General features: G+C 69.6%; 54 protein-coding genes and 1 tRNA gene (2 of these 55 running past the window's edge). 30 read left to right on the top strand and 25 right to left on the bottom strand.

Features of this window, described 5'->3' with window-relative positions; translation table 11 throughout:
• Positions 1–562: the beginning of an NAD(P)/FAD-dependent oxidoreductase gene (locus ED92_RS26130; protein ID WP_037342927.1), read on the bottom strand. 932 nt of this gene lie to the left of the window's left edge; only the first 562 of its 1,494 coding nucleotides appear in the window; it begins with the start codon at positions 560–562; the stop codon falls past the left edge of the window.
• A gap of 89 nt (positions 563–651) precedes the next feature.
• On the opposite strand from ED92_RS26130, the gene ED92_RS26125 reads away from it, so the two are divergent.
• Positions 652–1,896 (top strand): CdaR family transcriptional regulator, encoded by a 1,245-nt coding sequence (locus ED92_RS26125; protein WP_037342924.1) that lies wholly within the window; start codon positions 652–654, stop codon positions 1,894–1,896.
• Positions 1,897–1,900: 4 nt separating this feature from the next.
• Here the strand turns inward: ED92_RS26125 and ED92_RS26120 are convergent, their stop codons facing one another.
• Positions 1,901–2,206 (bottom strand): hypothetical protein, encoded by a 306-nt coding sequence (locus ED92_RS26120; protein WP_037342923.1) that lies wholly within the window; start codon positions 2,204–2,206, stop codon positions 1,901–1,903.
• Between the two features lie 114 nt (positions 2,207–2,320).
• On the opposite strand from ED92_RS26120, the gene ED92_RS26115 reads away from it, so the two are divergent.
• The 4 genes from ED92_RS26115 to ED92_RS26100 all read left to right on the top strand — a co-directional run bounded on the left by ED92_RS26115 (position 2,321) and on the right by ED92_RS26100 (position 6,238).
• Positions 2,321–3,100 (top strand): isocitrate lyase/phosphoenolpyruvate mutase family protein, encoded by a 780-nt coding sequence (locus ED92_RS26115; RefSeq protein ID WP_037342921.1) that lies wholly within the window; start codon positions 2,321–2,323, stop codon positions 3,098–3,100.
• Between the two features lie 34 nt (positions 3,101–3,134).
• On the top strand, positions 3,135–3,749 hold the full coding sequence (locus ED92_RS26110) for a DUF2238 domain-containing protein (protein WP_037342920.1): 615 nt from the start codon (positions 3,135–3,137) through the stop codon (positions 3,747–3,749).
• A gap of 42 nt (positions 3,750–3,791) precedes the next feature.
• Positions 3,792–5,189, top strand: coding sequence for an amino acid permease (locus ED92_RS26105; protein WP_037342918.1), 1,398 nt, complete (start codon positions 3,792–3,794; stop codon positions 5,187–5,189).
• A gap of 314 nt (positions 5,190–5,503) precedes the next feature.
• Positions 5,504–6,238, top strand: a complete 735-nt coding sequence (locus tag ED92_RS26100) for a hypothetical protein (protein ID WP_037343454.1) — start codon at positions 5,504–5,506, stop codon at positions 6,236–6,238.
• A gap of 51 nt (positions 6,239–6,289) precedes the next feature.
• Here ED92_RS26100 and ED92_RS26095 read toward each other — a convergent pair whose 3' ends face one another.
• Positions 6,290–6,628, bottom strand: a complete 339-nt coding sequence (locus tag ED92_RS26095; RefSeq protein ID WP_081975918.1) for a nuclear transport factor 2 family protein — start codon at positions 6,626–6,628, stop codon at positions 6,290–6,292.
• A gap of 77 nt (positions 6,629–6,705) precedes the next feature.
• Between ED92_RS26095 and ED92_RS26090 the strand changes: the two genes are divergently transcribed.
• The 3 genes from ED92_RS26090 to ED92_RS26080 are packed head-to-tail and all read left to right on the top strand — an operon-like array spanning position 6,706 to position 10,697.
• Positions 6,706–7,689: a YafY family protein gene (locus ED92_RS26090; RefSeq protein WP_037342916.1), complete on the top strand. Its 984-nt coding sequence runs from the start codon at positions 6,706–6,708 to the stop codon at positions 7,687–7,689.
• Positions 7,690–7,719: 30 nt separating this feature from the next.
• The gene (locus ED92_RS26085; protein ID WP_052120869.1) at positions 7,720–10,101 is read left to right on the top strand and encodes an NB-ARC domain-containing protein; all 2,382 of its coding nucleotides are present in this window, start codon (positions 7,720–7,722) and stop codon (positions 10,099–10,101) included.
• Complete coding sequence (locus tag ED92_RS26080; RefSeq protein ID WP_235213368.1) at positions 10,098–10,697, top strand: GNAT family N-acetyltransferase; 600 nt, start codon at positions 10,098–10,100, stop codon at positions 10,695–10,697. Before ED92_RS26085 ends, ED92_RS26080 begins: the two co-directional genes overlap by 4 nt.
• A 78-nt stretch (positions 10,698–10,775) precedes the next feature.
• On the opposite strand, the gene ED92_RS26075 is transcribed toward ED92_RS26080, so the two are convergent.
• The 3 genes from ED92_RS26075 to ED92_RS26060 all read right to left on the bottom strand — a co-directional run bounded on the left by ED92_RS26075 (position 10,776) and on the right by ED92_RS26060 (position 14,684).
• On the bottom strand, positions 10,776–12,029 hold the full coding sequence (locus tag ED92_RS26075) for an HNH endonuclease signature motif containing protein (RefSeq protein ID WP_037343451.1): 1,254 nt from the start codon (positions 12,027–12,029) through the stop codon (positions 10,776–10,778).
• A gap of 416 nt (positions 12,030–12,445) precedes the next feature.
• Entirely contained in the window at positions 12,446–13,294 is an 849-nt protein-coding gene (locus ED92_RS26065; RefSeq protein WP_037342911.1) for an SDR family oxidoreductase, read from the bottom strand.
• Positions 13,295–13,319: 25 nt separating this feature from the next.
• Positions 13,320–14,684, bottom strand: coding sequence for an MFS transporter (locus ED92_RS26060; RefSeq protein WP_037342910.1), 1,365 nt, complete (start codon positions 14,682–14,684; stop codon positions 13,320–13,322).
• Positions 14,685–14,760: 76 nt separating this feature from the next.
• Between ED92_RS26060 and ED92_RS26055 the strand changes: the two genes are divergently transcribed.
• Positions 14,761–17,451 (top strand): AAA family ATPase, encoded by a 2,691-nt coding sequence (locus tag ED92_RS26055; protein WP_037342908.1) that lies wholly within the window; start codon positions 14,761–14,763, stop codon positions 17,449–17,451.
• 12 nt (positions 17,452–17,463) lie between these two features.
• Here ED92_RS26055 and ED92_RS26050 read toward each other — a convergent pair whose 3' ends face one another.
• Complete coding sequence (locus ED92_RS26050) at positions 17,464–18,342, bottom strand: VCBS repeat-containing protein (protein ID WP_037342906.1); 879 nt, start codon at positions 18,340–18,342, stop codon at positions 17,464–17,466.
• Between ED92_RS26050 and ED92_RS26045 the strand changes: the two genes are divergently transcribed.
• From ED92_RS26045 to ED92_RS26035, 3 genes are all read left to right on the top strand, one after another.
• Positions 18,329–19,123 carry a helix-turn-helix domain-containing protein gene (locus ED92_RS26045; protein ID WP_369797433.1) on the top strand — a complete coding sequence of 265 codons (795 nt, stop codon included), beginning with the start codon at positions 18,329–18,331 and terminating at the stop codon, positions 19,121–19,123. The genes ED92_RS26050 and ED92_RS26045 overlap by 14 nt on opposite strands.
• 168 nt (positions 19,124–19,291) lie before the next feature.
• Entirely contained in the window at positions 19,292–24,169 is a 4,878-nt protein-coding gene (locus tag ED92_RS26040) for an RHS repeat-associated core domain-containing protein (protein WP_037342902.1), read from the top strand.
• A gap of 56 nt (positions 24,170–24,225) precedes the next feature.
• Positions 24,226–24,849, top strand: a complete 624-nt coding sequence (locus tag ED92_RS26035; protein ID WP_037342901.1) for a TetR/AcrR family transcriptional regulator — start codon at positions 24,226–24,228, stop codon at positions 24,847–24,849.
• Between the two features lies 1 nt (position 24,850).
• On the opposite strand, the gene ED92_RS26030 is transcribed toward ED92_RS26035, so the two are convergent.
• Positions 24,851–25,822: an amidohydrolase family protein gene (locus ED92_RS26030; RefSeq protein WP_037342899.1), complete on the bottom strand. Its 972-nt coding sequence runs from the start codon at positions 25,820–25,822 to the stop codon at positions 24,851–24,853.
• 84 nt (positions 25,823–25,906) lie between these two features.
• Here ED92_RS26030 and ED92_RS26025 point away from each other — a divergent pair, with 84 nt between their 5' ends.
• From ED92_RS26025 to ED92_RS26005, 5 genes are all read left to right on the top strand, one after another.
• A complete protein-coding gene (locus ED92_RS26025; protein WP_037342898.1) occupies positions 25,907–26,779 on the top strand; it encodes an alpha/beta fold hydrolase in 873 nt (290 codons plus the stop codon).
• Positions 26,776–27,744 (top strand): VOC family protein, encoded by a 969-nt coding sequence (locus ED92_RS26020; protein WP_052120864.1) that lies wholly within the window; start codon positions 26,776–26,778, stop codon positions 27,742–27,744. The genes ED92_RS26025 and ED92_RS26020 overlap by 4 nt, the downstream gene beginning before the upstream one ends.
• Before the next feature lie 13 nt (positions 27,745–27,757).
• Positions 27,758–29,254 (top strand): bifunctional 3-(3-hydroxy-phenyl)propionate/3-hydroxycinnamic acid hydroxylase, encoded by a 1,497-nt coding sequence (locus tag ED92_RS26015; RefSeq protein ID WP_052120863.1) that lies wholly within the window; start codon positions 27,758–27,760, stop codon positions 29,252–29,254.
• 84 nt (positions 29,255–29,338) lie between these two features.
• Positions 29,339–30,154, top strand: a complete 816-nt coding sequence (locus ED92_RS26010) for a serine hydrolase (RefSeq protein WP_037342896.1) — start codon at positions 29,339–29,341, stop codon at positions 30,152–30,154.
• A gap of 84 nt (positions 30,155–30,238) precedes the next feature.
• The gene (locus tag ED92_RS26005) at positions 30,239–30,607 is read left to right on the top strand and encodes a VOC family protein (protein ID WP_037342895.1); all 369 of its coding nucleotides are present in this window, start codon (positions 30,239–30,241) and stop codon (positions 30,605–30,607) included.
• Here ED92_RS26005 and ED92_RS26000 read toward each other — a convergent pair.
• On the bottom strand, positions 30,604–31,485 hold the full coding sequence (locus ED92_RS26000; RefSeq protein ID WP_037342894.1) for an alpha/beta fold hydrolase: 882 nt from the start codon (positions 31,483–31,485) through the stop codon (positions 30,604–30,606). The genes ED92_RS26005 and ED92_RS26000 overlap by 4 nt on opposite strands.
• 67 nt (positions 31,486–31,552) lie before the next feature.
• Between ED92_RS26000 and ED92_RS25995 the strand changes: the two genes are divergently transcribed.
• Complete coding sequence (locus ED92_RS25995) at positions 31,553–32,179, top strand: helix-turn-helix domain-containing protein (protein WP_037342892.1); 627 nt, start codon at positions 31,553–31,555, stop codon at positions 32,177–32,179.
• A 239-nt stretch (positions 32,180–32,418) separates the two neighbouring features.
• Here the strand turns inward: ED92_RS25995 and ED92_RS25990 are convergent, their stop codons facing one another.
• Positions 32,419–33,018 (bottom strand): TetR/AcrR family transcriptional regulator, encoded by a 600-nt coding sequence (locus ED92_RS25990; protein WP_037342890.1) that lies wholly within the window; start codon positions 33,016–33,018, stop codon positions 32,419–32,421.
• Between the two features lie 90 nt (positions 33,019–33,108).
• Here ED92_RS25990 and ED92_RS25985 point away from each other — a divergent pair, with 90 nt between their 5' ends.
• Entirely contained in the window at positions 33,109–34,599 is a 1,491-nt protein-coding gene (locus ED92_RS25985) for a carboxylesterase/lipase family protein (RefSeq protein ID WP_037342889.1), read from the top strand.
• Positions 34,600–34,615: 16 nt separating this feature from the next.
• On the opposite strand, the gene ED92_RS25980 is transcribed toward ED92_RS25985, so the two are convergent.
• Positions 34,616–35,848, bottom strand: a complete 1,233-nt coding sequence (locus ED92_RS25980; protein WP_037343447.1) for a PP2C family protein-serine/threonine phosphatase — start codon at positions 35,846–35,848, stop codon at positions 34,616–34,618.
• A 142-nt stretch (positions 35,849–35,990) separates the two neighbouring features.
• Here ED92_RS25980 and ED92_RS25975 point away from each other — a divergent pair, with 142 nt between their 5' ends.
• The 8 genes from ED92_RS25975 to ED92_RS42030 all read left to right on the top strand — a co-directional run bounded on the left by ED92_RS25975 (position 35,991) and on the right by ED92_RS42030 (position 41,460).
• Positions 35,991–36,440: a MarR family winged helix-turn-helix transcriptional regulator gene (locus ED92_RS25975; RefSeq protein ID WP_235213367.1), complete on the top strand. Its 450-nt coding sequence runs from the start codon at positions 35,991–35,993 to the stop codon at positions 36,438–36,440.
• 105 nt (positions 36,441–36,545) lie between these two features.
• Positions 36,546–37,409 carry an STAS domain-containing protein gene (locus ED92_RS25970; RefSeq protein WP_037342888.1) on the top strand — a complete coding sequence of 288 codons (864 nt, stop codon included), beginning with the start codon at positions 36,546–36,548 and terminating at the stop codon, positions 37,407–37,409.
• Positions 37,406–37,804, top strand: coding sequence for an STAS domain-containing protein (locus ED92_RS25965; protein WP_037342887.1), 399 nt, complete (start codon positions 37,406–37,408; stop codon positions 37,802–37,804). Before ED92_RS25970 ends, ED92_RS25965 begins: the two co-directional genes overlap by 4 nt.
• Entirely contained in the window at positions 37,794–38,225 is a 432-nt protein-coding gene (locus ED92_RS25960) for an anti-sigma regulatory factor (RefSeq protein WP_016335021.1), read from the top strand. The genes ED92_RS25965 and ED92_RS25960 overlap by 11 nt, the downstream gene beginning before the upstream one ends.
• Positions 38,222–39,220, top strand: coding sequence for an ATP-binding protein (locus ED92_RS25955; RefSeq protein ID WP_037342886.1), 999 nt, complete (start codon positions 38,222–38,224; stop codon positions 39,218–39,220). Before ED92_RS25960 ends, ED92_RS25955 begins: the two co-directional genes overlap by 4 nt.
• Positions 39,217–40,401 (top strand): PP2C family protein-serine/threonine phosphatase, encoded by a 1,185-nt coding sequence (locus ED92_RS25950; RefSeq protein ID WP_037342885.1) that lies wholly within the window; start codon positions 39,217–39,219, stop codon positions 40,399–40,401. The genes ED92_RS25955 and ED92_RS25950 overlap by 4 nt, the downstream gene beginning before the upstream one ends.
• 115 nt (positions 40,402–40,516) lie before the next feature.
• The gene (locus ED92_RS42810) at positions 40,517–40,984 is read left to right on the top strand and encodes an ATP-binding protein (RefSeq protein ID WP_052120862.1); all 468 of its coding nucleotides are present in this window, start codon (positions 40,517–40,519) and stop codon (positions 40,982–40,984) included.
• A 77-nt stretch (positions 40,985–41,061) separates the two neighbouring features.
• Positions 41,062–41,460: an STAS domain-containing protein gene (locus ED92_RS42030; RefSeq protein ID WP_161791124.1), complete on the top strand. Its 399-nt coding sequence runs from the start codon at positions 41,062–41,064 to the stop codon at positions 41,458–41,460.
• Between the two features lie 59 nt (positions 41,461–41,519).
• Here ED92_RS42030 and ED92_RS25935 read toward each other — a convergent pair.
• A tRNA-Asn gene (locus ED92_RS25935) sits at positions 41,520–41,592 on the bottom strand.
• A gap of 163 nt (positions 41,593–41,755) precedes the next feature.
• On the opposite strand from ED92_RS25935, the gene ED92_RS25930 reads away from it, so the two are divergent.
• Positions 41,756–41,935, top strand: a complete 180-nt coding sequence (locus ED92_RS25930; protein WP_007031230.1) for a hypothetical protein — start codon at positions 41,756–41,758, stop codon at positions 41,933–41,935.
• A 50-nt stretch (positions 41,936–41,985) separates the two neighbouring features.
• On the opposite strand, the gene ED92_RS25925 is transcribed toward ED92_RS25930, so the two are convergent.
• From ED92_RS25925 to dnaG, 3 genes are read right to left on the bottom strand one after another with little or no spacing between them, the layout of a single operon-like run.
• On the bottom strand, positions 41,986–42,750 hold the full coding sequence (locus ED92_RS25925) for a trans-aconitate 2-methyltransferase (RefSeq protein ID WP_037342883.1): 765 nt from the start codon (positions 42,748–42,750) through the stop codon (positions 41,986–41,988).
• A 15-nt stretch (positions 42,751–42,765) separates the two neighbouring features.
• Entirely contained in the window at positions 42,766–43,278 is a 513-nt protein-coding gene (locus ED92_RS25920) for a hypothetical protein (protein WP_037342881.1), read from the bottom strand.
• A 2-nt stretch (positions 43,279–43,280) separates the two neighbouring features.
• On the bottom strand, positions 43,281–45,185 hold the full coding sequence (gene dnaG, locus ED92_RS25915; protein ID WP_037342879.1) for a DNA primase: 1,905 nt from the start codon (positions 45,183–45,185) through the stop codon (positions 43,281–43,283).
• 45 nt (positions 45,186–45,230) lie between these two features.
• Between dnaG and ED92_RS25910 the strand changes: the two genes are divergently transcribed.
• Complete coding sequence (locus tag ED92_RS25910) at positions 45,231–46,169, top strand: sigma-70 family RNA polymerase sigma factor (protein WP_037342878.1); 939 nt, start codon at positions 45,231–45,233, stop codon at positions 46,167–46,169.
• Positions 46,170–46,227: 58 nt separating this feature from the next.
• Here ED92_RS25910 and ED92_RS25905 read toward each other — a convergent pair whose 3' ends face one another.
• Positions 46,228–46,794 (bottom strand): carboxymuconolactone decarboxylase family protein, encoded by a 567-nt coding sequence (locus ED92_RS25905; RefSeq protein WP_037342876.1) that lies wholly within the window; start codon positions 46,792–46,794, stop codon positions 46,228–46,230.
• Between the two features lie 174 nt (positions 46,795–46,968).
• Between ED92_RS25905 and ED92_RS25900 the strand changes: the two genes are divergently transcribed.
• Positions 46,969–48,210, top strand: coding sequence for an aldehyde dehydrogenase family protein (locus tag ED92_RS25900; RefSeq protein WP_037342875.1), 1,242 nt, complete (start codon positions 46,969–46,971; stop codon positions 48,208–48,210).
• Here the strand turns inward: ED92_RS25900 and ED92_RS25895 are convergent.
• The 9 genes from ED92_RS25895 to ED92_RS25855 form a co-directional block, all read right to left on the bottom strand.
• Complete coding sequence (locus tag ED92_RS25895; protein ID WP_037342873.1) at positions 48,200–50,002, bottom strand: hypothetical protein; 1,803 nt, start codon at positions 50,000–50,002, stop codon at positions 48,200–48,202. The genes ED92_RS25900 and ED92_RS25895 overlap by 11 nt on opposite strands.
• A gap of 9 nt (positions 50,003–50,011) precedes the next feature.
• Positions 50,012–51,088 (bottom strand): serpin family protein, encoded by a 1,077-nt coding sequence (locus tag ED92_RS25890; RefSeq protein ID WP_037342871.1) that lies wholly within the window; start codon positions 51,086–51,088, stop codon positions 50,012–50,014.
• A gap of 142 nt (positions 51,089–51,230) precedes the next feature.
• Positions 51,231–52,511, bottom strand: coding sequence for a deoxyguanosinetriphosphate triphosphohydrolase (locus ED92_RS25885; protein ID WP_037342870.1), 1,281 nt, complete (start codon positions 52,509–52,511; stop codon positions 51,231–51,233).
• 38 nt (positions 52,512–52,549) lie between these two features.
• Positions 52,550–53,182, bottom strand: coding sequence for a YdcF family protein (locus ED92_RS25880; protein ID WP_037342869.1), 633 nt, complete (start codon positions 53,180–53,182; stop codon positions 52,550–52,552).
• Between the two features lie 32 nt (positions 53,183–53,214).
• Positions 53,215–53,820, bottom strand: coding sequence for a response regulator transcription factor (locus tag ED92_RS25875; RefSeq protein ID WP_037342867.1), 606 nt, complete (start codon positions 53,818–53,820; stop codon positions 53,215–53,217).
• The gene (locus ED92_RS25870; protein WP_037343443.1) at positions 53,817–55,013 is read right to left on the bottom strand and encodes a sensor histidine kinase; all 1,197 of its coding nucleotides are present in this window, start codon (positions 55,011–55,013) and stop codon (positions 53,817–53,819) included. Before ED92_RS25870 ends, ED92_RS25875 begins: the two co-directional genes overlap by 4 nt.
• Positions 55,014–55,028: 15 nt before the next feature.
• On the bottom strand, positions 55,029–55,757 hold the full coding sequence (locus ED92_RS25865) for an ABC transporter permease (RefSeq protein ID WP_037342865.1): 729 nt from the start codon (positions 55,755–55,757) through the stop codon (positions 55,029–55,031).
• Positions 55,754–56,677 (bottom strand): ABC transporter ATP-binding protein, encoded by a 924-nt coding sequence (locus ED92_RS25860; RefSeq protein ID WP_037342864.1) that lies wholly within the window; start codon positions 56,675–56,677, stop codon positions 55,754–55,756. Before ED92_RS25860 ends, ED92_RS25865 begins: the two co-directional genes overlap by 4 nt.
• Positions 56,678–56,854: 177 nt before the next feature.
• Positions 56,855–56,970, bottom strand: partial view of a glycine--tRNA ligase gene (locus tag ED92_RS25855; RefSeq protein WP_034316415.1) — the final stretch only. 1,273 nt of this gene lie beyond the right edge of the window; the window shows 116 of its 1,389 coding nt (coding positions 1,274–1,389); its start codon lies off the right edge, out of view; it ends in the stop codon at positions 56,855–56,857.

Raw genomic sequence — 56,970 nt, 5'->3', positions numbered from 1 at the left:
TCACGACGACGCGTTTGCCCGCGTAGTCGAGGTCTTCCGGCCAGTGCTGCGGGTGCACGATCGTGCCGGCGAAGCGGTCGCGGCCTTCGAAGCGCGGGGTGAAGCCCTCGTCGTAGCGGTAGTAGCCGCCCGCGTTGAACAGCCAGCCCGCGCTGAGCCGGGTGCGCTCGCCGGTGTCGGTCCGCTCGATCTCCAGCAGCCAGCGCGCCTCGTCACTCGACCAAGCGGCCGAGAGCAGCTTGTGGTGGTAGCGGATGCTGGGCTCGATGCCGTTCTCGGCGATCGTCTCGCGCAGGTACGACAGGATCCGGGGCGCGTCGGCGATCGACTGCTTGTCCCGCCAAGGTTTGAACTCGTAGCCGAAGGTGTGGAGGTCGGAGTCGGAGCGGATACCCGGGTAGCGGAACAGGTCCCAGGTGCCGCCGGACGTGCCGCGGGCCTCCAGGATGGCGAACGTCTTGCCCGGGTTCTCGGTCTTCAGGTAGCGCGCGGCCCCGATCCCGGAAATCCCGGCACCGATGATGACCACGTCGAGGTGCTCGACGGGTGTGCTCGTCGTCATGCGGTACTCCAGCCTCGTCTCGGTTCCCTCCACGATGCGGGGCGGACGTGGAGTTGCGCTAGCACTATCTGCACCATCATGCTGCACTCATGGTGCAAAGTGCCGCATCGCCGTGGCCGACCCTGTCGCCCGAGGCCCGTGATCTCTTCCGGCGAGGCGCGGAAATCGTGCTGCATCCGCGCGCCGAATGGATCGAGGAGCTGCACGAAGCCTCCCTCGGCGGCGACAGCATGCGCGCGGTCGCCGAGGACCCCGTGCTCACCGAGGGGACCAAACGCGCGAATCTGGCGAATCTGCTGCACTGGGCGGCCGCCAACGTGCAGCATCCCGGCAAACGCGTCTCCGCCAACCTGAACCAGGAAGTGCTCGACGGCGCCCGCGACATGGTGCGCCGCGGCTTCGACTCCGGCGGCCTCGACGCCTACCGGCGGGCGCAGGGAGTGGCCTGGCGCCGGTGGATCGAGATCTGTTTCGACCTCACGTCGGATCCGGTCCTGCTCCGCGAACTGCTCGACGTCTCGTCGCTGTCCATCACCACGTTCATCGAGGACACCGTCGCCGCGGTGTCGGAACGCATGGCCGCCGAACGCACGGAACTGACCCGCGGCGCCCACGCCGAACGGCGGGCGACGGTCACGTTGCTGCTGGAAGGCGCGCCCATCAGCCGCTCGCGCGCCGAAGCCCAGCTCGGCTACCCGCTCGCCGGCCCGCATACGGCCGCGATCGTCTGGAGTGGCTCGGTCACCCCGTCGTCGCAACAGCTCGAAACCGCCGCGGAAACGCTCATGCGGGCGAGCGGCGCCTCACACCGGCTGACCGTCGTCGCGAGCGCCGCCGCGTTGTGGGTCTGGCTGCCCGGCCGGACGCCACCGCGCACGGACCGGCTCACCGAAGACCTCGCGCCGCATCCCGACGTCCGGGTCGCACTGGGGCGGCCTGGCAGCGGGATCGACGGCTTCCGCCGCAGCCACCTGGACGCCGCCGCCACCCAGCGGATGCTCGCCCGGCTCACCTCACCGCAGCAGATCGCGCGGTACCAGGACATCCAGCTGCTCGTGCTGCTCACCGGTGATCCGGCGCAGGCGGGCGAGTTCATCGCGGACACCCTCGGCGAACTCCGGCACGCCGACGCCGAGACCCGGGAGACCGTGCGGACCTACGTGCACGAACTGGGCAACACGACGCGGACTGCGGAACGGCTCTACACGCACCGCAACACCGTCGTCCGGCGGCTGGCGCGGGCCGACGAACTGCTCCCCCGGCCGTTGGCGGAGAACGCGGTGGACGTGGCCGTGGCGCTGGAAACGTTGCGGTGGCTGGGAAGCGGGGCTTGAGCCGTCACGACAACGGCAGGTCGAGGTTCCGGATCATGGCACGTTGTTCCGCCGTCAGCTCCCCCTCGACCGTGATGGTGAACGGCGGTGTTTCCTTGCGGGAGCGAAGAAAGTTGCCCCAGGCGATCCCCAGGTTCGCCAGCCCGGTCAAGGAGCCGATGGACATGCAGATGACCTCGAAGACATCGGGGTTCCGTGCCCCGGCGAGACTGAGCGTCGCGGACCGCGTCACGTCGGCGTCTTCGCGGAGCCAGCTGTAGAACTCGGTCAGCGCTTGTTCGTCGCCGGCGGCGTTGATCGTCAGCTCCATGGGGCCTCCCTCGAACGTGCTATGCCTCCCAGTCGTGGCCTCGGCCCAGGGCGTAACAGGTTTGGCGCACTCATCTCCTCGTCGTGATCCGGGTGCAACCTCTAGATTGGAGGCATGGTTTCCACCGCCGAGAAGGCCACGCGGCTGCAGGAGTTGCACGCCGCCCCCGAGCTGCTGCTCGTCGTCAACGTCTGGGACGCGATCACCGCGAAGGTCGTCGCCGAAACCCCTGGCACCCAGGCGCTCGCCACGCCGAGCCACGGTATCGCCGCCGCCCGCGGCTATCCCGACGGCGAGGTGATCCCCCGCGACGAGATGATCTCCGAGGTCGCCCTGATCGTCCGGGTGGCGGGCGATCTGCCGGTCACCGCCGACCTGGAAGCCGGCTACGGCGACCCGGGCGGCACGGTCGCCCGCGCGATCGAGGTCGGCGCGGTCGGCTGCAACCTCGAAGACCAGATGAAACCGCTGGCCGAGTCCGTCAAAGCCGTCGAGGCCGCGGTCGCCGCCGCCCAGTCCGCCGGTGTCGACTTCGTGCTCAACGCCCGCACCGACGCCTTCCTCCGTGCGGGCGACTGTGACCCCGAAGAGGTGCTGGCCGACGCGATCGCCCGTGGCCGCGCGTACCTGGACGCGGGCGCGTCGAACGTCTTCGTGCCCGGCAAGCTCGACGAGAGCCAGGTCGGCAGGCTGGTCGAGGCGCTGGGCGAGCGCAAGGTGAACCTGATCGGCGTCCCGGGTTCGATCCCGCTGGCCACCGCGCAGAAGCTCGGTGTCTCCCGCGTGTCCTACGGGCCGTTCAGCCAGAACGTCGCGCTCACCGCGCTGGCGAAGCTCACCGAGGACGTCTACGCCGGCGGCGGTCTGCCCGCCGACATGCGCAAGCTGAACTGAGCGAGCGGGAGTCCGTCGAAGTAGGGTCCCTTCCATGGTGCGCGGTGTCGGCCGGACGGAAGGGACCCTGCTGGCAGGCGCGGTGCTCGCGGCACTCGTGGTGACCGGCGTCCAGGCGAAATCCCCCGGCACGTGGCTGCTGGAAGTCGTCTGGGTGCTGATCGGGTTGCCGCTGGTGGTGGCACTGCGCAAGCGCTTTCCCTTGACCCGTTTGCTGTGCTGGCTACTGGTGTTGCACGCGTTCGTGCTGTGTTACGGCGGGCAGTACACCTACGCCGAGACGCCGGCCGGGGAGTGGTTCCAGGCCTGGATGGGCACTCAGCGGAACAACTACGACCGGTTCGCCCACTTCGTCCAGGGTTTCGTCCCCGCGATCGCCGTGCGCGAGGTGCTGCTGCGACGGACGCCACTGCGCCCCGGCGGCTGGGTCGCGTTCCTGACCGTCTGTGTCTGCCTGTCGATCGCCGCCTGCTTCGAATTCGTGGAGTGGTCCAGCGCACTCCTCGCCGGTTCGGGCGCGGACGACTTCCTGGGCACCCAAGGGGATGTCTGGGACACCCAGTGGGACATGTTCCTCTGCCTGTGCGGCGCGGTGGTGTCCTTGCTGGTCTGGCGCCGGACGCACGACCGGCAGCTCGACGGGCGATAGCCGGGCCCGGAGGCTTCAGACGCGGCAGATACGGTCGTCGTCATGAATTTGCGAGCCGCGGCGGTGCGGCGTAAACCGGTCGCCGACCTGATCACCGAAAGTGATCACGGCACGCTGAAGCGCTCCCTCGGCCTCGGGCAGCTGACCATGCTCAGCATCGGCGCGACGCTGGGCAGCGGGATCTTCGTCGTACTCGGTGAGGCGGTTCCCGTCGCCGGTCCCGCGGTCGTGCTGTCGTTCGTGCTGGCCGGTGTCACCGCGCTGTTCTCGGCGCTCTCCTACGCCGAACTGGCCGGGATGATCCCGGTGTCCGGTTCGTCCTACTCCTACGCGTACGCCACGCTCGGCGAACTGGTCGCTTGGGTCTGCGGCTGGTGTCTGGTGCTCGAGTACGGCGTCTCGGTGGCGTCGGTCGCCGTCGGCTGGGGGCAGTACCTCAACGAACTGCTGCGGCTGACGTTCGGGTTCGCCATCCCCGACGCGTTGAGCCAGCCGCCGGGGTCGGGCGGGATCGTCAACGTCCCGGCCATCGTCGTCGTGCTGCTCGCCATGTTCCTGTTGCTTTCGGGCGCGAAGGAGAGCGCGCGGGCCAACGCGATCATGGTCGTGATCAAGGTCGGCACGCTGGTGCTGTTCTGCGCGATCGCGTTCTCGGCGGTGCGGGCGGCGAATTTCACCCCGTTCCTGCCGCTCGGCCTGGCCGGGCTGAGCGCGGGTGCCGCGAAACTCTTCTTCTCCTACATCGGTTTCGACGCCGCGTCCACGGCGGGCGAGGAGGCGAAGAACCCGCAGCGCGACCTGCCTCGGGCGATCCTGCTCTCGCTCGCCATCGTCACCGTGCTGTACTGCCTGGTCGCCGTGGCCGCGGTCGGCGCGTTGCCGTGGCAGGAGTTCGACGGCCAGGAGGCCGCGCTCTCGCATGTGCTCGGCGTCGTGGCGGACAACCCGTTGTGGGCCGGGCTGCTCGCCGTCGGCGCGATCGTGGCGATCTCCAGTGTGGTGCTGACCGTCCTCTACGGACAGACGCGCATCCTGTTCTCGATGTCCCGCGACGGCCTGGTGCCCGCCGCGCTGTCCAAAGTGGACCCAAAAAGCGGCACGCCCCGGATCAACACCCTCGTGGTCTCCGGTTTCGTCGCGGCGCTGGCCGCGTTCATCCCGCTCGGAAAGCTGGCCGACGCCACCAGTATCGGCACGCTCTTCGCCTTCGGGCTGGTGAACGTCGCCGTCCTGCTGCTGCGACGGCGGCAGCCGGAGGCACCGCGCTCGTTCCGGGTGCCGTTCTCCCCCGTCACACCGGTCCTCGGGGTGCTGTGCTGCGGCTACATGATGCTCAGCCTCGACGGCGCCACCTGGATCGTCTTCGCCGGGTGGATGGCGCTCGGCCTGCTGATCTACTTCGGTTACAGCATGCGCCGATCCCGGCTGGCCGCGGAATAGCCCGTTCGCCGCCATAATTCCTAGCCTGTCCAGCCGCAGTACGGGCCGGATCATTGAAGTGACGGTGATCGATAGGGGACACTTCCGTCCGACCACGGAAAACCCTACCGTGAACCGAGGAATTCATGCGCCGAAATCGCATTACCGTGCTGACCGCGTGCCTCGTCCTGTCCCTCTCCCCATTCCCCGTGTCCGCCGCCGCGCAAGAGACGGCGGCCCCCTTCTGTTATGAAGAACCCGTCCAGCCGAAAGCCGATGTCAGTGACATAAAGGCCGGTTTCCAGTCCACGAAGTGGCTTCAAACGATCCAGGCCGTGTACAAGCGGCGCTGGCCCAGCGGCGAAGGCCTCGCGACCGCCCAGGCCAAGGACAAGTACTTCAGCCAGTTCGTGAACAAGACCAGCTTCAACGCGCTCGCCGAGTCCCTGATGGTGGCGATCCACGAAGAGACCCACATGTGGGATCTGGATCCTTCGAGAACCTCGTGGGACGTCTATGTCTCCGCCTGGATCGACGCTTCCCGCAAGGCGATGAAGGTCCCGATCCACGGCGGATTCCCGCGTCGCGAAATACTGCCGCTGATCACGGACGATCTCACGCGGTCGATGGACGACATCTACCTGCGCGACCAGCAGCAGGGGTCGTACCGGATCCAAGGGGTCATCGCGGAACTCAACGCCGGGCTCATGGGATTGCCCGCGGCGACCGTCGTCGCCGAGTACATCCAAGGAGTCGGCGCGAGCAATTCCCGCGACATCGCGGCGACGAACATGCGCTACCTCCAGCTGTACCTGCGCGTCGCCAAGACGAAGCATCCCGATTACTGGGCCAAGATCAAGGCACAGCCCGAATTACGCGAATTCGTGCTCATCGAGTTCCTTCGGACGGCCTACTGGCTGGATCAATCCGCACCCCATGCCGCCAAACTCGGCAGTGCGGACGTGGCCAAGATCGTCGCCAAGAACTACGCCCCCGAGAACATCGCGATCATCGAGGAGTTCACCGGCGCCAAGGTGAACACCGGCACGGCCAGGAACTGCACGGTCTGACGCCGTACCCGGCTCGCCGGTGACGGGGCCCGTCACCGGCGAGCCGACCCGTCACGGCACGAACACCGGCTGGTCCAGCGCCCACAGCCAGGAGCCGTCCGGCTGACGGCGGGCGACCTCGACGGTCATCTCACCGGTGGTCAGCGTGGACGCGGTGAGCGCGAGGTCCCCGCTCACCAGCGCCGGGTGCTGCCTGCCCGGCAGGAGTTCCGGCGCGGCCGCGACGAACTCCTCGTACACCTTGCGGATCTCCGCGTGCCCGGTCGCGACGTTGCCCGGCGGGAACGCCAGCACCGCGTTCGGTTCGTACAACGCCACCAGCCCTTCGACATCGCCCGCGTTGCCTCGTTCGATGAAGAACCTGCCCAGATCGTTCGGCTCGGTGGCCACAGTCCTGCTTGTCATGGGGATGAGCTTCGCAGCGAATACACGACATCCTGTGTCGTGTATTCCGTTAGAGTTTTCGCATGCGCGCCGACCGGCTGGTCTCCCTGGTCTTGCTGTTGCGTCATCGGGGCAGGCTGTCCGCGACCACGCTCGCCCGCGAACTGGAGGTCTCCACCCGCACCGTGCTGCGCGACATCGAGGCGTTGTCGGCGGCGGGTGTCCCGGTGTACGCCGAACGCGGCAGGCACGGCGGTTTCGCGCTGCTGCCCGGTTTCCAGACGGAACTCACCGGGCTGAACCACGACGAGGCGCTCGCGCTGCTGATCGCGGGTTCGCGGCGTGGCGCGCAGGCGTTCGGCCTCGGTTCCGCGCTCGCGTCGGCCATGCTCAAGGTGATCGACGCGCTGCCTGAGGGCCAGCGGGACACCGCGGCGGGCGCGGCCCGGCGCCTGCTCATCGACCCGGAGACCGATCTCCTCTCGCGCCGGGTGGCCGGCGAGGAGGTGTCCGACACCATCGTCGCCGAGGTCCGGCGCGCGGTGTTCTCCGGGCACAAGCTGCGCATTCACTACGCGGCCTCGGGTCAGGCGGCGCGGTGGCGCACGGTGGATCCGATCGGGCTGGTCACCGTCCGGGATCAGGGTTATCTGCTGGCCACGAGGGCAGGCGAGGACCGTACTTACCGGCTGTCCCGGCTACGGGCCGCCGAGGAACTCCCCGAATCCGCGGAACGACCGGAGCGCGTCGATCTGGACCGGACCTGGCAGGAACGCAGTACGAGGTTCCGGACCGGCGGGGACCAGGTCGCGGTCGAGGTGCGGGTGGATCCGGCACGGCGGGACCAGCTGGTGGGCACCGCGCTGGCCGTCCTCGCGGAGGAAACCGACGAGGACGGCACGCTGCGGCTGGAGGTGACGTTCCAGGACGCGCGGCACGCCGAATGGGCGCTGTGGAACCTCGCCGCGGACGCGGAAGCCCTTGCCCCGCCTTGGTTACGCGATTCCTTGCGGGACAGGGCGGCGGCGATCACGGCCCGCTATCCCGTGAGACAAAAGTCAAGTTGAGGCCGCAGGTCGGGACGGGATAATCCGATCATGACGAACGCCGCCCCTGGCCGGGCAGCCACGAGTTTCCGCGTGCTGCTGAAGGGTTACCGCGTCCGCGCCGACCTCACGCAGGAGGAGCTCGCCGAGGGGTCCGGGGTGAGCGTCCGCGCGATCAGCGACATGGAGCGGGGGATCGCGAAAAGCCCGCAACGCCGGACGATCGAAGCACTCGCCGCGCCGCTGTCCTTGACCGACGAAGAGCTGACCGGCCTGCAGAAGGCCGCGAGGCGGGGCCGGGCCCCCTCCCCCGGTATCCCCAAGACGCACCTGATCGGCGTGCTTCCGGCGGACGTCGACGACCTCACCGGACGCGAGAGCGATCTCGACGCGCTGCGTGCCCTTTCCGCGGATCTGTGCGACGGACGGCGCCGGGCGGGACGGGTCGCGATCCTGAGCGGACCGCCCGGGACCGGCAAGACCACCCTCGCGGTCCGCGTGGCGCACAACCTCGCCGAGGAGTTCCCCGACGGCAGGCTTTTCCTGAAGCTGCGCGGTATGTCCGCCGACCCGGCGAACCCGGCGGACGTGCTGCATTTGATCCTGCGTTCGCTGGGTGTCGACGCGGTGCGCATCCCCGCCGATCCGGAAGACCGGGCGGGCCTGTGCCGGTCACTCCTGCGGGATCGGGCCGTCCTGATCGTCTTGGACGACGCGGCCGACGAAGCCCAGGTCCGCCCGCTGCTGGTCGGCGGGCCGCGGTGTCTCACCCTGGTCACCGGCCGTCAGATGCTGGTGGGCCTGGAATGCGCGAGCAGGCTCCCTCTCGACGTCTTCAGCGAGCACGACGCCGTCTCCCTGCTGTCGGCCATCATCGGGGCGGACCGCGTCGCGCGCGAACGGCGAGCGGCACTCGAACTGGTCGAACTGTGCGGCAGGCTGCCGCTGGCGCTGCGGATCGCGGGCAATCGGCTGGCGAGCCGTCCGACGTGGCCGCTGTCGCGTCTGGTGGACCAGCTCCGCGACCGCGGCCGTCGGCTGACCACACTGACCGCCGGCGATCTCTGCGTGCGCAGCGTGTTCGAACTGTCGTACCGCCAGCTCAGCCCGAACGCCGCCGCGATGTTCCGGCGGCTGTCCCTCGTCCCGGCCGCGGATTTCCCGGTGGGTGCCGCGATGACGCTCGTCGAAGCTTCCGACGAGGACGACGCCGCCGTCTTCCTGGAGGAACTGGCCGACGCGAGCCTGCTGCAGACGTCTCAGGAGAACGGGCGATACCAGTTCCACGACCTCCTGCGGGTCTTCGCGACCGAACGGCTCGCCCGGGAGGAATCCCCCGAAGTCGCCGCAGCGGCGGAAAAGCGGCTGACGGACTGGCTGGTGCGCACCGCGACGGCGGCGGGCCGCTACTTCCACCCGACCGACGGGGTCAGCCCGCTCCCGGCCGCCACGCCGTCGTTCGGTGACCACACCGGCGCGGGCAGATGGCTCGAAGCCGAGCTGAAGAACTGGCTCGCCGCGGTCAAAAGCGTCGCCGCGCGCGGTGACCACCGGCCGGTCCTCGACCTCGCCGAGTCGATGCACTGGTATTCGGAGATCGGCGGGACCGCGAGCGTCTGGTACGACGTGTTCGGGCTCGCGGTGAACTCGGCCATCGCGCTCGGCAGCAAACGGGACGAGGCGGTGCACCGGAACTATCTGTCCTGGGTGCACGCTTCGCTGCGCGACCGGGCGGAGGAGTCGATCCGGATGGCCCGGCTGGCGTGGGACGCCGCGGTGGAGGCGGGCGACCGGCGCGAACAGGGCTGGGCGCGGGTGTACCTGACGAGCGCCCACGCCCGCGACGCCGACGCCACGACGTCACCGAAGCTCTTCGACGAGGCGGCGCGTCTGTTCGAAGAGGCCGGCTACCCGCTCGGAGTCCACGTGGCGCGGACGATGCGGGCTTCGTACTGGTACCGGAACGGCCGGTTCGCCGACGCCGCCGAGGAGTTCGACGTCTGCGTCCGCTACTTCGCGCAGGAGCACGGCGGCACCCGGACCCCGGTGGACGACACCAACTACGCGTACGTGCTGCTGCGTTCCGCGCGGAACCTGGCCGCGCTCGACGCACCCGATCGGGCGCTCACCCAATGCGAAACGGCGCTCGCCCTGTTCCGCAAGCACGGGGCGGCCATGGGCCAGGCTCGCGCGCTGCAGGAGACGGGACGGCTCCTGCGCCGTCAGGGCGACCACGCGAACGCGCACCGCCGCCTGTCCGAGGCCGAGGAGCTCTACGAACGCATCGGGCTGACACAGGCCCAGATCGAAACACTCGTCGAACGAGCGGCTCTGGCCGACGAGAGCGGCGATCCGGCGTCGGCGCGCGCGGACCGGGAACGCGCTCATGGTCTCGGCTTTGGGACGTCAGATGTCCCGAAACCCACACAGTGAGCCCTTTCAAAGGCTGCCTGACAGGTGGTGTTCCGGACGCGATACTGGCTTTCATGATTCCAGCGAACCGCCCGGACACAGTCCACTTGAGGGCGTTCACCGAGGCCGACCTCGCCTTTCTCGACCGTCTCTGCACGGATCCCGATGCGCTCGGCGAGTTCGAGTGGCCCGGATTCGGTGATCCGAGGGCACGCCGCAAGCGATGGGAGCTCGACGGGTACATCTCCGCCGAGTCCGCGTCGGTCGCGATCGCGCGGGCCGACGACACGGTTGTCGGTATCGTCACCTGGAAGCCCCGCGGCTTCCCCTTGGGTGTCACCTACGAGATCGGCGTGGGGGTGCTACCCGAGCATCGTGGACAGGGGGTGGGCACGGCGGCGCAGAAGTTGCTCGTGGACTACCTGTTCGGCCGCACGACCGCGAACAGAATCGAAGCCCTCACCAATGGCGGTAACCTCGGCGAGCAGAAAGCCCTCGAACGCCTGGGGTTCCGCCGGGAAGGGGTCATGCGCGGCAGATCCTTCTACCACGGCGAGTATGTCGATGTGCTCGTCTACGGTCTGCTCCGCTCGGAGCATTCTCCCGGAACGACATGAGCAACCTAAAGGCTCAGTGACCGACTGCGGGCATGCCGAGGGGCCCGTCGCCTGGGTGGCTGGCGGGCTCCTCGGTGGTCAGACGTGGTGCAGGGTGTTGCGGCGGGGTTGTCGGAGCGGATCTCGATACTGGGGTGGGATGAACTCCGGTAACCCATCGGCGGCCATGCGGACTTCCCAATCACCGTGGTGAATCAGCCGATGATGGAACCCGCAGAGCAACACGAGGTTCCGAAGATCCGTCGGGCCGCCGTCTGCCCAGTGGTGAATGTGGTGGGCGTGGCAGTTCTTGGGTTTCCGATGGCAGCCGGGGAAGGCGCAGCCGCCGTCGCGGATGTTGAGTGCACGTCTTTGGCCTGGGGTGACGAACCGTCTCAGGCGTCCCATATCCAGCGGTTCACCCGAGGCACCCATCACCACCGGCAGCATCAGGCAATCGCAAGCGGCCAGTCGGGCTTCGCGGGCGGTCATCGTTCCGACGAAGTCGAGACAGGCGGTCCCGAGACCGGACTTCAGTTCCTCGAGTCCGACGGTGACGTGCACCAAGGTGCGGTAGCCGCTGGTCCCCGGCTGGTCCGGGCAGGCGATGGCCAGATCGAGCAGCTCGGCCCAGGCGTCTCCCAGGCGCTCGCACTTCATCCGCAAGTCCGCCTGGCCGAACTCATCCACCGGCCGCGGCTGCGCATGTGCTTCCAGCGCGGCGGCGGTCCGGGCCCCGGTCTCGTCATCCAGCAGACCGGTGAGTTTCCAGAACCCGTCCCTGCGCCGCTCCAAGGTGATCTCGCGGCGTGGTTCCTTGGGTTCGGGGTCTTTGGGTTCCTTGCCGTCGGGGTTCAGTAAGCCCTGCAGGTTCGCTTCAGCCTTGGCGAGCTGGCGGGGACCGGCGCTCGGGGCGAGATTGGCGAGGATCTGCTCCGCACCCGCCCGATCCTCAGCCGAAATGTCGGCCGGGAGGTTTTTCAAGATCTCCAGGATCTGATCGATCCGCTCATCCCCGACCAGTCCCTGAGCGGCGACCGCGGCGGTCGCGGGCGCGACCGGCGGAACCTCCGTGCCATCCAGGGCCCGGGTGGGGTTCAGCGCGATGGCGCGCTTCACGATCGGACCCGCCTCACCCCGTGACAACCCCGCGATCTCGGCGAGCCAGCTCGCCGTACTCCCATGCCCGTACAAGTCTTTGACACCCCGAGACTCGATCTCCGCCAGGAACTGCCCCAGACAGGCGGTCGCGATCCGGATCACCTGCAAAGCGTGCTGCACGCCATGCGCAAGCTCCAGCTTGCCGGCGCGCCACAGCTCCTGCGGCAACTCGGGAAGGAAGGTCTCGGACACCCCTCCATAATAGCCGAAGAAATCGAACACATGTTCGTAATTTTAAGCAACAAGCCAACTCGTATCGACAACACTGAAGGGTGAAACAGTCGCCAACGCCGCATCACCCTGAGCGACTCGCATTTAGTCGACTAAATGCGAAGAGGTCCACGCGGTTAGTCGACTAAATGATGAATCGGCAACTCCCGGGCGCCGCACTACCGGTGTACTCCCCAAGCCCCGCAACCAACTCCGCCACATCCGGCACATCCGCGAGATGCGCCGGGTGATTCATGTACTGCTCGTACCCCTCGATGTCTTCGAGCACAGTCACGGCGCCGTAGTCGAATTAACCGCCGAAATCGGGACCGACGACGCGTGTTTTTCTTCGTCGGACACTCCAGGCTTGAGCGTGAACCGGATGCAGTGGTAAATCATCAGACGGCCTCGAAGGCGGCGACGTGGTCGCGGGCGAAATCGGTGACGTCACGCGCGGGGTGCCCGGTCAGGTCGGCGACGGACGTGTGCACTTCGGCGGCTTCGCCTCGGGCGTAGTGGGCGTAGTCCTCGATGAGGCCGTCGAGCTGCCACGGCGGGAGCAGACCGCTCAGCGCGGCGGCGAACTGGTCGGCGGACGTGTCGTGGAAGACTACGCTCCGGCCCAGAACCGCGGAAAGCGCGTGGGCGATCTCAGTGTGGGTCACGGCGCGCGGGCCGGTCAGTGTGTAGGTCCTTCCCGCGTGGCCCGGATCGGTGAGCACCACCGCGGCGGAGTCCGCGATGTCCCTGGTGTCGATCGCGCTGACGGCGGCGTCGCCGATGGGTGCGGCGATGAAGCCCTGCGCGATGGTGCGGGAGAAGGCGAGCAGCGCCTGCAGGTACAGGTTGGGGCGCAGCACGGTGTGCTCGATCCCGAGGTTTCGGACGTATTCCTCGACTTCGGCGTGCCAGCGCAGGAATCGTACCGGCGAGTCGGCGTTCGCCGCGTACTGCGAGAGCAGCACGAGCCGGTTCACGCCGGCGTCCCGGGCCAGGTCGGCGAACCGGATCTGGTGTGCTGCGGCGTCGGCCGCGGACGGGCTGTTGAGGAAGGCCGCGTCGACGCCTTTCAGTGCCGCGGCGACGGATTCCGGATCACCCAGATCGGCGACGACGGTTTCGGCGCCGGGAATGGAGCGGCCCGGGTCCCGGGTCATGGCGCGGACGGCGACTCCGCGAGCTCGAAGGGCGGGGATCAAGGCGGAGCCGACGGTTCCGGTCGCGCCGGTCACCAACACGGTGTCCATTGTGGAGTGTCCTTTCTGGTCGAGATCAACGTTCGGCGGAGGCGAGCGACACCGCGAGGGCGATGACGACGAAGGCTGCCTCGCCGAGGAAAGCGGTCGTGAACGAGATGTCGCCGTGGGTTCCGGCGGCGCCGATGGCGATTCCGGCGAGTGCGGCGAGGCCGACCGCGCCGCCCAGTTGCTGCGCGGCGTTGACCAGTCCGCTGAGCAGACCCGCTTCGCCGTCCGCGCTGTCGCGGACCGCCATCGCGGTGGCGTTGACGGCGCCCAGCCCGAGTCCGGTGCCGATCAGCAGGAACGCGCCCAGCAAGCTGACCGAGAAGCCACTGGTCGTCGGATCCCAAGCCAGCCACAGGAAACCGGCGAGCAGGACGGTGAGGGCGACCGGCAGCGCGCGGCCGGGTCCGACGCGTTTCGCCAGTATCGGCGCGAGGACACTGCCGACGATGATCATGACGGCGAGCGGGAGCTGGGTCATCCCGGTCGCCAGCGGGCTCATCCCGAGCACGTCCTGCTGGTACTGGGGCAGGAAGAAGAACAGGCTAGTCAGGGTGCCGCCGATCAGCACCATCACCAGATTCGCGGTGACCACCGGCTTCCGGCGGAACACCCCCAGCGGGACCAGTGGCCGCGCGGAACGCCGCTCGACGACCACGAACGCCGCCAGCGAAACGAGACCCGTGGCGAGCCCGGCGACCGTGCCGGGCGCGGTCCAGCCGGCGTCCGAGGCGGAGACCATGCCCAGCGCGAGACCGGAGATCCCGATGGTGATCGTGACGGCGCCCAGCGCGTCGAACCGGCCCGGCCCGCCGGGCACCGGCGCCACCGCGCGCCACACGACGAACGCGCCGAGGCCACCGAACGGCACCGGCGTCACGAACACCGCCTGCCAGCCGAGCAGTTCGGTCAGCGTTCCGCCGAGGAAGACTCCGGCGAGGCTGCCCGCCCCCGCGACCGCGCCCCAGATCCCCATCGCCCGGGTGCGTTCCGCGGGCGACGGGTAGAGGCCGAGCACGAGCGACAGCGCGGCGGGCATCAGGACCGCGGCCCCGACCCCCTGCCCGATCCGCCCGGCGATCAGCATCCCGCCGCCGGTGGCCAGCGCGCAGAAGGCGGTCGCCGCGAGATAGCCCGTCATTCCGGCCAGGAACACCTTCCTGGCCCCGAGCACGTCGGCGAGACGGCCGCCGAGCAGCAGCAGACCGGCGACGGTCACCAGGTAGCTGTCCACCACCACGGTGAGTTCGGCGGCGCTGAGCCCCAGGCCCTGCCGGATCCTGGATCCGGCCAGGTTGACCATCGCGGCATCGAGGATGACCAGGAACATGGCGCTCGCCAAACCGGCCATCGCCATCCCGCGCGAGATCCGTTTCGTCTCTCGTACTGTCATGCCGCAACGATCGCGCGGGACCGCCTCCGCTCGCGTCGGCGACAATCACCTACTTCATCTCGCTAGGGTTCGGACCATGCCCACGACGTCCTCCCGTCAGCTCGTCGGCAGGCGCGACGAGATCGATCGCCTCCTCGCCCTGGTCCGAGCGGCAGGCCGGGGCGAAGGCGGGGTACTCGTCCTCCGTGGTGAGCCCGGCATCGGCAAGAGCGCGCTGCTCGACCACCTCGGGCAGGCGATGGCCGGGGAATTCCAGCTCATCCGCGCGTCCGGGTCGGAGTTCGAGGGCGAACTGCCGTTCGCGGCATTGCATCAGCTGTGCGTTCCGGCGCTGGCGCATCTCGACACGCTGTCGGCGCCGTACCGAGAGTCCCTCCTCGTCGCCTTCGGGCTGGCCGACGGCGCGCCGGACCCGTTCCGGGTCGGCCTCGCCGCGCTCGAACTGCTGTCGACGGCCGCCGGGACGCGGCCGATGCTGTGCCTGGTCGACGACGCGCATTGGCTGGACACCGCGTCGGCGAGGGCGTTGACGTTCCTGGCGAGGCGGATCGCGGCCGAGCCGATCGCGATGGTGTTCGCCGCCCGCGACCGGGAGGCGGTCCGCGGCCTGGACGAGCTGCCCGGCCTGACGGTCGGCGGCCTGACCGACGCGCACGCGCGCGCCTTGCTGGCCGAGGAGAAGACCGTGACGCTGGATGAGCGGGTGCGTGACCGCCTGCTCGCCGAGGCCCGCGGCAACCCGCTCGCCCTGATCGAACTGCCGAAAGCGGGTGGCTTCGCGCCGCCGGAGCCGTCGCCGGTCGCGAACCGGATCGAACGCAGTTTCCTGGCCAGGATGGCGGAGCTGCCCGTGGACGCGCGGAGGCTGTTGATCCTCGCGAGCGCCGATCCCACCGGCGATCCCGGTCTGCTGTGGGCGGCCGCGGGACGGCTGGACATCGACGTGCCCGCCGCGAGCGCCGCCGCCGAGGCGTCCGGGCTGATCCGGTTCGACACGCGGGCGCGCTTCTGTCATCCGCTGGCGCGGTCCGCCGCGTACCGCGCGGCCGAGCCGGAGCAGCGCCATACCGCGCATCGGGCGCTGGCCGAGGTCACCGACGCGGAAACCGCCGGGGACCGGCGGGCCTGGCACCGTGCCCAGGCCACCACCGGACCGGACGAGGAGGTCGCGGCGGAGCTGGAGCTGTCGGCGTCGCGGGCGCAGGCGCGCGGTGGTGTGGCGGCCGCCGCCGCGTTTCTCGAACGGGCGGCGGCGCTTTCGCTCGATCCCGCCAAGCAGACGGAGCGCACCCTCGCGGCCGCGCGGACGACGCTCGAAGCGGGCGGGACGGAGGCGGCGGCGGATCTGCTGGCCAGCGTCGACACGGAGACCTTGGACGTGCCGCAGCACGCGTCCGTCGACCTGCTGCGCGGGCGGATCGCGTTCGTCCAAGGCGCGGAGGGGGCCGTGCGGGGGCCGGAGCTCATCTTGCGGGCGGCACAACGGCTCGCCGCCGTCGATCCGGGGCGATCACGCGAGTTCTTCGTCTCGGCACTGGAAATGGGGCTCGTCGTCGGCCGGGCCGCGGGAGTGCTGGACCGCGTCCTCGACGCGGCGCGCTCGGCGCCTCCGGGGCCGCCGGACCTCCTCGACGCGCTCGTGCGGCTGACCACCGAGGGACACCATGCCGGTGTTCCCGCGCTTCGCCGGGTTCTCACCGGCGACGACGACGGCTGGACCAGGACGCCGGCCTTGGCCACCGTGCTCGCGGGCGAGCTGTGGGACATCGAGCTGCACGCGACGATCGTCGACTGGCTCGTGCGGACCGGGCGCGACACCGGATCGCCGATGACCATCCGGCTCGGCCTCTCCCAGGTGGCGCTGCACGCGGTGCTCACCGGGAACTTCGGCCGGGCGATGGACGCGATCGCGGAAGAGGAGGCGATCGCGGACGCCGTCGGCGACGCGCCGCAGCTCTACCCGCGAGTGCATCTGGCGGCCCTGCGCGGCCGTCGTGAGGAAGTGCTCGACCTGTTCGCCGAGGCGACGACGCGGGGCAGCGGCCAGCTGACCGCGAACGCCCACTGGGCGACGGCCGTGCTGTACAACGGTCTCGCCGAATACCCGGCCGCGCTGGACGCGGCGACACGTGCCGTGGCGAGCGGCGATCTCTTCCTCGCCGGGATCGCGCTGCCCGAGCTCGTGGAGGCCGCGGTCCGGTGCGGGGAGCACGCCGTCGCCCGGTCGGCGCTGGACTCCTTGACCGAACGCACGGAACCCGCCGGAACCGCGTTCGCCCTCGGGATCGCGGCGGCCGCGCGGGCGTTGGTCAGCGACGCGGAGGCCGATCACCTGGAAGCGTTGGGGCAGCTGGAAAACAGCCCGCTCTCGGTACATCTCGCGCGGGCGCGCCTGCGGTACGGCGAGTGGCTGCGCCGCGAGGGCCGCCGACGCGAGGCACGCGAACACCTGCGCACCGCGCACGAACGGCTGTCGGACATCGGGCTGGAGGCGTTCACCCGGCGGGCCGCCGACGAACTGCGGGCGACCGGGGAGGTCGCCCGCAGCCGCACCGGACATTCCTACGACCACCTGACCATGCAGGAGACGCATATCGCGCGCCAGGTCGCCGCGGGCGCGACCTCGAAGGAGGTGGCCACGCGCCTGTTCCTCAGCCCCCGCACGGTGGACGCCCACCTGCGCAACATCTTCCGCAAACTCGGCATCACCTCGCGCAGGCAGCTGAGAGGCATGCCCGACCTCCTCGACGCGGGGGCCGCTTCTTGACTTTCACACCGCTCAGACCGGGATGTCGCCCGCTGTCCCCCATTGGGTGGTGAACAGGTTCAGGCCGTACCAGGTCCCGTTCGACGGGCGCCACACCACGAAGTCCGCCCGCGGGTCGCCGCCGAAATCGCCGCCCAGGGGCACGTCGCCTGCCACACCCCATTGCTGAGTGGCGATACCGAGCACGTACCAGACGCCGTTACCCGGCCGCCAAACGGCGAAATCGGCCCGGCCGTCGGCGTTGAAATCGCCGGCCACCGGAATGTCGCCCACGGTGCCCCATTGCTGGGTCGCGATTCCCCGTACGTACCAGACGCCGTCGCTCGGCCGCCAAACGGTGAAGTCGGTTCGGCCGTCCGCGTCGAAATCGTCCGCGACCGGAACGTCACCGGCGACACCCCATTGCACGGTGGCGATACCCAGCACGTACCAGGTCCCATTACTCGGCCGCCACACGGCGAAATCGGAGCGGCCGTCGGCATTGAAATCGCCGGTCAACGGAACGTCGCCCGCCACGCCCCACTGCTGGGTCACCACCACGCCGTTGCTGCTCTGGATGATGTACCAAATACCGTTGCCCGGCCGCCATACGGCGAAGTCGGCCCGGTGGTCACCGTCGTAGTCGGCGGCGACCGGCACGTCACCCGAGACGCCCCACTGCTGCGTCACCACGCTGCCGTCGCTGCTGCGGATCACATACCAGACACCGTTACCAGGGCGCCAAACCGCCTTGTCGGCGAACCCGTCGCCGTCGAAGTCCGCCGCGGTCTTCTGCGACGGTGGCGAGGCGGCGATCCGGACGTCGCCCTCGTCCGCGCCCGCCGCGGGTGCCACGAGCAGACCGGCGAGCAGACCGGCCAGCGCCGTCCCCAGCCGAATGGATCTTCGCATTTTGCTCGAACCTCTTTCCGTTCGGTGGATGCACTCTTCCCAGTTCGCGTTTTTTGACCGAAGATACGCACCGGGACCGTTCCACCCTGACACCGACGTGTTGGCCTTGTCAGCAAGGTTTCCGTCCAGTGGACCGCGCGAGGGGATTTCAATGGAGACCAAGAGAAGACCGAGAAGCGTCCTCGAAGGCGCTTTCACCCTATTGGATGCCTTGGTACGACATCAAGGTGAAGCGGGATTGACCCAGCTGGCGAATTCGTGCTCGATACCGAAAGCGACGGCACATCGATTACTCGAGCAATTGACCGCGCTGGAGGTTGTCCAGCGCAGCGAAAACCGCTATCGCGTCGGCGCGCAGGCATTCCGGCTCGGCCAATCGTGGCAACCCTATCCACGTCTGCTGGAACTGGCCCGCGGGGAGCTCCGGCGCCTGACCGCGACGACGCGAGCCAGTTCGGTGCTCGCCGTGCCCTGCGACGGGCACTTCCTGATCGCCGCCGCCAGCCTCGCCCGGCCGGAGGATCACCTCCTTTTCCGCCCTGGATCGACCGTGCCGCAGCGCATCGGCCGGTTCTGCCCCGTCTGGCAGGCGGAACACGAACTCGTCGCCATCGAAGCGGCCATCAGGTTGCCGACCGGTCGCGCGGTCGGTTCGATCGCGGCCGTACTCGCGCCGCGGCAACCGCTCGCCGCGCTGTCCGAAACCGTCGCCCGCACCGCCCGCACGCTCGGCGCGGCGCTGGTGCGCAAGGCCGACACCATGTCGCCAATGTCCCTTTGAGCGCACAACGCGGTTTTCGAACGTTCGGGCCGCTTGCCCATTCGGGCAGACTTACCCCGTCCCACCGGCGATCCCGGCACAGGGCGCCGGATCCGGCCGGGCTCGGGATGATTGAATGACAAGGTTGTCACCCCGGCGTCCCGATCACCTTGAAGCGAGGCAAGTCGCGTGTCCAATCCGTTGATCGCGCCCACTCAGGATTCGACGAAGTGGTTCACCGGCGTCTCGTTGCTGGAGACCGCGGACGGGCTGAAGACGGCGATCGAATCCGGGGACTGGGCGGGCGTCGCGATGGGCGCGGTCGGGACCGCGCTGGACGCGCTGTCGATGGCGCTGGACCCGTTCGGCGCGATCCTGGCGGCCGGGGTGTCGTGGCTGATGGAGCACGTCGGCCCGCTCAAGGACGCGCTGGACGCGTTGGCGGGCAACGCCGACGAGGTCCAGGCGCAGGCGCAGACGTGGGCGAACGTGGCCAAGGAACTGGGCGAGGTCAGCGAGGAGCTGACCGTCCTGGTCAAGAAGGACATCGAGTCGTGGAAGGGCGAGGCGGCCGACGCCTACCGCAAACAAGCGACCGACACCGCCACCGTCATCCAATCCGCGCAAAAGGGGTCCGAAGGCGCGTCGTCCGGGGTGAAGACCGCGGGCGAGGTCGTCGCGGCGGTGCGGACCCTGGTGCGCGACATCATCGCCGAGCTGATCGGGCATCTGATCTCGTGGGCGCTGCAGGTGGTGTTCACCCTCGGCATCGGGCTGACCTGGGTGGTGCCGCAGGTGGTGGCGGCCGTGGCGAAGACGGCGGCGAAGATCACCGGCCTGACGACCAAACTGGTGAAGGCGCTCAAGGCGCTGGTCCCGCTGCTGAAGAAGGCCGGGGACCTGTTCGACGACGCGGCGAAGGCGTTGAAGAACCTCAAGGGCGGCAAGGTCACTCCCTCGGGCAAGCCGAAGGACCTGGACACGAAGCCCAAGGGACCGCCCAAGGACAAGGACAAGGGCGGCGACGACTCCACCACCCCGTCGGGCGACCACTCCTCCCCGAAGAACGACCCGCCGAAGAACGACCCGCCACCCAAAAGCGATCCGCCGCCGAAGAACGACCCGCCGGACAACTCGCGCGGCCTCGACGGTTCGCACGGCGACGGCTCGACCACCACCTCCGGCGCGAAAGGCGGTGGAGGCAAACGGGATCGGACCGAGACCAACGAACCGGGCTGCAAGGAAGGCAGCGGTGACCCGATCGACGTCCAGAGCGGGGACGTGCTGGTCACCGAAAGCGATCTGGTCGTGCCGGGACCGCTGGGCCAGCTCGTGGTCCGCAACCACGTCTCGTCCTACCGGGGCGGTCGCTGGTTCGGCCCGTCGTGGGCGACGCTGGTGGACGAGCGGCTGACCGTCGCGAACGGGACGGTCACCTATTACTCCGCCGACGCGATGATCCTGCGGTTCCCGGTGCCCGCGCCGGGAACGGAGGCCACCGCCGTGCACGGCCCGCCGCGGCGGCTGCGCGGCGAGGGCGCCGAGTACTTCCTGACGGATCCGGGACGCGGCACCGAACGCCGGTTCGTGCCTGCCGAAGGCGACCCGGGTCTGTTCCTGCTCAAGGAGATCCGCACCGAGGAGCACGCCTACGTCGAGCTGGAGCACGACGACGACGGCGCCCCCGCCAGGCTCAGGCACTTCGGCGGCGCGTGGATCGCCTTCGACGTCTCCGACGGCCGGATCCGCGCCATCCGCGCGCTGGGCGAAGCCACCGAAGTCCCCGTCGCCCGCTACGACTACGACACGCGCGGACATCTCAGTGTCCGCACGAATTCCTCGCCCCATCCGGCCCGCTACAGCCACGACGCCGAGGGCCGGATCACCGGCTGGACCGACCACAGCGGCGCCTGGTACCGCTACGTCTACGACGAGCACGGCCGCTGTGTCCGGGGCGTCGGGGATCAGGGCTACCTCGACACCTCGCTCGGCTACGGCGAGCGGACCACCACCGTCACCGACTCCTTCGGCCTTCGCACGGTGTACGAGTTCGACGAGGACGGGAACACCGCGGGGCTGACCGACCGGCTCGGCGGCGTGATCCGGAGCGAGTACGGTCCGCGCGACGTGCTGCTCAACCGGACCGACCAGCTCGGCAGGCGGACGGAGTTCGAGCACGACGCGGCCGGGCGGCTCCGCTCGGTGCTCCGCGCCGACGGTTCGCGTGTGGTGCTCACGGAATGGACCCACACCGAGCTCGCGATCGAGGTGACCGACGGCGACCGGGTGTTCCGGCGGCGGTACACGGCCCCGAACGTGCCGGATCCGTACACGGACCCGCTCGGCGTCACCGAGGACCAGCACCTCGAGGACTCCTACGTCGACGATCCCGCCCCGGGTGACGTGGTGCCCCGGCTCGAGGTCGATCTCTTCGGACGGCCGCGCGCGGTCGAGGAGGCCGGCGGCGGCCGGACCACGTACGCGTGGACGGTGGAAGGTTCCCTGCGGGAGGTCGTCGCCGCGAACGGGACCCGCCGCCAGTGGGCCTTCGACGGCGAGAGCCGGGAAACCGCCCGCATCGACGAACTCGGCAGGACGACCCGTACCGAGAACGGCCCGATGGGCACGATCACCGCCACGATCGACCCCGGCGGTGCGCGCACCACTTGGCGCTATGACACGGAATTGCGGCTCGTGGCGGTGACCAACCCCGCCGGGCAGACGTGGCACTTCACCTACGACGCCGAAGGACGGCTGCTCACCCAGCAGGATTTCGCGGGCCGGATCACCCGGTGCGATTACGACGCCGCCGGGCAGCGGGTGCGGCGGGTCAACGCGGCCGGTGAGTCCGTGGAGTGGCGGTACGACCTGCTCGGCAACCCGATCGAGCGGATCAGCCCGTCGGGTACCGAGACCTACTGTTACGACCCGGTGGGGCGTCTCGTGCGCGCCACCGGCCCGGACGGTGTCGTCGAGCTGGAACACGACGAGGCGGGCCGGGTCGTCCGCCAGGCGGGCACGGCCGGGGACACCGCCGTCGGTTATTCCACCGACACCAAGACCATGCGCACTCCGTCCGGAGTGGACGTCCATTGGGGACAGACCGACGACGGGGCGGAGCTGCTGCGGATCGCGGGCACCGAACTGACCTTGCGCGAAGACGCCGCCGGGCGCACGGTCGCCGTCTCCGCCGGAGTGAATCCGTTGCTGCGGCAGGAATTCGACCCGGCGGGCAGGCTCGTCGCGCAGCACACCCCGGCCGGCACCAAGCGCTACCACCGGCGGCCGGACGGCAGCGTCGCCGCGCGGGAGGACCCGGCGGGCGGAGTGCGCTACGAGTACGACTACGCGGGCCGGATCACCGCGGCGCACCATCACGGCGCTGCGGAGCACTACACCTACGACGTACTCGGCAATCTGCTCTCCTCGTCGCTCGGCCCGGGCGCGGCGCGTTACGTCCACGACGGGCAGGGCAGGCTGATCCGGCGGACCCTGCCCGCGCCGGACGGGACCGAGCTGACCTGGGTGTTCGGCTGGGACGCGCACGACCACCTGGTCACCGTGCACACGCCGGACGGCGCCCGGTGGCGTTACCGCTACGACGCGCTGGACCGGCGCGTGGCCAAGGAGCGGCTGGACTTCACGGGAGCGGTCGCCGAACGGGTCGATTTCACCTGGGACGGCAACGATCTCGTCGAGGCCCGGCACACCTTCGGCGGTGCGCCGGTGGAGACCCTGACCTGGATCCGCCATCCGTACGGGAACCGGGTGGTGGCACAGGCGCGCACCCTGCCCGGCGGCCGCACCGAGGTCGCCGCGGTGATCACCGACGAGATCGGCACCCCGACGGAGCTGGTCGGCCCGGTGGACGGCCGGGTCAGCCTGGTCCGGACGAGCGTCTGGGGTCTCGTCGCCCCCGGCACCCGCCCGGAGACGCCGCTCCGGTTCCCCGGCCAGTTCCACGACGCGGAAACCGGGCTGTACTTCAACCTCTTCCGCTACTACGACCCGGTCAACGCGCGCTACATCTCGCCGGACCCGCTGGGCCTGACCCCCGGGCCGAATCCGGAGACCTACGTCGACGATCCGTTCCTCGAGGCCGACCCGCTCGGCCTGACCAGGAACTCCGGCAAGCAGACCAACTACGCCGACGACCCGTACGCCTATCTCGACGACGACTCCACCTTCAACGCCCCGGCCCCGTGCAAGAAAGCCAAGCGGCCCGCGGCGAACCAGAACCCGGGGGCGGGCAACGCGGGCAACGGCGCCGGTTTCGCCAAGAAGCCCAAGACGGGCAGGCACGAACCCCCGATCACCGGCGACGCCAACAAGTCGCACGGCGATTCCGGCCGCACGGTGATGGAGGGCGGCGGCAAGGAGGGCAAGGGAACGCTCGACGGCTCCGGAAAGGGCGAATACCCGGGCGGAACCGACCCCGCGGGCAACCACCTCACCGACGTCGACGGCCTGAACGGCAAGGGCCACTCGAACTACGATCCGCGCCTGCGGGCCGAGCTCGACAAGCTGCGCTCGTCCGACCCCAACGACAAGATCGGCTACAAACCCGACCACCCCAACGGCTACTTCATCAAGGGCCACCTGCAGAACCAGGTGCTCGGCGGCTCCGGCACCGCGGACAACATGACCACCCTGTCCCGCAAGGCGAACGCCCAGATGTCGGGCAACTTCGAGGGGAAGCTCAAGGAGGCCGACATCAAGATCGGCCAGGTCAAGGAAGCCGTCGGCGGGATGAAGGACCCGGAGCTGCAGCGAAAGCTGAACGCGTTGGGTATCGACAAGACACCGGCGGAGTTCCGGCAAGAGGCCGGGCGCCTGGAGGTGGACTACTCGGTCACCGCCAGCGACAAGGTCAAATGGAAGGACGCCGTCAACCCGGAAGAGCGCGGCATCCGGGACCACGTCGTGCTCAACGCCGAATACAAGAACCTGACACCCGATCTGCAGAAGTTCATCGATTTCCGGATGAAGGACGACTTCCTGACGAAATTCCCGCCCGTGGGCACGAAGATGGACACGATCAGCGGCAAGTTCGACCCGCCGCTGTGACCGGCACGCCTTCCCGTGTCCCGTAGCATTCACTCCAGTAAGTGGAGGGAGCTCGGATGACGGAAGCCCGCAAGACGCGACAGCGCCGCGCGAACGGCGAGGAGTCGCGCCGCCGGATCCTGGACGCGGCCGCCGAGATCGCCGGCGAACGCGGCTACGACGGCACCAGCATCGCGCAGGTCAGTGAGCGCTGCGGACTGCCGGCCAGCTCGATCTACTGGCACTTCCGCGACAAGGACGAGCTCATCGCCGCGGTCATCGAGCGCAGTTTCACCAGCTGGCTGGGCGCGTTCACGCTCCCGGCGGACGGCACGCGTCTCACTCTCGGGGCGTTCACCGAAGTCGCGACCCAGGTCGGGAAGACCCTTCTGGCCACGCCGGACTTCCTGCGCCTCGGCTTGATGCTGGCGCTCGCGCGACGCCCGGAGGAGCCCACGGCGCGACGGAAGTTCCTGGAGGTCCGGGAGATCGCGCTTCGGCGGGTGGAGTCGGCCTTCGCCGCGTCCGCGCCCTGGCTGACCGAAGACACCGTGCGCCTGGTCGCCCTCTACGCGCTGGCCGCCGTCGATGGTTTCTTCGTCGCCAAGGAGATCGGCGGGGACGACGTCGACCTGCACCGCTTGCTGGCGTTGCACGCGCGGGCCGTGTTCGACCTCGTCGACGGCGACCGGCCTTCGTGATTCATCCTTTCAAGCGCGGGAACAGCGCTTCGGAGTTCCCGCGATCGATCGCGGCGCGCAGGCCGGGGTCGAGCGGGTACTTCTCGAACTGCTTGTTCAGGAACCCGATCGCGACGGGCGGCGCGAACGGGAAGTCGCTGCCGTAGGTGATGTGGTCGGGTGACGCGACTTCGAGCAGGCTGGGCAGCGCGGCCGGGCTCGCCGACAGGGCGACGTCGTAGTAGAACCGCTTCAGCACCGAAAGTTGTTTGGGTACCTGGTGTTTCTGGTCGAGCAGCGTCCAGGCCTGCTGCGCCTTGTTCTTCTCGTTCAGCATGGCGAGCAGAATCCGGTAGGCGATGTAGGGCACGAACCCGCCGGCGTGGGCGAGGATGAACTTGATACCGGGGTACTTCTTCATCGAGCCCGACAGGATCAGGCTGATCGCCGTGCGGGTGGTGTCCAGCAGGAAATCGGCGGTGAACGTCGGGATGCCGGGGACCTCCGGGGCGGGCAGTTCGCCGGGGTGGACGAAGACGACGGCGCCGCGCTCGTGCAGGAACCGCAACAGCGGCTCGAAGCCGGGGTCGCCGAGGTAGCGGCCGTCGTTGTTGGCCAGCAGCACGATTCCGTCCGCGTGCAGCACGTCGAGCGCGTACTCGGCCTCGGCGACGGCCCCCTCGACGTCGGGAAGGGTCAGGGTGGCGAAGAACCCGAACCGGTCTGGCTCTCGTGCCACGACCTCGGCGCTGAATTCGTTGATCTCCCGCGCCCAGCGGCGTGCCTCGGCGACGTCCCCGAAGTAGACGCCCGGCGTCGACAGTGACAGCACGCCGGTCTGGATGTCGTTGCCGTCCATGAACTTCAGCGCGGCGCCTTCGGACCACGCGGGCAGGTCCACCCCTCCGGGGCGAATGCCTTTCTCGTGCATCCAGGCCGCGTAGCGCGGCGGGACCAGGTGCTGGTGGGTGTCGATCCGGCGGGCACGGCTCATCGGTTTCCCCTTCCTTGACGTCTCGTCGCCTCAAGCTTACCGTAGCGATCGCTCCAATTGTATCGATCACTACAGGAGTGACATATGACCTCGACTCGCACGGTCCGTGCCGGCGCCCGCGACGTCTTCCTCGCCGACGTGTCGCCCGGGGGCGGCCACGACGCGCGGCGTCCCCCGCTGCTCCTCCTGCACGGAGGCGGGCCCGGGGCCACCGGTCTGTCGAACTACGCGCGCAACGTCGACGCGCTGGTGGCGGCGGGACATCGGGTCCTCGTACCGGACATGCCCGGCTACGGACAGTCCACAAAGGACCTCGATCAGACCGATCCGTTCGGTGATCTCGCGATCTTCGTTCGCGAACTGCTGGACGCGCTCGATGTCGAGAAGGCGCACGTGGTCGGCAATTCCTACGGGGGCGCGGCCGCGTTGCGGCTCGCGCTGGACCGGCCGGACCGGGTCTCGTCGCTGGTGCTGATGGGACCCGGCGGTATCGGCACGACCCGGAAGCCGCCCACGAAAGGCCTCAACGCGCTCCTGGACTACTACTCCGGGAACGGCCCGAGCCGGGCGAAGCTGACGACGTTCGTCCGTGACTACCTGGTGCACGACGCCTCATCGGTGCCGGACGAGCTGATCGAATCCCGCTACCAGGCGAGCATCGACCCCGCCGTGATCGCCGCCCCGCCGTTGCGGCGGCCGTCCGGCCGCGACGCCCTGCGCACCCTCTGGCGGATGGACTTCACCCGCCAGAGAGGCCGGCTCGAACGCTGCGCGATCCCGACGCTGGCCGTCTGGGGAACCCTCGACAAGGTGAACCGGCCCTCCGGCGGGCCGTGGCTGGCACGCACCATGCCCCGCTGCGATCTGCATCTGTTCGCCCGGACCGGTCATTGGGTCCAGTACGAGCAGGCGGACCGGTTCAACCGGCTGCTGCTCGACTGGGTGAGCGCGGCATGACCCGCCCCGACATCTTCGGCGCCGCGCGGCTGGGTTACGTCGTCGTCGAATCCCGGCGGCTGACCGAGTGGAACCGGTTCGGCGCCGACGCGATCGGCCTGCACGTCGACGCGCTGACCCGCGACACGCTCCGGTTCCGGCTCGACGACCGCGAGTGCCGTTTCCTGATCCAGCGCGGTCCCGCCGAGGACGTCACCGCCGCGGGCTGGGAGGTCGACGACCACACGAGCTTCGAGGTGATCCTCGGCCGGGCCACGGCGGCCGGCCTGCCGGTCACGGAAGGGACTGCGGAGGAAGCCGCACTCCGCGGCGTCGAACGGCTCTGGCGCTTCCCCGGCCCCAAAGGCATCGCCACCGAGATCTTCACCCGCGCCCGCACGAGCACGACGGCGCCGCGGATGCTCAACGCCGCCTTCGTGACCGGGCGGAGCGGCATGGGCCATCTCGCGATCACCACCACCCGGCCCGAGCGGCTGCACGCGTACTGGGACGACCTGCTCGATCTGCGGTTGTCCGACCGGATCGTCGAGCGGATCGGCCCGGCCAGGCTGAACATCCGGTTCCTGCGCAGCGGGCGACGCCACCATTCGATCGCGGTCGCCAACGTCGCGGGCCTCGCGATCGACCCCATCCGCACCTCGGTGCAGCACGTGAACATCGAGATCGCCACCCTGGACGACCTGCTCGCGAGCTTCCACCGGGTCATCGAACTCGGTTTCGCCATGGCGTGGTCGATCGGGCAGCACACCAACGACCGGGAACTGTCCTACTACTGCGTCACGCCATCGGGTTTCGAGCTGGAGGTCGGCTGGAACCCCGTCGTCGTCACCCCGGAACTCGAGCGCACCTGGGAACCGACGACCTACGACGGCATTTCGCTCTGGGGCCACACCCCCGCCGGCGTGCGCGTCACCACCCTCATGTCCCGATTCCAGGCCGCGGTGCGGTCACTTCGCGAAGGCTAGGAGGCACGACACCGTGTCCGGCATTGCGCATTACGACGTGGCCGTCATCGGCTACGGCCCCAGCGGGGTCACCGCCGCCAACCTGCTCGGCGCGCAGGGGCTCTCGGTGGTGGTGATCGAACGCGAGCCCGAGGTCTACGGCCGGGCGCGGGCCATCTCCACCGACGAGGAGGTCGTGCGGATCTGGCAGCAGACCGGCCTGGCCGACGAACTCACCCGCGACATGCTCGCCGGGCTGCCGATCGATTTCGTCGACGACCACGGCGTCCCGTTCCTGAGCGCGGCCTTCGAATCCGCGGGGCACGGCCATCCGCCGCAGCAATTCCTGTACCAGCCCGCGTTGGAAGCCGTTCTCCGTTCCGGTGTCGCCCGCTTCCCGAACGTGGAACTGCTGCTGGGACGCGAAAGCCTGCGCGTCCGGCAGGATTCCGGCGGTGTGGAACTGCTGCTCACCGACGGCGACCGGCTCGACCGGGTCCGCGCCTCCTGGGTGATCGCCGCCGACGGCGGCTCCAGCGCCACCCGCGGTCAGCTCGGCATCGGCTTCGACGGCCGCACCTACGAAACCCGCTGGGTCGTCATCGACACCGCGGTCAAGAAGGAATGGCCGGGTATCGGGCGGTTGCGCTTCCACTGCGATCCTCGTCGCCCCGCCGTGGACTGCCCGACGCCGCTCGGGCATCACCGCTGGGAGTTCCCGGTGCTCGACGGCGAGGACGAACGCGAGCTGGTCACCGACTCAGCTGTCGGGGAACTGTTGGCACGACAGGGAATCACCTCAGAGCACGTCACGGTCCTCCGAGCGGTGGTCTACAGCCATCACGTGCGCATCGCCGCGCGCTGGCGTGCCGGCCGGGTGTTCCTGGCCGGGGACGCGGCGCACGCCATGCCACCGTGGATCGGCCAGGGCATGGCCGCGGGCGTACGCGACGTCGCCAACCTGTGCTGGAAACTGGCCGCCGTCGTCCGCGGGGAACTCCCCGAATCGGTACTGGAATCCTATGAGGCGGAACGCAAACCGCACGTTCGCGAAGTGACCCGCCGGGCCGTCCTGGTCGGCGGCCTCATCACCCAGCGCCGCCCCGCCGCCACCCGGCTGCGCAACGCGGTGCTCCGCCCCCTCGCCCGCCGCCGGTTCGTGCGCCGGACGCTGGTCAAGCACTCGTGGGTGCCGGAAGCCCGGTACCGCGACGGATTTTTCGGTGCCCGCACCACTTCCGCGGTCGGACGCAAAATCCCGCAACCGTGGGTCCTCGATTCCGGCGGCACCCGCCGTCGTCTCGACGACGTCCTCGGCGGACGGTGGGCCGTGCTGGCGACCGGCGAGGTGGCTCTCGACTGCGAGCGGGACGCCGTCCGGCTCACCGTCCTCGCGCCCGGCACGCGCCCGGCCGACGGCGGCGTGGTCGACATCGACGGAACCCTCCTGGCGTGGCTGCGGCGGCACCGGTCCGGCGCGGTCGCGCTACGGCCGGACGGCTTCGTCCACACGGCATCGGCCGGAAAATGACCGGCCGCCCGGCCGTGGCAACCTCGGCCGCCCGCGAACGTCTTGTCCCTCAGGAAGAACCGCTACCGAAAACCTGGGGAACGCATGAAGAGACTTTCCGCCGTCCTGACCGCGATGCTGGTGGTACTGGCCTTGACACCTGCCACGCCCGCGGGCGCGACGACCCGTTTCGACCGGGAACTCCAAGCCCGCATCGTCCGCGCCCAGGCCTACGCCGACAGCAGGCCCGGTGACACCGGGATCGTCCTGCGGGACCGGTGGACCGGCGCCGTCTACCGGAGCGCGGACGCCGGGACCCTCATCTGGGCCTGCTCCACGCCGAAGCTGGCCATGGTCGTCGACCTGTTGCTGCGCAACGATTCCGGTGCCGTCCAGCTGACCGCGGAAGACCGCGACCTGATGCACCGCATGCTCAACTCCAGTGACGACGCCGCCGCCCACACCCTGTGGACCCGCTACGGCGGCGAGGCCGAATTCGCGCGGCGCTTCCCGTCCTACGGGATGACCGACATGCGGTTCACCGACCAGCACCCGCATCACTGGGGCTGGATCCTGACCACCGCGAACGACCTGGACCGGCTGATCAACCACGTCCTGACGAAGCTGCCCCGCCATCACCGCGACTACATCGTCCACGAGATGCGCACCGTCGACGTCAACCAGCAGTGGGGCGTCTGGGGCGCCGGCCCCGCCGCCCGTCCGGGTAACAAGGACGGCTGGTCCGACGACAACGACGACGGCTCCTGGATCATGAACTCGGTCGGCTTCGTCGGGCCGCACGAGCGGTACACCCTCGCGTTGATGAACAACACCAAGGTCATCCAGAACGGCTACGAGACCGGGCAGGAGACCACCACCAAGATCAGCGAGATCCTGTTCAAGGGCTATTTCAAGGGCTGACCGGCGCCCACCTTGACTCGTGTCAGCATCCTGACATACCCTCGGCTATGTCAGGATGCTGACACGACGAAAAGGAGCACGACCATGCCCGCCACCGGCCCGGATTTCATCTCGCTGCAAGCGCGTGATCTCGACGCTTCACAGGCGTTCTACGAGCAGTACCTCGGCCTCGTCCGCTCACCGGCCGGACCGCCGCACGCCGTCGTCTTCGAGACGAAGCCGATCGCTTTCGCACTCCGCGAGGTCATTCCCGGCACCGACCTCGAATCCGTCCCGCAGCCCGGTATCGGCGCCGCGATCTGGCTCCACGCCACGGATGTCCAGGCCATTCACGACGCGCTCGTCGCCGGCGGGCACACCATCGTCTCCGCGCCGATCGACGGCCCCTTCGGCCGGACGTTCACCTTCGCCGACCCCGACGGCTACCGGATCACCCTCCACGACCGCGTCTAAGACGCCGCCCAGTCGCGGTACGCGGCCACGAATTCCTCGGGCGCGTCGGATTCCACGTAGGTGCCGGCGCCTTCGACGATCACGGTCACATGGTCGGTGAAGGTGGCTTCCAGACGTTCACGTTCCCGGGGACGGAATGCGATGTCCTTGTCGCCCCACACGATCAGCGTCGGGAAGTGGGCGATGTCCGCGAGCCCGGCCTCGATCTCGGCGAAGAAGTCACGGCTGGCGAGGACCCGATGCGGGAACATGGCGGAGGCCCGGCGCCGCTCAGGAATGTCCATGGGCCGCCGGTAATGCGCCATCTCTAGTGCGGTCGGCTTGCGTCGTCGATGTCCCAACGGGACGAACATGTTGACGACGAAGTTCAGTCGCCTGGCCAGAAAACGGCCAGGAGGGCCGCCGAAGATCCGGGAAAAGTACTCGAAGTGGAAGACGCCGTTGACCGGCCAGGCCCAGGTGTTGGCGAGCACCAGCCGGGTGAAGACGTCAGGCCGCCGCTGCACGGTGGCCAGGCCGATCAGGCCGCCCCAGTCCTGCCCGACCAGAGTGACGTCCTCGAGGCCGAGCGCGTCGACGAACGCGGTGACCACGTCGGCGTGCTCCTCGGGCCAGTAACGGTATCCGGGCTTCGGTGTCGACAAGCCGAAGCCCGGGTAGTCGAGGGCGACGCACCGGAAGTCTTCGCGCAGCGCGCGGATCACGTCGCGCCACAGGAACGACCAGGTCGGGTTGCCGTGCAGGAACAGAAGTGTGGGGCCGGATCCCTCGTCGAGGTAATGGACGGCGTTCCCGTCGATGTCGACGAACCGGCTCTCGAACGGGAACAGGTCGTCGTCGACCCAGGAGGGCCTCACGTTCGCGGTGACATCCGACATGGCGACCCCTCTCCGGTACACTTGAGCTTGTCACGCGCACTTGAGAAAAACAAGCAGAGGGAACTCGATGCGGAGCTACGGCCAGTACTGCGGGCTCGCCCGTTCCCTCGAAGTCGTGGGCGATCGGTGGAATCTGCTCATCGTCCGCCAGCTCCTCATCGGCCCCGCCCGGTACCGGGAGCTGCTCGACGGCCTGCCCGGTATCGCGACCAACCTCCTCGCCGACCGGCTCCGTGACCTGGAGTCCTCGGGCGTGGTCGAGCGGCGGCTGGCCGGTTCGGGCAGCGTGGTCGAGTACGCCCTCACGCCCTGGGGCGCCGAACTTCGCGAGCCGATCGAGAGCCTGATCCGCTGGTCCGCCCCGTTGATGACCCGCGGCCCCGGAGACGACTCGTTCCGCCCGGAGTGGCTCGCGCTCGCCCTTCCCGCCTTGCTCGTCGCCCGGGTGAAGGTCCGCTCCGCGGTGACGATCGGCCTCGAAATCGGTGGCCCGCCCTACCAGCTCCGCGCGACGCGCTCCGGCTTCGAGGTCGACCCGCACGATGGCCGCGAACTCGACGCCACCGTTCGCGCCGTCCCCGCCTGCGTCCTCGGACTCGCCGCAGGCGCCCTCCCCCTCGAAGACGCCCGCGCGCTCGGCCTGGTCGAGATCGATGGTGACGAGTCCGTCGTCCGGGCGGTCTTCGCCGCTTGACGGGGTCGGAGTCAAGACGCGGGAATGTAAAGCGAAAGGGACGTCGAGGATGGCGGCCTATTGTTCTCGCAGTACGGCAGCGAGGTGCTCATAGACGTCTTGGTCGAACGCGACCAGCCGGATCTGCCTGACGCGAGTCGGCGTGGACCTGAGGGTGGCGATCGCGGGGAAGGCCATGCTGCGCGCGAACTGAACCGGCTGCCTTCAGCGTCGATCGAACACCCGCGGCACAACAGCGATCACGTACTCCTGAACAGCCGGTCCAGATGCACGTCGATCGCGGCGAGTGCGTCCTGGGGCTTGATCACGTCGAGTTCGAGCAGGGAGGCGAAGCCGGTGAGGGCGAGGAGCAGGTTGGTCTCGGTCGCCGGGTCGCGGCCGGAGTCGATGTGCCCGTCGGCGATCGCCTGGCGGACCAACTGCTCGACGAGGGCCCGCCCTTGGACGAGGCCGCGGCGCGCCTGCTCGTGCACGGTCTCGTCGTGCAATGCCTCCAAGACGTAGGCGGTACTCATCCGGCTGGTCGCGCGGGCATCGGCGTGCAGGGGGAGCATTTCCGCGAGCGTCAGTCGCAGCACGTCACGGGGGTGCGGACGGTCACCGAGCTTCTCGATCCCCTGGCGTACGCGCATCGAGGTCTGCTCGGACGCGAAATCCATGGCGAAGGAGAGCATGTCGGTCCGGGCGGCGAAGTAGTGCTGCAGCTGCCCGAGTGACATACCCGCCTCCTGCGCCACCACGCGCATCGTCAGCTGTGTGACGCCGCGCTGCTCCACCACCCGCCACAGTGCGCGGGCGATCGCTTCGCGGCGTCCGCGGTGATCCACCTGTTTCGGCATCGCCCAGTCTTCCCCTCATGCCGTTCCAATACAGTTGACATAATACACCTGACCCATAATCCTGGGTTCGCCCGAGGGGAAGGAATCGTCATGTCCGAACAGCCGAAGGTGCGGACCACGGAAGGCGTGGTGCAGGGGCTCCGGCGGCAGGGGCACGCGGTGTTCCGCGGCATCCCCTACGCCCAGCCGCCGGTCGGACAGCTCCGCTTCGCCGCGCCCGCGCCGCCGCACCGCTGGGAGGGGACGAGGCAGGCGGTCGAGTTCGGCCCCGTGGTGCCGCTGTCCCTGCCGATCGACGTGTCTCCGCAAGGCAGCGACTGGCTGACGCTCAACGTCGGCACGCCGGATCCCGGCGCGGCGGGACTGCCGGTGCTGGTGTGGATCCCCGTGGGCGGCTACCTCTCGGCGGCGTCGAGCGACCCGATGTACGACCCGGCGGCGCTGGCCGAGGCCGGAGTCGTCGTGGTGACCATCAATTGCCGCGTGGGCGCGGAGGGATTCGCCTTCCTCGACGACGCGCCGCCCAACCGCGGCTTCCTCGACCAGATCGCGGCGCTGGAATGGGTGCAGCGCAACATCGCCGCCTTCGGAGGCGACCCCGGCCGGGTCACCGTGGGCGGGGTGTCCGCCGGGGCGGGCTCGGTCGCCGCCCTGCTGACGATGAAACCCGCACGCGGCCTGTTCCGGCGGGCCATCGCCCATTCGGTCCCGGGGCTGCACAACACGCCCACGCTGGCACGGCGAGTCACCGCCGCGTTCGCGGACCGGGTCGGCGCGACGGCCCCCACCGCCGAGGCCCTGCGCGACATCGACCCATGGCGCCTGGCCGCCGAGCTCACCTCCTTCAACGCCGGCCTCCACGCGCACCGGGAGAGCTGGGGACGCCTCACGGAGACCGGCACCGCGCTGTGCCCCGTCGTCGACGGCGAGGTCCTCCCGGAAACGCCGTGGCCCGCGCTGACCGGCGGGCGCGCGAGCGGGACCGAACTGCTCGTCGGCCACACCCGGGACGAGTTCCGGTACTTCAGCGTCATCAGCGGACGGCACGGCACCTTCACCGAGGAGGACGCCCACTCCGCCCTGCGACTGCACGCCCCGCGGCCGGACGGCGCGCGGGCCTACCGCGCCGCGTTCCCGCGAGCGAGCCCGGAGGAACTGGTGGAGACGCTGTATTCCGACGCCCTCTTCCGCATGCCGTCACAGCAGCTGGCCGAGGCGAACACCGCGGCAGGCGGCACCTCCTACCTGTTCGAGCTGTGCTGGGTCGCCCCCGCCCTCGGCGGCATCCTCGGCGCCTGCCACAGCCTCGACGTCCCCCTGGCGTTCGGCACGCTGAACAGCCCCGTCGGCACCCAGCTCATCGGCGAGGAACCCACTCCCGACGCCGTCGCGCTCTCCCGCGAACTCCAGCAGACATGGGTCCGCTTCGTCACCACCGGCGACGCGGGCTGGCCCGCCCACCGGCCCGGCGAGCACCTCACCCGCGTCCTGGACACCGAGTCGAAGACCCTGCCCTACCCCGAACAGGCATCCCGCCGGATCTGGGACGGCCACTCCCCCGCCCCCTTCGATCTCTCGTGATCGTCCGGGCCGGTTCCTACCGCGACGGCGCCACTCGGTCCGATGTTTCCTCGATGGTCGCGGAGGCGATGTCGGATTCCCGGTCGGCGCTGGGGTTCGAGCCGAACCAGTCGAGGCAGACGACCATGGCGTCGTCGGCGGCCAGCCCGCCGTGACGCCGGTCGTGCAGTTCGGCGAGAACGGCGCTCGGAACGTGCGCCGCGGGCAGGTCCGCGGTCGTGAGGATGGCCTGGGTCAGTTCGCTGTCGCCGTAAAGCTCGCCGTGGGGTCCGGCCGCGTTGTACACGCCGTCGCTGACGAAGACGAACCGGTCGCCTGGCAGGGCCTGCAGGGTTTCGGCGGTGTACTGGGTGTCTTCGAAGGTGCCGAGGGGAAGCTGTTCGTCGAAGTGGACGCGTTCGGCTTTGCCGTCGCGTAGCCGCCAGAGGCGCGGCGAGCCCGCGTCGACGGCGGTGATCCCCCCGGTCGCGAGGTCGAATTCCAGCAGGAGCGTGGCGACGTGTTCCTGACCGCGGTGCTGCGCGTAGATGGCTTGGTCGGCGAGTTCCGCCTGTGCTTCCAGGGGAATCCCGGCGCGGCGGGCGTTGCGCAGCGCGTTGACGGCGAGGTTGGTCAGCAGGGCGGCGCTGCTTCCCTCGCCCATGCCGTTGACCAGTGTGACCGCCAAGGTGCGGGCGGAGGCCGACCAGTCGAAGCAGTCGCCGTAGATGGCGTAGGCGGGTTCCAGCTGGCCGCCGAGCGCGAATTCGGGCCGGCTGCACGCGCGACCGGGGAGCAGCTGCCACTGCATCTCCGCGGCGAGCGTCAGCCGGGACGAGCGGCGGGCCTGCACGTACAGATCGGTGTCACGATCGGCGACGAAGACTTCGTGCCCGAGCGCCTCGGCGAACCGGCCGAGTTCGGCCCACACCGGCGGTTCCGGCTCTTCGGGCAGCGTGACGGCCAGGACGCCCAGCCGATCGCCGCGCACGGTGACCGGAAGGTTGGCGCGGATACCGTCTTCGCCGCGTTCGAACGTCGCCGACTGGCTGGTGAAGGCCTCGCCCGCCGTGGTGCCGGCCACCGGCATGGGCTCGGTCGTGTATGGCAGGACGGTCACTCGCCGCAGTTCGGTGAGGCTGTAGTCGGCCATCAGCAGTTCGACGTCGCCCGCGCCGAAGTGTTCGCTCAACGCCGCGCGCAGCCCGTCGAGCAGCGCGTGCGGCTGGACGCCACGCAGGACACGCTCGACTGCCAAGGATCTGTCCACCGGGTTGCCTTCCGCTCGCCCGAAACCCGGCCCTCGGATCGAGTACACGGGAATGAGTCCGCACCGCTCCGTCGGACCGGTCGCAGGACGTGCCGCGGTGAGCTGAGCTGACAGTTCAGCATAAGGATGCGAGAGTGGGTCTGTGAATCGGTCCTCCGAGCCGCCCGGCACCGAGACGGTGGCGGCGGCCGTGACCGAGACGGCCGAGCTGCTCGAGATCATGTTCGAGCGGGCTCGCGAGGCGTCACCGCGTCCGCTGTCGACGTCCCAGGTACGCGCGGTCGTGGCGCTCGATCACCACGACGGCCTGAACCTGCGCGCCCTCGCCGACGTCCTCGGCTCCACCCCGCCGCTGGTGAGCCGCCTGTGCGACCGGCTGGAGGCCGTCGGGTTCCTCGAACGGCTCCCCAGTTCGGCCAGCCGCCGCGAAATCACGCTGCGGCTCAGCGACCGTGGCCGCGCGTATCTGCGGGATCTGCGGGCCCGGCGGCGGGAAAGCCTGCAGACCGTGCTGGCGAAACTCACCCCCGAGACCAGGGCGGCGCTCGCCACGGGCCTCCGGGAATTCCGTGAGGCCGCGGCGGGCGACTAGGTCCGGGTATGGCGTGACCGGTTCTCTCCAGTAGGCTAACTATTGTCATATGACAACGGTTGCTGTGGATATCGGGCAGCGGCCTGGAGCCCCTGGGAGGCCTCAGTGCTGAGGACGGACGACTCCGCCGTCCGGGACCTGCTTTCGCGGATCTTCGGTGAAGACCAAGGCGAGCTGGTCGACGAGTGGGTTCGATGGCAGCTGGCGGACTCGTCGGCGCGGCTCGACGAGACCGCGCTGCGGCGCGAGGCGACCGAACTGCTGGGTGCGCTCCGTGAAGCGCTCGCCATCGGGATGCCGCTGAGCCAGATCGTCGAGCGTGACCAGGCGGTCCGCTCCGCCCTGCGCGGGCTTTCCGAACGGCGCGCTCGCGCGGGTACCGCGCCGGCCCTCACGGCCACGGCGATCCTCGCGCTGAAACACACGACCACGGCCGCGGTCGAACGCCGGAGCGAGGACCCGGCGCTGCGCTATGAGGCGTCACTGCTGGTCAACCAGCTCCTGGACGCCGCGAGCCTGCTCACCTTCTCGGTGTACGTCGAAGGGCGCGAGGAGATCATCCGCCGCCAGCACCAGCAGATGCTGGAGCTGTCCACGCCGGTGGTGCGGCTGTGGCGACAGGTGCTGGCCGTCCCCCTGATCGGCACGCTCGACAGCGCTCGCACCCAGGTCGTGATGAACAGCCTGCTGGAGGCGATCCAGACCCACGAAGCCCGTGTGGCGATCATCGACATCACCGGCGTGTCCACAGTGGACACCGCAGTGGCTCAGCATCTGCTCCAGACGGTCAGCGCGGTGCGGCTCATGGGCGCCGAATGCCTGATCAGCGGGGTCCGTCCGTCGATCGCGCAGACCGTCACGCAGCTCGGCATCGATCTCTCCCACATCGTGACCCGCGGCTCGCTGGCCGACGCCCTCGCCGCCGCGCTGGAGCTGCTCGGCGACCGCACCGCCGCGGTGACGGGATGACGGCGGACGCGGGCCTGCCGATCCTGCGGCTCGGCGACATCCTGATCAGCGGGCTGCTGGCCGACCTGGACGACACCACCGCGCTGCGGTTCACCGACGAACTCACCACCCGCATCTCCGACGAGGGGATCCGCGGGGTCATCCTCGACATCTCCCGGCTGGAGATCATCGATTCCTTCGTCGCCCGGGTGCTGATGCAGCTGGCCGCCACCGGACGGCTGCTCGGGGCACGGATGATCGTCGCCGGCATGCGCCCCGCGGTCGCGATCACCCTGTCCGAACTCGGCCTGCGGCTCACCGGCGTCCAGACCGCGCTCAACGCGGAACAGGCCATGGAACTGCTGGGGTGGCGCCGCCCCGCCGAGGCCGCCGAAGAGGCGCCTCATGCTTCCTGACGAACTCACCGGTTCCGGGCGCGACATCCCCGCGCGCGAACACGCCGTCCGCGCCGAGGAAGACCTCCTCACCGCCCGCCACGCCGTGCGGGCCTGCGCGGTCGCCGTGGGCTTCTCCATCGTCGACCAGACGAAAATCGTCACCGCGGCCAGTGAACTGGTCCGCAACGCCTACATCCACGGCGGCGGGGGCTCGATGACGATCACCGTCGTACGAGAGGGCCGGGTGGGCCTGAAGCTGACCGTGCGCGACGAGGGCCCCGGCATCGCCGACGTCGAGCAGGCGATGGCCGACGGGTTCAGCACCGGCGCCGGGCTCGGGCACGGTCTCGGCGGCACCCGGCGCCTCGTGGACGAGTTCACCATCGACACCGCTCCCGGCCGCGGCACCACGGTCACGATCGTGCGCTGGAAGCCATGACCATCACCGTCGCGGACCTCACCCGCCAGATCCGCATCGACCACATCAGCGCGGTCTACACGGCGGCGCGCGCCGCCAGGGAGGTCGCCGCGGAAACGGGATTGCCCGAGGTACTGGCCGAGCGCGCGGCCGTCATCGCGTCCGAGCTGGCGGGCAACATCGACAAACACGCCACCGACGGCACGGTCTTCATCCACCGCTCCCTCGCCGGGGACGGCGTGGACATCTACGCCGCGGACTCCGGACCGGGCATGGCCGACCTGGACTACTGGCGCATCGACGGCCACAGCACGACCGCGACCCTCGGCACGGGCCTCGGCGCCGTAGGCAGGCTGGCCACCGAGTTCCGGATCCGGTCGGCGACGGCCTCGGGCACCACCGCGGCGGCACGAACACTGGTCACCGGCGCCAAGGCCGCGGCCGTTGCGCACGTCCGCCTGGCCCGCGAAGGCGAAGACCGGTGCGGCGACGGCCTGGCACTGGCCTGCGTGCCCGGAGTCCGGACCATCGCCATCGTGGACGGCCTCGGCCACGGCCCCGCCGCGGGCGACGCGGCGGTGGCCGCGATCGACGTCTTCCACCGCAACCCGGGCCGCCCGCTCCGCGACCACCTCACCGCCATGCACCGGTCGCTGCGGCAGACCCGCGGCGCGGCCGTCGCGCTCGCCCGGATCTCCGGCGGCCTGCTCGAATTCTGCGGCGTCGGGAACATCGGCGGCATGGTGCTGACGCCGGGACGGAGCAGGCCGCTGCTCAGCATGCCCGGCATCGTCGGGTTCACCCTGCCGGACCCCCACGTCCGGACCGTGGACCTGCCCGAACACCACGTCCTCGTCCTGCACACCGACGGAATCGGCACCGGCTGGCGCGGCGCCGCACCCCTCGGCCCGCTCCCGGTCCCGGCACTCCTCGCCGCCGACCTGGCCCACCGGCACCGCGACCCGCACGACGACGCCACCCTGATCGCGGTCGGCTCCGGAACGGGCACGTCATGACGCGCTCCCCCATCGCCCGGCTACGCCACCGCCTTCGTGAAGCCTGCGCCGCCGCGGGGGTCACCACCGACGACCGCGCCAAACTGGTCCTCGCGGTGACCCTGCTCGCCGAGCGAGCGGGGCACCCGCCCGAGCTGTCGACCCACGCGGGCAACGGCAGGCTGGCGGTCACTCTCCGGTTGCCCGGCCTGGTCGGCCAGGACCACCGCAACGCCCTGCCGCTGCTGCCCGACGCCGGCGACAGCGCGGTCCTGACCTGGCACCTCCCCGCCGTCCACGGCGCGGCGCCGGTTCCGCTCGACGACGAACTGGCCACCCGCGAGGAAATGCTCGCGCTCATCGCCCGCGCCGACACCCTCGCCCAGGAGCAGCGCGAACTCAAACACGAACTCGCCGAAACCAACAGCGGCGTGCTCGCCATGTACGTCGAACTCGAGGAACGGGACGAACGACTCCGGCAGGCCCACGCGGTGATCTTCCGCGAACTGGAAGACGCGCTGCGCCCGCCACCACCACCCGTGGACGCTTTCGACCTGGCCGTGCACTACGCGCCCAGCGAAGCGGACTCCCCGACCGGCGGCGATCTCTACGACTGGTTCGTGCTGCCCGACGGGACCGTGCACATCACCCTCGTCGACGCCGTCGGCCACGGCGTCACCTCGACCCGGCACGCGCTGACCGTCACCCACGCCATCCGCACGCTGGCGCTGGAAGGCCATCCCCTCCACGATCTGATCGCCCGCGCCGCCGGCACGCTGGCGACCATCGAGCCCGGCCTGATGGCGACCGTGCTGCTCGCCCGGCTCGACCCGGTGACCGGCGACGTCACCGTCGCCAACGGCAGCCATCCGCGCCCGGTCCTCGTCACCGCCGCGGGCGACACCGAACTCCTGGTGCCCTCCATCGTCGGGCGAGGTATCGGATTTCCCGACCCTGGCAACGGAAGCCTGGTCGGCCGCACCCTCGCCGCGGGCGACCTGCTCCTCCTGTACACCGACGGCTTGACCGAAAGCCGCAAAAACCATCAGGAAGGCGAAGGCCGGCTGCTGGCCGCGGCACGCCGCCACGCCGGGGAATCCACGGCGACCATCCCGCACACCCTCGCCGCCGAGATGCACGACATCGTCCTGCACGCCGACGACACCGTCGTCATCGCGATCAGACGCAAACCGGCACCGTAGCTCCTGAGCCGAGCCTGCGGATGAAGGTGACGCGTTTGCTTTTGTTCACTTCCGGGTACTGCATTCAGTGCGCGAAGTTTTCCGATCAAAGATCTAGAACGAGGCGGTGGGACGGATGTCGACGCAGCCGGGAACCACTGAGCGCAACGAGCCGTACCCGGGCGACGTGACCTTCGATCTGGACACGACCCCGACCAGGGACGTCCGCCACGGCGTCCGGCAGCTGCTGTGCCACTACCGGGGACTCGCCGTGGACGACGCGGTTCTGGTGGCGGACGAACTGATCAGCAACGCCCACCGGCACGGTGACGCGCCCCGCGTCTGCCGTCTCGGCCTCACGCATCAGGGCCGGTACGTGCGGATCGAGGTCGACGACGCCTCGCCGCGCCGGCCGCGGCGGCGGACCCCGGACGGTTCCGGCGGGCGGGGCTTGCTCCTGATCGACCGGCTCGCCGCCACCTGGGGCGTCCGGAATTTCGCCGACCACAAGACCGTGTGGGTCGAACTCGCGTTGCACCACGGGGGAAACAGCGGTCACGCGCCGCACTTGTCGACGGCGCGCACCTGGGACAGCGAGGACTAGCCGTGCGCCGCGGAACGGGCGGAACCCGGTCCGGCGTCGCCTTTCCCCGCGTCGCCGGTCCGGTACCGTCGCCCGGTGTGAATCACCCGCCCCAGGCCGAATCGCCACCGCCCGACCTGGACATCGTCCGCCGCGTCGTGAGCGGGCGCGTCGTGGTCGCGGTGACCGGCGAAGTCGACACCGACGCCGCGCCGATACTGCGCACGGCGGTCATGGCCGCGATCGACGACACCGCCGGTACCTGTGTCCTTGATCTGACCACAGTGGACTTCCTCGACTCCGCCGGCCTCGCCACACTGATCACCACCGACGCTTACGCGAAGGAACAAGGAAAATCACTGCGTATCGCCGTGGACTCCAACAGCCCGGTGATCCGGCCCATCGAAATCACCGGACTCGACATCGTGCTGAGGCTCTACCACACCGTCGACGAAGCCCTGCACGCCTCGAACCGGCGCCCGCACCCCGAGCGCTGACAGACGAAGACATCGAGCCCTGAAAACGAAGAAGCCCAGGCCTGTGGCCTGGGCTTGTGCTCCCCCGCTTGGACTCGAACCAAGAACCCTCCGGTTAACAGCCGAATGCTCTGCCAGTTGAGCTACAGGGGATCGTGCTCCGTACCGGCCGGATCGCTCCGACCGATGAGAGAACTTTAGCCCATGCCCTCCAGCGGCCGTTCACCCACCCCCCACTTTCGACATCACCTCGTCAAGCTCGCGTTTTGAGGGACAATGACAGCCGGAGCAAGATCGAACGGAGGCGTGGACTCGGATGAAGATGTTCCTGCTGGGTGCGGCCGCGGGCTATGTGCTGGGCGCGAAGGCCGGCCGCGGGCGGTACGAGCAGATCGTGCGGACCTACCGCAAGATCGCCGACCACCCCATGGTGCAGGGCGCCGCCGGGGTCGCTCGCGCCAAGGTCGGTGAGCGGTTCGGGCGGCCTCAGCGCTGATCCTGGGCCGAAGGGGCCTTTCGCCGCGTTTGACGCGGCGAAAGGCCCCTTCACTGCGTCACGGCGACCACGAAGACGCGCCGGAACTCGAACCAGGTGGTCCCGTCGGGGCGTGGCGGGTAGGCCTCGTCCAGTTCGCGGGCGAGCTGCGCGCGGAAGCGGTCCCAGTCTTCCCCGCTCAGGACCTCTTTGACCGGCCGCAGCGCGGTGCCGGTGATCCATTCGAGTACGGCGTCCTCCCCGGCCAGCCGCTGCAGATACGTCGTCTCCCAGGCGTCGACGGCGCAGCCCGCGTCGGCGAGCAGATTCCCGTAGCCGAGCGGGCTTTCGACGGCCCCGTTCTCCCGCAGGACGACGTCGGCGAGGCGCGTGGCCCACTCTCCGGTGCGCGCGAGGGCGCGGATCAGGGCGTGCGACGGGGCGTCGAAGTTGCCGGGGACCTGGAACGCGAGCGTCGCCCCGGACGGCAGGAGGTCCACCCAGCGGCGGAGCAGGTCACGATGTTCCGGGACCCACTGGAGCACGGCGTTCGAGATGACCACGTCGGTGTCCGGTTCGGGCACCCAGTCGTTGACGTCGAGCACTCGCGCGTCGACACCCCGCGTTCGCGCGGCTTCGACCATTTCGGGTGAACTGTCGCTCGCTTCGATGATCGCGTCCGGCCAGCGTTCCGCCAGGCCGGCGGTCAGATTCCCGGGGCCGCAGCCGAGGTCGACGACACGGCGGGGCGCCTCGGCGGGTATCCGCCCGACGAGGTCGTGGAACGGCCGGGCCCGCAGGTCGGCGTAGTCGAGGTACTTCACCGGATCCCACACAGTACGAGCGTACTGCTAGCCGTTCGGCTTCGCCAGCTTCTCGGCCGCTTCCTCGGCGATCGCCTTGACCAGCTCGACATCGGTGCCTGGGTCGGGCCGCACCTGCAGCACCGTGCCGTCCTGACCGGGGACCTTGCGCTCGACGAACCACGCTCCCCCGGTCCCGATTTCCTTGCGGTGCCGCCCTCGGACCGAGCCGTCCACCCGCTGCCGCACGAGGATCGGGACCTTGCCGGGCCGGGTGAGCTCGAACCGGACCGGCGTCTTGTCGGCCAGCAGCACGGCGTCCCCCGCCGTGCCGGTCTCCTCGGATTCGGTCAGGGTCAGCACGCCGGTGGACCACGCCGCCTTGCCGACCAGATGCCAGCCGACCCGGCGCGGCCCCGGGATCCACAGCCCCAGCGGTGTGACCAGCAGATATCCGCCGCCTTCGACCGCCGCGCTCCCGACGACGTGCTCACCGTCGTCCAGCGAGCCGCCGAAATCCGCCGGGACACGGTCACCCAGCAGGTGGCGCAGCCAGCCCATGCTCAGTCCAATCCGCCGATGGCTTGTTCCTTCAGCGCCTTCCGGTACTGCTCGAGCGCGACGAGGTCGCCGAACAGCGCGCGATAGTCGTCCGGCGCCTCGACCGGGGAAAGCCGCTGGAGCTTCGACTTGATCTCGTTGATCTGGCGGCCGACCAGGCTTTCCTGCACCGCCGCGAGCTGCGCGGAGATATAGCGCGAGTCGACCTCTCCCTTGGCGCGCAACGGTTCCACCGAAAGCTCGCTGAGCACGCGCCGCACCGTGCCCTGCGGGCAATGCGGGGCGGCCGCGTCGAGCAGGGCGGGTCCGGTCAGCCCGGAGCCCGCTCCGCCGGCGGACAGCAGCGCCTTGTGGATGGCGACGTAAACCGGATGAGTGAAGGCGTCCTCGGGCAGGGCGTCGTACTCGGCTCCGGCGAGCATCGGCTGCTGCAGTGCCGCCTTGAGCGCCTCGCGCTGCGCGATGAAGCGCGGATCGCCGGGTGCGGGCCTGGGCAGGTCCTCTTCGGCGGTGGCGGTGGCCGCGGCGGCCGGGCGCCGGACCTCGACGGTGGCGGAGCGTTTCGCCGCCGCCCCGGCGCTGCCGCGCACCCGGTTCACCACCTGCGCCGCGTCCTGCCAGCCGACCCACCAGGCGAGTTTCGACGCGTAGCCGTCGCGGCTGGCCCGGTCCTTGATCCCCGCCACCAGCGGGACGGTCTTCTGCAGCGCCGCGACCTGACCGTCGACGGAGTCGAGGTCGAAGGCCTTGAGCATGCTCTTGATCGCGAACTCGAACAGCGGGATCCGCCGCGCCACCAGGTCCCGCACCGCGGTGTCGCCCTTGGCGAGCCGCAGTTCGCACGGGTCCATGCCGTCGGGCGCGACCGCGATGTAGGTCTGCCCGGCGAAGGTCTGGTCGCCCTCGAACGCCTTCAACGCCGCCTTCTGACCGGCTTCGTCACCGTCGAAGGTGAAGATCACTTCGCCGCGGAAGGCGTCGTCGTCCATCATCAGCCGCCGGAGGACCTTCATGTGGTCCTCGCCGAACGCCGTCCCCGAGGACGCGACGGCCGTCGGGACCCCGGCGGCGTGCATCGCCATCACGTCGGTGTAGCCCTCGACGACGACGACCTGGTGCCGCTTCGCGATCTCGCGTTTCGCCAGGTCGAGACCGAACATCACCTGCGACTTCTTGTAGATCGGCGATTCCGCGGTGTTCAGGTACTTCGCCGAGACACGGTCGTCGTCGTAGAGGCGCCGCGCGCCGAAGCCGACCACCTCGTTGCCGACGTCGCGGATGGGCCACAGCAGCCGCCGGTTGAACCGGTCCATCGGCCCGCGCTGCCCCTCTTTGGCCAGCCCGGCCGTGAGCAGTTCCTTGACCTCGAACCCGCGGTTGAGCAGATGTTTGGTGAGTTTGTCCCAGCCCGCCGGCGCGTATCCGCAGCCGAACGTCTGCGCGGCGGCGGCGTCGAAACCCCGTTCCGACAGGAAGTCCCGCGCCGCACGCGCGTCCGGGGTGAGCAGCTGCTCGGCGTAGAACTCCTGGGCCGCGCGGTGCGCCTCGATCAGCCGGGCGCGGGTGCCGCGATCGCGCTGGACGCTTCCGCCGCCGCCTTCGTAGGTCAGCCGGAAACCCACGCGATCCGCGAGCCGCTCGACCGCCTCCACGAACGAGATCAGGTCCATCTTCTGGATGAACTTGATCACGTCACCGCCTTCACCACAGCCGAAGCAGTGGAAGGTGCCGTGGGTGGGGCGCACGTTGAACGACGGGGTCTTCTCGTTGTGGAACGGGCAAAGCCCTTTCAGGCTGCCCCCGCCCGCGCTGCGCAGCGCCACGTAATCGCCGATGACCTCGTCGATCCGGTTGCGCTCGCGCACCTCCGCGATGTCGCTCTCCCGAATCCGTCCTGCCACGCTCATCACTCTAGTTCCCGCTCTCCGAGCGCCGTGCGGCACACTCGGGGAATGAGCACCGCCCTGGACGAACTCGCCGGGAACTTCGCCGCGCTGCGGCCTCATCTGGTGTCGGTCGCCTACCGGCTCACCGGCACGCTGTCCGACGCCGAGGACGCGGTCCAGGAGTCGTGGCTGCGCCTGAGCGGCATGGACGAACGCCGCCGCGCGGCCATCGAAGACCACAAGGGCTGGCTGACCACCGTCGTCAGCCGGATCTGCCTCGACCGGCTGCGGTCCGCGGTGGTGCGGCGCGAACGGTACGTCGGGGAATGGCTGCCCGAACCGGTTCTCGGCCCGCTGGGCACCCCTTCGTCGGAGGACCCGCTGGCCGTCGCCGTCCGCGACGACGGCATGCGCATGGCGGCGATGGTGGTCCTCGACCGGCTGACGCCGGAGCAACGTGTCGCGTTCGTCCTGCACGACGCGTTTTCGGTGCCGTTCGGCGAGATCGCCGAGATCCTGGGCTGCACGACGGACGCCGCGCGCCAGCACGGTTCCCGCGGCCGCCGCGCGGTCGCCGACGCCGATCCGCCGCCGCGGACCGCGCTCGCCGAGCAGCAGCAGATCATCGAGAAGTTCATGACGGCCATGCTCACCGGGGACATCCAGGCGGTGGCGGAGGTCCTGCATCCCGACGTCGTCCTCGTCGGCGACGGCGGCGGCAAGGCGCGCACCGCGGTGCACACGGTCGCCGGGTTCGACAAGGTCACCCGCCTGTTCCAGGGCCTCATGCGGATGTACGACCCGGCGGGGATGGACCAGGCGCGGCTCGCGCTGGTCAACGGCGACCTCGGGGTCTACCTGCCGCCGCAGCCCGGTTCCGAGCGGTACCGGGCGCTCGACGAGCACGTCGACGCGTTCTCCATCCGCGACGGGAAGATCGTGGCGATCTACGACATGGCGAACCCGGACAAGCTCACCACCGCGCGGACCCGCGTCGGCCTCTGACCGCGTTTAGTCCTCTGAATGCGCCTGGGCGCATTCAGAGGACTAAACGCGGGTGGTTTCAGGGGAGCGGGATCTTGCAGGCATCACCCGACGTGAAGCCCTGCGCGGTGATGTCGAGCGCGCTGTTCATCCGGGCACGCATGTTCTCGAGGCCGATCTGGTAGGTCAGCTCGATGACGCCCTTGCGGCCGAATTCGCGTTCCAGTTCGGCGACCTGCTCGTCGGTGGCGGTCACCGGGCTCGCGGTCATCGCGTCGGCGTACGCGAGCGCGAGCCGTTCCTGGTCGGTGAAAGCGGGCGACTTCGCGTAGTCGTCGATGTTCTTCAGCCGTTCGATGTCGAGCCCCTCGTGCAGTTGCAGCATGGTCCCGAAGTCGATGCACCACGAGCAGCCGAGCTGGGTCGCGACGCGGTACACGGCCAGCTCGCGCACGTTCGACGGCAGCGTCTTGCTGGCTTTCTCGGCCATCATCTCGTGCATGCCGTTCGCCCGCAGCAGGGCGGGATGGTGCGCGTAGACGGCCATCGGCTCGGGCACGGCGCCGAAACGCTTGCCGGCGAACTTGTAGAACAGCTTCAGCAGGAAGCCGGCTTCGGCGGTCTTCACGGCGGGAATGCGCGGCATGGTGTCCTCCTCGTGCGAGTGCGTTCACCGACTGGACGAGGCGGCCCGCGCGGACGTGACAGCACCGTCGGTGACGCGCGCCACCCTCGCTTTTTAGCCTTTTCGCCGGAACCGCCAGTCGATCATCGACGCTAGGCTGGTGAGCTGGCACTTTTCCTTCCACCGAGGAGGACCATGCTCGCCGTCGAGGATCCCGCCACCGGACAACGGATCACGGACGTCCCCGACTGCGGGCCCGCCGAAGTCGACAAAGCGGTACGCGCCGCGGCGGCCGCCTCCCCCGCCTGGCGTGCCACGGACCGGCGCGCGGCCTTGATGTCGTGCGCGGTCGTCGTCGAGGAGGCCGCGCCCGTGCTGGCCCCCGTTCTCACCGAGGAGCAAGGGAAACCGCTTCGCGAAGCCGAGGCCGAGTTCGCCGGAGCGGCGGCACGCTTCCGGTACTTCGCCGGTTCCGGGCCCGAATCCGGGGTGCCGGTCGACGGGCCGGTCGCCGCGATCACGTCGTGGAACTTCCCCGTGCAGCTGGCCGTCGCGATGCTCGCACCGGCGTTCGCCGCGGGGAACACGGTGGTGCTCAAGCCTTCGCCGCGCACGCCGCTCACCACGCTGCACCTCGGGCGGATGCTGGCGGAGGTGCTGCCGCCGGGCGTGCTGACCGTGCTGACCGGCCACGATCCCCTCGGCGAGCTCCTCATCGCCCATCCCGGGATCCGGCAGGTCGCCTTCACCGGCTCGGCCGAAACCGGGAAGCGGATGGCGGCCGCGCCGGAATGGCGACAGCTGACGCTCGAACTGGGCGGCAACGCTCCCGCGATCGTCCTTCCCGGCACCGATCCGGCCGTCATCGCGGAACGGCTCTTCTGGAGCGCTTTCGCCAACTGCGGGCAGATCGGCGTGGCGGTGGAACGGGTCTACGCCGTCGGACCGGTCTACGACGGCGTCGTCGAGGCGCTGGCGGCCATGGCGACGGAAGTGGTGGTGGGCGACGGAAGGACGCCGGGAACGCAGATCGGCCCGGTGAACAACCGGCCGCGCCACGACCGCGTCACCGGTCTCACCGACGAGGCGCGGGCGAGCGGCGCGCGGATCGTCACCGGCGGACCGCTCGACGGGCCGGGGTACTTCTTCGCGCCGGCGATCCTCGCCGAGGCGCACGACGGGATGCGGGTGGTGACCGAGGAGCAGTTCGGACCGGTGCTTCCGGTCGTCCGATGCTCCACAGTGGACGAAGCCGTCGGGCTCGCGAACGCCACGGCGCCCGGTCTGTGCGGATCGGTGTGGGGCGCGGACGAGGAGCACGCCGCCGAAGTCGCGGCGCGGCTCGACTTCGGCACGGTCCGGGTCAACGACCACCGGGCCGACGAGCCGTTCGCCGGCTCGCGGTGGTCCGCGAGCCGGGCCGGGCTCAGGGAGTGATCGTCCGGACGTCCCACACCCAGACACCGTCGATGAACTCGGCGGGCTTCCGCAGCAGAAGGTCCACTGTGGTCCGGAAAGCGTCCTGGTGTTCGCGCGGGATCAGCACGAGCACGTCGGCGTTCCAGTACCGCAGATCCGCCAGCGCCTGCACCCGCTGCGACTCGGTGATCGTCGCGGGCACGCCGGTCTGCTTGATCTGGTCGAAGATGATCGACGTCGGCCGCTGGATGGCGCCGTAGCGGCCGCGTTTGTCGTCGGGACCGCTCGGGCCCACGAAGTAGCCCTCCGGCATCGAGTAGCCGAGCCCCGCGTCGATCTGCCAGTGCAGCGGTTCGGATTCGCCGGAACTCGGCAACGGCACGGGCACCACGGTCCCGCCGGGCGCGACGTAGCTCCGCCAGGTGCCGTCGGCGAGGAATCTGGGTGTCTGCGGCCGGTCCTTGACGATCAGCTGGGTCGGCGCGATCGGCAGCAGGACCGCGATGACGACGCCGATCCACACCAGCCGCAACGGGAATCGCCGCTCCCCCGGCACTTCGGGCAGTTTCGACGCGACCGTGTAGACGCGTTCGGTCGCCAGCGCGAGCAAGGCGCCGATGAGCGGGATACAGCCCATCGCCAGCCGCGATTCCAGCAGCGATTCGAACAACGGCAGTTCCGAAAGCAGCTTCCACGGCCCCGGGATCCCGGTCTCCTCGTGCACCACGATCAGTTGCACGCCAAGGGAAAGCCAGGCCATCACGAACATGGAGATCGCCAGCGCCCGTGCGAACACCTCACGCCACAGCCAGGCGGTGATGACCACCATCAGCACGATCAGCGGCCAGCCGAAGAAGGCGTTCTCTTCGGTGCGGTTCATCGACACGTCGGCGGCGGCCTGCGGCTGCCCGGCGACGGACTGCGTCGCGAACCGGGTGAACGCGGCCGTGTCGTTCCCGACCGGGCCGTGCTCGATCGCCTGATAGCTCTGCGGGCCGAAGAACTGCCACCACAGCGGGAAAGCGCACAGCACGAGCGCCACGAGCACCCCGATGCCGACGCCGATCCCCAGCGGTTTCGCCATCGGCGGGAACTCGCGGTAGTTCGTCGCGAAGTAGGCGATGGCGAAGATCGCGAACGCCATCGCGAAGATCAGCAGCGGTTCCTCGCCGAGGAAGATCTGGTACGCCGCCAGCAGCCCCAGGAAGATCCCGTTGCGGACCGGGCGTTCGCCGCGCGCGATCTTGAAGACCTTCAGCGCGATGAACGGCAGGACGAACCACGCGACGAAGTTCGGGTGCGCGTTGCCGTGCGAGATCATCGGCGGGGCGAAGCCGACGAACGCGCCGCCGATGGCCGCGCCGACCCGGTGGGTGACCAGATGCCGCGAGAAGACCCAGTACCAGGCGGCCGCCGTGCCGGCGAGACCGCCGGTGAGCGCGATGGCCCAGGTGACCGTCGGGCCGAAGGTGAGCGTGACCGGCGAAAGCGGGATGCCGATGCCGAGCATGGCCGTGTTGGCCATCAGGTTCACGCCGAGCGGATGGTTCTGGAAGTGCGAACTGAGCGGGTTCCTCAGGTGCAGCACGTTGTCCGCGGTGACGGAGAAGAACCACTCCCACAGGTTCTGATCCGACGCGCTGTTCCAGAGATAGCCTTCCTTGAGGTCGAGCCAGAGCCCGTTGTAGAGCAGGAAGGCGAACAGCAGGAAGCCGCCCATGATGGCGGCGTCGGCGGCGGCGAACCGGCGGGGTCTCGTGGGAGCCTTCCCGGCATCCACATTCGCCGCCTCAGCCTGGAAAAGGCTCACTGACCGTCCTCACGGCTCGACTACGCGGGCGAGAAAGTAGATCACACCCGTCGAGGCATGCCTCACGAGCAGAAGGAAGGGCCGATCGACGGCGACTTCCAGGGGTTCGTCGACGATGAGCGACGTCAGCCGCATCAGCACCGCCGTCGCGGCGGCGCCTTCGAGGCCCTGCTCGTCGATGCGGAGCACTGTCTGGTGGAGCACCTCGGACACTTCGAGCCGGTCGTCGTCGGCGAGGCCGGTGAGATCGGCGCTCGCGGTGAACATCGTCCGCACGCCGAGATCCTGGAGTTTCGCCGTCAGCGGGCTGTCGACGTCGAGGTCGAGTTTCGGCAGGGACAGTGCGATCGTCTTGGACCGCGTGTTCTCCAGCAGCCGCGCCAGCTTCCCCGCGTCGAGTTCGGCGTCGTCGAGGTCGCCGTCGGGCAGCAGGACGATCGCCTCCACCCCGCCCTCGGCGCCGAGGCGGACGACCTGCCAGCCGTCCTCGTGGGTGTGGTCGAGCTGTTTTTCGAGCCACATCGTCGGCACCGTACGGGTGCCGGACGGCGCGTGGAAGTCCGCGGGCGCGGTGTTGTCACGCGAGAACGGATTGGTCCAGGCGGTTTTGAGATACAGGGCGTTGACGATCGCAGCGACGGTGTCCTCCGCGACGGTCCCCGGTTTCAGGAGTTCGGGGATCAGTTCGCGGGTGGCCCGCGCGACGTCGGCGTTGATCAGCGCTCGCGCGGCCTCCGGATCGTCGCCGAACGGGGCGCTCTCGACCTTCCCGCCCGGCCAGGTGGCGAGTTCCTCGCGGAAGGAGTCTTCGAGCGGGAGCCCGTCCCAGGCCCAAAGCGTGTTCGCGACCGCGAGTTCGGGACCGTCTTCGAGCAGTGACGAGGCCTTGCCCAGCAGGTCGGCGAGCTCGTCCGGGTCGCCGAGCAGCGCGATCAGTTCGTCTCTGGTCTTCCCCTTGGCGGCCTGGGTCACCAGGCCGAGCGCGCTCGCGATCGAGTACGGCGAGAAGCACGCGTTCTCCGCGCGGCTCGCCAGCACCCGATAGAGGTCCAGACCAAACCGGAGGTGGCTTTCGACAGCTCCCATGCCGCAGACCGTACCGTGCACGGGCCCGTCCGTCTCCTGTCCGAAGGTAGGTGCCGTCAGTGGCAAGGACGGTTCCAACCGCCCCTAGCACTCATGAGGTGTCCCCGTGTCGTCCGGCTAATCACGCGTGTCGTCCATCCAGTCACGCGACACCGCCGTGACGGCCGGTGTGCCAGGCGTGCCACGCGTACGCTTGCGCGTCCGTGAGCGACGCCACCTGGTCGACGACCACGCGCAGGCGGGCCGCGTCGTCCGCGGCGGCCTCCCAGGCGGGCAGGAACAGGCCGTCGAGCGCGCCCGGGGCGCGGCGGCACAGCGCGCCGACCAGTTCGGCGAGCGTCTGACGCTGACCGTCCTGCATCGCGAGGCGCCGTTTGTCGCTCATCACGTACCGCAGCGCGAGCGCCTTGAACAACGCGACCTCGGCCGCGACCTGCTCCGGAATGACCAGGCGTGCGGCATAGCGGCTCAGCGGCCCTTCGCCGTACACCTCCCTCGTCGCGCCGACCACCGCCGTCGCGAACCGGCCGACCAGCTCGCTCGTCAGCCGTTTCAACGCGACCTGCGCCTTGAGCGAGCCGTCGAGCCCCGGTTCGGTGAGTTCCGCGACCACGGGCAGGTCGAGCAGTTCCTTCGCCGCACCTTCCAAAGTGGACTGCGACTGGTGCGAAAACCTGCGCGCCGCCTCGGCCACCGCCGCGCGTTCCTCCGCGTCGGCCAGTACCCGCAACGAGATCCGGCCGGCCAGCACCCCGTCCTCGACGTCGTGCACGGAATACGCGACGTCGTCGGACCAGTCCATGATCTGCGCTTCCAGGCTGGTGCGGCGCTCCGGCGCACCGGCCCGGACCCACGCGAAGACCTCGGCGTCGTCGGCGTACACGCCGTACTTCGGATTGCCTTCTTCCCGGGGCCACGGGTACTTCGTCGAGGCGTCGAGACAGGCGCGCGTGAGGTTCAGCCCGCCGGCGACCCCGCCTTCGAGCAGGACCTTGGGCTCCAGTCTGGTCAGGATCCGCAAGGTCTGCGCGTTGCCCTCGAAACCACCGCACGGCTGCGCGACCTCGTCCAGCGCGCGCTCGCCGTTGTGCCCGAACGGCGGGTGCCCGATGTCGTGCGCGAGACCGGCGGTGTCCACCAAGTCCGGGTCCGCGCCCAGTTCGTCCGCGATCCCCCTGCCGATCTGGGCGACCTCCAGCGAATGCGTCAGCCGCGTGCGCGGTACGCCGCTGACCTCGGCACCTTCCCCCGGGCCGACCACCTGGGTCTTGCCGGCCAGCCGCCGCAGGGCCGCCGAGTGCAGCACGCGTGCGCGATCACGGGCGAAGGCGCTTCGCCCGTCTTCCGCGCCCTCCAGCGCCGCGCCCTTGGGCCGCTCGGGCAGCAGACGCGCCCTGTCGGCCTCGGTGTAGGTGTCGCTCACCAGCCAAGCTTAAGCGCGATCACCGACACTTATCGGGTTCAGACCTCCGCGGGGAACCTGGTGAGGCGGTAGTACAGCAGCGCGCCGGTCTCGCGGACGATGTAGCGCGCCTGCGTCTCGCGGGCCTGCACGATCGGGCCACGGTGCGTGGGCGACGTCCAGGCGTCGAGGCCGAGGTCGTCGGCCATCACCCGCGCCCGGAACGAGTGCCACGGGTCGCTGACCAGCACGGCGGTCTTCCAGCCCCGCTGCTGCACCTGTTCGGCGACCGCGCGGAGGCTGCGCAGGGTGTCGCTGCCCTCACCGACCGGCAGCGTCGCCGACACGGGCACACCCCGTTTGCGCAGCCATTGCGCGCCCGCGTGCGCCTCGGTGTAGTTGTCGTCGGCCTTCTTGCCGCCCGCGGTGACGATGACCTCGGCGACGCCCTGGTCGTACAGCGCCTTCGCCTTCTCCAGCCGGGAACGGAAGATCTCCGACGGCCTGCCGTTGTACTGGGCCGCGCCGAGCACCACGATGACGTCGGCGCGGTCGCGCACGTCCTCCCGCGCCACCTGCCAGACCCGGAACGCCGTTCCGCCGATCAGCGCGACGACGATCAGCAGGAACCCCGCCAAGGTCCGGCGCACCCAGCTCGCGCGGGTGGGTTTGGTCCGTTCGGCGGTACTCACGAAGGTGATTCTCGCAGAGCCGCGAGGTGATCTCAGAGCCAGCCGTGCTCTTCCGCGAGCCGCACCGCCTCGGCCCTCGTCCTCGCCCCGGTCTTGCCCATCGCGGCCGAAAGATGGTTGCGCACGGTGCCCTCGGAAAGGTGCAGCGCGCGGGCGATGTCGGCCACCGTGCTGCCGTCCTTGGCCGCCTTGAGGACGTCGTGTTCGCGTCCGGTGAGCGGGCTCGCGCCGGTGGCGAGCGATTCGGCGGCGAGTGCGGGATCGACCACCCGGAGCCCGCCGTGGACCCGGCGGACGGCGTCGACGAGCTGCTCCGGCGGAGCGTCCTTGACCACGAATCCCGCGGCGCCCGCGGCCATCGCCCGCGACAGGTAGCCGGGCCTGCCGAAGGTGGTGCAGATGATGATCCGGCACAGCGGGAGCGCGCCGTGCAGTTCGGCGGCGGCTTCGAGGCCGTCCTTGCCCGGCATTTGGACGTCGAGTAGCGCGACGTCCGGCGAGGTCTCCTTCGCCCTCTGAAGCACTTCGTCGCCCGAGCCGACCTGGGCGACCACCTCGATGTCGGCTTCGAGGCCGAGCACGGTGGCCAAGGCCCCGCGCACCATCGCCTGGTCGTCGGCGAGCAGGACCCGGATCACGCGCAGCCTCCAGTGGGTTCGGAGAGCGGCGCGGCCACGTCGCTCCGCAGGGCGGACTCGGGTACGTCCGCCCGGACGAGCCATCCTCCCCCAGGTGGCGTGGTGGCGGTCAAGGTCCCGCCGACCGCGTCCAACCGTTCGGTGAGGCCGCGCAGGCCGTTGCCCGCCATCGCCTCGCCGCCTTCGCCGTCGTCCTCGACTTCCAGCCAGGTCTTGCCGAGACGGACCTTCACGCGCTTCGCCCCGGAATGCCGGAGCACATTGGTGACCGCTTCCCGCAGCACGTAACCGAAAGTGCGCTGCAGGGCGGGAGCGACGTTGTCCACCGCGTGTGGCAGATCCGCGTCGATTTCGGCCGCCCGCAGCGCCGCCCGCGCTCCGGCGACCTCCGCCGACAGCGACACCTCGCGATATTCGGAGACGGTGGCGCGGATGTCCGAAAGCGCGCTGCGGGTCAGGCTCTCGACCTCGCTGATCTCCTGCAGGGCACGGGTGTCGTCCTTGCCGCTCTCCAGGATCCGTCGGGCGAGCCCGGCCTTGACCGTGATGGTGGTGAGGCTGTGGCCGAGGATGTCGTGCAGATCCCGCGCCAGGCGCTCGCGTTCACCCGCCACCGCGAGCGTGGCGATCTCCTGGTTCGCCGCCTCCAGTTTCCGCACCGCGCGGACCAGGTTCGCCATGAAGAACATCGCCGCCGTGATCGAGATGACCGCGATGAGATCGCCGAAGTCGTATTTGCCGATGATCAGATGGACGGCCAGCACCAGCAGCAGGGCGCCGCCGTCGAGGATCAGCGACCAAGCCGGCGGCAGCGTGAAGGCCAGCACCGCCGTCGCGTAGATCAGGATGTACGGGTTGTTGTCGTGCAGGAACACCAGCGCGAGACCGATGAGCAGCATCAGCACCGAGAAGACGTAGGTCGTCTTCCGCCGGGAAGGCCGCAGACTGAGCGGGAACAGCACGTAGCAGGCGCCGTAGAAGAGCAGGAGAACGGCGATCACCAGCTCTTTCGCGGTCGCCCCGTCGGTGGCCAGATCGACCGCCGCGGGGACGAAGCCGGGCACGATGAAGGCGAGGCCGAAGAACACCCACCGCCTCGGCCGGGGGCCCCGTCCGGTTCGCGGCGGCATGTCCGCCCACCAGTTCTCCCGGCTGTTCAAGCCCGTCTCGACCCTGCCCGGGTAGTCGCTCACCGGTTCACCCATCTCTCAGACCCGCGCACTGTCCTTACGGTAACGCCTGATCACCAGCGTCCCGAGGACCGCGGTCCACGCCCCCAGCACGCCGAGCGCGACCGGGAGACTCACCGTGAGATGGTCGGTGACCACCGGGCGGACCAGCTGGATCAGCCAGTACGTCGGCGTCACCTGGGCGATGTCGGCCATCCACGACGGCATCCCGTCGATCGGGATCCACAGGCCGCCCAGGAAACCCATGCCCATCATCACGATCATGTTCAGCGGCTGCATCGACTCCGGTGTGCCGAACTGGCCAAGCAGCAGGCCGAGCAGCACCAGCGGGATCGCGCCGAGCCAGCAGCCCAGCACCAGCCGCAGCCAGCCGGCGGCGTCGAGGTGGACACCTTCGAACAGGACGCCGATCAGCGGGACGACGAGCAACGACGGGAGCGCGACGAGCATCGCCGAGAGCGCCTTGCCACCGAGATAACCGGCGCCCGTCAGCGGGGTCAGCCGCAGCTGGCGCTGCCAGCCCGTGGACCGCTCGATGGCCAGTTTCGCGCCACTCGTCATCGCGGCGGAGAAGGTGCCGAAGGCCATCATGTTGACCATGATCACGCCGGCGATGTCCATTTGGCCCGAGGCGAAGACGTTGGCCTGCAACAGGAACATTAGCACCGGGAAGGCGACCGCGAAGAGCACGAACCGGGTCGAACGGAAGGTGCGGACGATCTCGGTCTTGAGATAGGTCGGGTTCATCGGACGGTTTCCTCGGTGGCTTCGGTGGTCAGGGACAGGAACGCGCCTTCAAGACCGACGGCGCTGATCTCGATGTCGTGCGCTTCGGGGATTTCGCTCAGCAACGCGCGCAGCGTGGCGTCGGAATCGGAACTGGAGATCGCGGCGCGGCCACCGCGGAGTTCGAATCCGGTGACCGCGGGCAGCCCCGCGATCACCGGCTCCGCCGCCGCGGGCACGACCGCGCGGATCGTGCGTCCCCCGGCCAGCGCACGGACCTGCGCGACCGAACCGTCCGCGACGATCCGCCCCGACCGCATCAGCACGACACGGTCGGCGAACTCTTCGGCCTCTTCGAGATAGTGGGTGGCGAACAGGACCGTGCGGCCGGTGCTCGTGTACTCGTACATGGACTTCCAGAACTCGCGGCGCGTGCCGACGTCCATCGCGGCGGTCGGCTCGTCGAGGATCAGCAGATCGGGGTCGCTCACGAGCGCGACGGCGAACCGCACGCGCTGCTTCTGCCCGCCGGAAAGCCTGGTGGAGCGCCGGTTCGCGAGATCCTCGATCCCGGCGCGGCGCAACGCGTCCCGCACTGGCATCGGCTTGCGGTGCAACGCCGCGACCATGCCGACGGTCTCGGCGACCGTGAGATCTTCGACGAGCGCGCCGCCCTGCAGCATCGCGCCGATCATCCCGTCGCCGACCGCGTCCCCCGGCTCGCGGCCGAACACGGTCACGGTGCCGCTGTCGGGCACGCTCAGGCCCAGGATCATGTCGACGGTGGTGGATTTGCCCGCGCCGTTGGGGCCGAGGAGCGCGACCACCTCGCCCGGCGCGATCGTCAGGTCCACACCGTCGACGGCGTGGACGTCGCCATAGTGCTTACGCAGCCCGGAAAGCCGTACCGCCGCCCCCGCGGTGATGTCTTGTTCTCGCATGCTTAGAGCTTGTCGCGCGAGGGGGTCGCGGACGTGGGCCGCGCGTCACGACCTGAGGATGACAGTTGTCAGGGGTGAGCCGCTCCCGAACGTCATGAAAGGGCCGTTCAGGACAAGAAACGTCCTGAACGGCCCTTTCATGACATTGGCCGGGCGTGCGGCGCGAGTATGCGGAACTCAGGCGCCGATCAGCCGGCCGGCCAGGTACGACTCGAGTTTGTCGATCGCGACCCGCTCCTGCGCCATGGTGTCGCGCTCCCGCACGGTCACCGCGTGGTCGTTGAGCGAGTCGA

Origin of the sequence: Amycolatopsis sp. MJM2582 (assembly GCF_000754115.1) — a bacterium.
In the GTDB taxonomy this organism is placed as follows: domain Bacteria; phylum Actinomycetota; class Actinomycetes; order Mycobacteriales; family Pseudonocardiaceae; genus Amycolatopsis; species Amycolatopsis japonica.
Note: the sequence above shows the minus strand (reverse complement) of the source record. Positions and strands in the feature narration are given on the sequence as shown.

Bases quoted from the DNA above. Each gene is read 5' to 3' on its own strand.
- ED92_RS25985 (WP_037342889.1), top strand. From the start codon at position 33,109: ATGTCCGAACAGCCGAAGGTGCGGACCACGGAAGGCGTGGTGCAGGGG.
- ED92_RS26090 (WP_037342916.1), top strand. From the start codon at position 6,706: ATGCGCGCCGACCGGCTGGTCTCCCTGGTCTTGCTGTTGCGTCATCGG.
- ED92_RS25960 (WP_016335021.1), top strand. From the start codon at position 37,794: ATGCTTCCTGACGAACTCACCGGTTCCGGGCGCGACATCCCCGCGCGC.
- ED92_RS25995 (WP_037342892.1), top strand. From the start codon at position 31,553: ATGCGGAGCTACGGCCAGTACTGCGGGCTCGCCCGTTCCCTCGAAGTC.
- ED92_RS25890 (WP_037342871.1), bottom strand. From the start codon at position 51,088: ATGGGAGCTGTCGAAAGCCACCTCCGGTTTGGTCTGGACCTCTATCGG.
- ED92_RS26120 (WP_037342923.1), bottom strand. From the start codon at position 2,206: ATGGAGCTGACGATCAACGCCGCCGGCGACGAACAAGCGCTGACCGAG.
- ED92_RS25910 (WP_037342878.1), top strand. From the start codon at position 45,231: ATGAGCACCGCCCTGGACGAACTCGCCGGGAACTTCGCCGCGCTGCGG.
- ED92_RS26105 (WP_037342918.1), top strand. From the start codon at position 3,792: ATGAATTTGCGAGCCGCGGCGGTGCGGCGTAAACCGGTCGCCGACCTG.
- ED92_RS25900 (WP_037342875.1), top strand. From the start codon at position 46,969: ATGCTCGCCGTCGAGGATCCCGCCACCGGACAACGGATCACGGACGTC.
- ED92_RS25865 (WP_037342865.1), bottom strand. From the start codon at position 55,757: ATGAACCCGACCTATCTCAAGACCGAGATCGTCCGCACCTTCCGTTCG.
- ED92_RS42810 (WP_052120862.1), top strand. From the start codon at position 40,517: ATGTCGACGCAGCCGGGAACCACTGAGCGCAACGAGCCGTACCCGGGC.
- ED92_RS26115 (WP_037342921.1), top strand. From the start codon at position 2,321: ATGGTTTCCACCGCCGAGAAGGCCACGCGGCTGCAGGAGTTGCACGCC.
- ED92_RS26065 (WP_037342911.1), bottom strand. From the start codon at position 13,294: ATGGACACCGTGTTGGTGACCGGCGCGACCGGAACCGTCGGCTCCGCC.
- ED92_RS25930 (WP_007031230.1), top strand. From the start codon at position 41,756: ATGAAGATGTTCCTGCTGGGTGCGGCCGCGGGCTATGTGCTGGGCGCG.
- ED92_RS26020 (WP_052120864.1), top strand. From the start codon at position 26,776: ATGACCCGCCCCGACATCTTCGGCGCCGCGCGGCTGGGTTACGTCGTC.
- ED92_RS25965 (WP_037342887.1), top strand. From the start codon at position 37,406: ATGACGGCGGACGCGGGCCTGCCGATCCTGCGGCTCGGCGACATCCTG.
- ED92_RS26025 (WP_037342898.1), top strand. From the start codon at position 25,907: ATGACCTCGACTCGCACGGTCCGTGCCGGCGCCCGCGACGTCTTCCTC.
- ED92_RS25905 (WP_037342876.1), bottom strand. From the start codon at position 46,794: ATGCCGCGCATTCCCGCCGTGAAGACCGCCGAAGCCGGCTTCCTGCTG.
- ED92_RS26045 (WP_369797433.1), top strand. From the start codon at position 18,329: ATGGATCTTCGCATTTTGCTCGAACCTCTTTCCGTTCGGTGGATGCAC.
- dnaG (WP_037342879.1), bottom strand. From the start codon at position 45,185: ATGAGCGTGGCAGGACGGATTCGGGAGAGCGACATCGCGGAGGTGCGC.
- ED92_RS26055 (WP_037342908.1), top strand. From the start codon at position 14,761: ATGCCCACGACGTCCTCCCGTCAGCTCGTCGGCAGGCGCGACGAGATC.
- ED92_RS26060 (WP_037342910.1), bottom strand. From the start codon at position 14,684: ATGACAGTACGAGAGACGAAACGGATCTCGCGCGGGATGGCGATGGCC.
- ED92_RS26005 (WP_037342895.1), top strand. From the start codon at position 30,239: ATGCCCGCCACCGGCCCGGATTTCATCTCGCTGCAAGCGCGTGATCTC.
- ED92_RS26110 (WP_037342920.1), top strand. From the start codon at position 3,135: ATGGTGCGCGGTGTCGGCCGGACGGAAGGGACCCTGCTGGCAGGCGCG.
- ED92_RS26085 (WP_052120869.1), top strand. From the start codon at position 7,720: ATGACGAACGCCGCCCCTGGCCGGGCAGCCACGAGTTTCCGCGTGCTG.
- ED92_RS26125 (WP_037342924.1), top strand. From the start codon at position 652: ATGGTGCAAAGTGCCGCATCGCCGTGGCCGACCCTGTCGCCCGAGGCC.
- ED92_RS25860 (WP_037342864.1), bottom strand. From the start codon at position 56,677: ATGCGAGAACAAGACATCACCGCGGGGGCGGCGGTACGGCTTTCCGGG.
- ED92_RS25920 (WP_037342881.1), bottom strand. From the start codon at position 43,278: ATGGGCTGGCTGCGCCACCTGCTGGGTGACCGTGTCCCGGCGGATTTC.
- ED92_RS26035 (WP_037342901.1), top strand. From the start codon at position 24,226: ATGACGGAAGCCCGCAAGACGCGACAGCGCCGCGCGAACGGCGAGGAG.
- ED92_RS25950 (WP_037342885.1), top strand. From the start codon at position 39,217: ATGACGCGCTCCCCCATCGCCCGGCTACGCCACCGCCTTCGTGAAGCC.
- ED92_RS25955 (WP_037342886.1), top strand. From the start codon at position 38,222: ATGACCATCACCGTCGCGGACCTCACCCGCCAGATCCGCATCGACCAC.
- ED92_RS26050 (WP_037342906.1), bottom strand. From the start codon at position 18,342: ATGCGAAGATCCATTCGGCTGGGGACGGCGCTGGCCGGTCTGCTCGCC.
- ED92_RS26010 (WP_037342896.1), top strand. From the start codon at position 29,339: ATGAAGAGACTTTCCGCCGTCCTGACCGCGATGCTGGTGGTACTGGCC.
- ED92_RS25990 (WP_037342890.1), bottom strand. From the start codon at position 33,018: ATGCCGAAACAGGTGGATCACCGCGGACGCCGCGAAGCGATCGCCCGC.
- ED92_RS26030 (WP_037342899.1), bottom strand. From the start codon at position 25,822: ATGAGCCGTGCCCGCCGGATCGACACCCACCAGCACCTGGTCCCGCCG.
- ED92_RS26000 (WP_037342894.1), bottom strand. From the start codon at position 31,485: ATGTCGGATGTCACCGCGAACGTGAGGCCCTCCTGGGTCGACGACGAC.